Consider the following 53,131-nt stretch of genomic DNA (forward strand, 5'->3'; position numbering starts at 1 on the left):
TGACGCCCTATTTTGGTCTGTTGGAGTTGGGTCAACCCGTCGAAGGCGATACTGTGTTAATGAGTGCCGCAGCGGGTGCCGTCGGTTCCATTGCTGGTCAGATCGCGAAAATAAAAGGTTGTCGAGTGGTGGGGCTGACAGGCAATGCCGAAAAGGCGAGTTGGCTAACCGATACCCTGGGGTTTGATGCGGCAATTAACTACAAAACGTGCGATAACCTTGCGGATGAAATTGCACGGGTGTGTCCTGAGCGTGTTGATATTTTTTATGACAACGTCGGCGGCGACATGCTGGATGCCGCTTTATTGAATCTCAATGATCATGCCCGCGTTGTCTTTTGCGGGGCTATTTCAACCTATAACTCCAGTGGTTCGGTACCCGGCCCCTACAACTACTGGCAGATCCTGGCGCGCAGTGCCACAGTAAAAGGTTTGTTGACCACCAACTATGTGGATCGATTTGACGATGCAATTGCAGAGATAAAAACCTGGCTTGAGCAGGGAAAACTAATATTTAATGAAGACATTGTCGAAGGACTGGAAAATACGGTGGAGGCCTATTCACGATTGTTTAGCGGAGCCAATAAAGGAAAATTACTGGTCAAGCTTGCGGCGGCTGACTGCTGATCCAGAAAATTTTCCTTATTAATTCTGCGAGTTGCGACTCACTGGTGAGTCGTTTTTATGATATCTAAAATCCATTGTCGATTTTCTTGGAGACAGAGATAAGAAAAAACGCAGAAGGAGAGAAAGTGGTAATGACAAAAAAACATTAAATATTTTATGCCCACATAAAACGTATATGCAGTTTTCTATTCTGTCGGAAAAAATGAATATCAGAGATCGATAGCTAAACCGACATAGCTATCACATAACAATAAATAAAGAGGGTAATTCCATGTCCGTAGTTAATTTACATAAGCAATCCCTATCAGGTGTTATCGGCCTTCTGTGCGTGGCAGGTACTTCTGCACTCACGTTTCCGGCCTTCGCCGAAGGCGGTTTGTCCATTGAAGAAGTGGTTGTCACGGCCCGTAAGCGTGCGGAAAGTATTCAGGATGTACCACTTGCGGTCAGCGCTATTGCAGGTGATGATGTGAAAAATGCTTTTACATTAGACACAACCTCACTGGCACAGTTTGCTCCCAACGTCGTGATGGATACTATTGAGGCCGGAACTCCCTCGGGCGGTGGGTTTTCCATTCGCGGAATCAGTTATCAGGATGTGGAAAAAGCTTTTGACCCCACCGTATTGGTTGCGGTCGATGGTGTGCCCTTGGCTACGGGGACCGGCCAGGTATTTAATCTGTTAGATATCGAACGCATTGAGGTCTTGCGGGGTCCTCAGGGCACCCTGTTTGGCAAGAACGTTGTTGGTGGATTAATTAATATCCATCGGACAAAGCCCAAGTTAGACGAGAGCAGCGGTAAAATCCGCGGGCGTGTTGGCGAATACGGGAAAAAAGACCTGGAGCTTCTTTACAATTATGGTGAAGAAGACTGGGCTGTTAAATTGACAGCTTCATCGCTGAATCAGGATAAAGGGTTTACCAAAAACTCCGTCTCGGGTGACCTGGGTAAAAAAGATACGACTCGCGCAGGTATTCACTGGCTAATGGCGCTCAATGATTCCGTCACCTTGGACGCTCAATATAATTATTCAAATATGGAAGGTTATGCGGCGGCCATAATGCCTACGGCAACCGATACGAGTGACGTGTTTTGTGGTGCTTATCAGGCTTACGGTTATGTCTGTGGTGGTGAATTTGGCGATGTGGTCCGTCCAGCGGGAGAGAAGTCTGATCGCCGTCGCAGCTATTCCGATTATCGGGGCGCTGTAGGACTTGAAAGTCATCAAGCAATCTGGCAAGTGGAAGCGGAACTCACTGACAGCTTAAGCCTGACTTACATTGGTGGCTGGCTGACGGCCGACGACGAATACCAGGCCGATATGGACGGAATCGACGCGGTGCTTTATCACGTTGATCGCTGGGGGGATTACTCTCAAGTTACTCACGAGCTGCGGTTTAGTCACGATGCGGGAGGCAGCCTTCTTTGGCAAGCTGGAGTGTTCACTGCGACTGCTGATGCAACCTCCAATCAATTGAGCCAGGTGTTTACCCCAGTCTGGTCGCCTCGTGAAGCAACCGAGACTGCGTCGGAATCACACTCGATATTCTTTGAAGGCGACTACAGCCTATTGGACGAGAAGCTGACATTAACGGCCGGTACCCGTTTTATCACGGAAACCAAGCGCATGGACCGGGACGTCTATGATCCCGCCACTGGGGCTTATTTAGTAGGCCCCAATGCCGGTGGTGAGCGTACGGATAATGACTGGATCTATCGTTGGGGCGCGCGCTACCAGTTTGCCGATGAATTGATGGTCTACTTTACCAATTCAACCGGTTTCCGCAGTGGAGGATTTTCGCCCAGAGCATCCACAGAAGCCTCATTGTCCTCTGGATTTGCACCCGAAACCTTGACCAACTGGGAGGCAGGGATTAAGTCCACGTGGTTTGATGGACGTTTGAAACTGAACGCCACACTTTTCCATATGGTGTATGAAGACATGCAGATTGAAGTGTCGCTGCCTGCGCCAAATGTTGCCACCGGCAATGAAATCGCGATTCGCAATGTTGGTGAAGCCGAATTCAGCGGGGTTGAACTGGAATTTGACGTGTTGCTCAGTGAGTGGTGGCGTGTCTCGGGTAATGCGGGTTGGCTGGACGCAAAGTACTCCAATTTTAACGCAGATATCTATGGGGATGGCATTGTAGCCGATGAGAGCAATCTTGAAATTCGTCGGGCACCGGAGCTGACCTATTCCCTCCAGAATGTGTTCGACTGGAGCGTGGGTGATGGTTTGATGAGCTGGCGGACAAGTTATTCATGGCGTGATGGCTATGCTTCGACTCTGACCAATCACCCGGGCACAGAAATTGAATCTTTTGGCTTACTGGATACTTCACTTACCTACGAGCTTGATCAGTGGCGTATATCCCTGTTTGGCCGCAACCTTACTGACGAAGACAGCTATACCCACGATTATGCGGTGTCGCCCAACCGTCCAACAGCGGGTACAGAGAACCCAGGTTCCCTGTGGAAGTTTGCCACAGTGCGCTCGCCCCGGGAGTGGGGTTTAGAGGTTACCTACACTTTTTAAATTCGGGTTAAATTTTACGGAATGGTAGATCTGCGTGTGCTGTTTTCCAATGGAGCAGCACCCTGGTAGGGCTGAGAAATTATGAAAAATAAAAATGATGTGTCCATTGGACGTCGAACGTTGTTAACAGGCACAACCGTGTTGGGCGCGACAGCCATGTTGGGTGTCGCAAACCAACCGGTACAAGCAGGGGTTGAAGAACCCTCTTGGGAGGGTGAATTCGATGTTATTTGTGTGGGCAGTGGGGCTGCAGCATTGACTGCGGCGGTGACTGCTACCAGCGGTGGTGCCCAGGTTCTGGTGTTGGAAAAGGCTCCGGTTACCGGCGGTACGACCGCTAAATCGGGAGGGGTGTTCTGGATTCCGAATCATTATGGTTTAAAAGCACAAGGAATTAACGATCGTCGAGAAGACTGTATCCGCTACATGTGCCGATATGCATTTTCGTCTTTATACGATGCCGATGCCGAGCATTATGGCTTGCACGTGCTCGATTTTGACAAGATTGCAGCTTTTTACGATCATGGTTCTGACATGGTGGATTTTATTCGCAAAAGTGGAGCATTACATGTCCGCCAGTGGCGCATGTGGGATCGCAATGTCGAAGCACCTGATTATCTGGAGCATGTGGCTGAAAATAAAGTGCCGATGGGACGACCGCTGGCTTCAGCGACAGCCAGCGGTGACTATGCGCATGGCTATGGGTTGGTGGAACAAATGGAAAACTGGTTGACGGATCACCGCGTGCCCGTCTTGACAGAGCACGCGGTAACGGCTTTGATCACCCGTGATGACGCCATTATCGGTGTTCAGGTGGATGAAGGTGGTAAGCTTAAACTTTACCGCGCACGTCGTGGTGTCATTTTTGGCAGTGGTGGTTTCGCTCACAATGTGGAAATGCTGGATGCCAATCAAGTGGTACCTGTGTATGGATCCTGTGCCCAGCAAAGTGCCACTGGAGACCTGGTCTCCATTGCTGGAGGCGTTGGGGCAAAAATCGGCAATCTGAATGGTGGCTGGCGTACTCAGGTGGTTCTGGAGCAAGCGTTAAAGAATCGTGCCATAGCAACCGGTATGTTTGTGCCGCCGGGCGATTCAATGATTCTCGTGAATCGGTACGGCAAGCGAGTGGTGAATGAACATCGAAATTACAATGATCGCACCCAAATTCATTTGGCCTATGACCCCGTGAATGCGGAGTATCCTAATCAATTGTTGATGATGATCTATGATCGCCGAACGGCTGAACTGGTTGGGGCTGACAATGGCTTGCCACCGGTTAACGCTCAGGCAGAACATGTGATCAGCGCGGACACCCTGTCGGATCTGGCGATTAAAATTCAACAAAGGTTGGCAAAATACCACCAGAAAACCGGTCATTACACCCTCGATCATGAATTTTCCGAAACCTTGCTACGGACTGTCGAGCGTTTCAATCAGTTTTCCCGTTCGGGCAAAGATGAAGATTTTCAACGCGGTGATCATGCCTATGATCGAGAGTGGCACCTGGTGTGGGGCAATTTCCAATACAATGATGAGCATAAGGAGAACCCTTATCCCAATGTAACCCTGCACCCACTGTCAGACAAAGGGCCGTATCACGCGATTATTCTGGCCCCCGGGGTGCTGGATACCAATGGTGGGCCAATTACTAATGCCAAAGCGCAAATTCTGGATCGCCATGACAAGCCTATTGCGGGGTTGTATGGTGCGGGTAACTGTATCTCGAGCCCAACGCGCAACGCTTATGTTGGGGCGGGTGGAACGATTGGTCCGGCAATGACCTATGGTTATATCGCCGGAACTGAGGTTCTTAATGAACCGGTACGGTAGGAGTGTCTATGCACAAAATTCGAATCACAACGCTGGCTGGATTCTGTTTCCTGGTGGCGGCATCGGTTCAAGGGAGGGCGGATAATCTGCCCTCGTTCTCCGCTCACGTGGTGCCGATTCTCAAGCGTCGCTGTGCCACTTGTCATATTACCGGGCAGGAGCCCGGCATGATGTCGCTGGTGCCGAATAAAGCCTATCAATCATTGGTTGGTGTAAAGTCTGTCGAATCGGAGTTACTGCGGGTCAAGGCGGCTTCGCCGGATGAAAGCTATCTTCTGCATAAGATTCTGGGGTCGCAACTCTCTGCTGGCGGTAACGGTGAACGAATGCCATTTATGGCACCGCCTTTATCGGCAGCGCAAATTGATACCATACGCTCCTGGATTGAGTCGGGGGCGCCTGATAATTAACATTTTCTTTTTGATAATTAGTATTTCACATATATTAATTGCTGGGGTTAAGGGGGTTTTAAATGTTTAAAATGCTGACGTTCCTGAAAAAGCGTGATGATCTGACGATGGAAGAATTTAAACATTATTATGAAAGCGTTCATGCTCAAATTGGCAAACAAGTGTTACAACCGGAAGTGCGGCGATACTTTCGCCGCTACCTGACGCCGTTTGATGATGCTCTGGCCAGCCGGGCGAATGGGTTGGATTATGACGTCGTGACTGAAATCTGGTTTGATGGTAAAGCGGATTTTGAGGTGGTGATGGCACGCCTGTCGCAGCCTGACATTCAGCGCCTGATTGTTGAGGATGAGGAGCAGCTCTTTGACCGAAGCCGCAATCAGGTGATGCTGGTGGACGAGGTAGAAACTGAGTTCGCGGGTGCATCGGCTAACGTTTAATCCTCTCAATAATCCTCTCAATAATCCTCTCAATAATCCTCTCAATGTATGAAGATATTTCACGGCCACGGTTGTGCTGCTTCTAGGCTTACCGAGTCAGCTGTTCTGTATCTTCTCCGCGTTCAGCCAGTTTCCCCACACCAGATATTTACCTCGAGATAGAACGCTCGCTAAGCCAAGATGTGTCTGCATGGCTACTCGTCGACTGAACGTGCGAAGATCTGTGTGGGTTCGTCGTTAGCCACATCGCCTTATCACCGGTCACGACACACATACGGTGGTGGTGTGGATCGGTCAGCGCGTATTGCGGATAGAAGAGCTATGTGGGGGGCTTTGAAGGGAAAGGGGTAAAGCGGAGAAAAAATACTGGTTGGCCATGTCTTGCATGGCCAACCAGTAAAAGGGGTGAAGAGTGTTTATTGAAATTTGTAGGTTAACTGCACTGCCACAGTACGGGGCAGTGAGGTAAACCCCATTTGATCGGCAAAGGCGCCACCGGCGCCCGGAGTACTGGGACCATCCACAACACCGGAGACGATAAACTCATTGGTGAGGTTTTTACCCAGTAATTGCAGTTGCCACTTTTGATCCTGGCCGGCTAAATATACGCTGGCATCGACGGTGGTATAGCTGTCACGCATGGCGTGGGGGTTGGCGAACGCGGAGGCGTTGTAGCTGTCGGAATACACGCTGTCTACCGCGATACCGTATTCCCAGCCATTGCTCAGGAAACCATCATAGCTTATGCCCAATGAGGCCGACCATTCTGGTGCCATCGCGGTTGGTTCGCCGCTGATGTCCTGGCCTGGCGTGCCATTGGTGCCTGGCACCACATCGGTACAGCCCTGAGACGCACTCTGACCTGCCCAGCAGGGGGCAACAAAGTCATCGTACTCCGCTTTGTTATAGGCCAGCGTGGTTCGTATAGACAGCCCCGGAACCGCATAAGGTGCATATTCAAGATCCATCTCAACGCCCGTGGTGTTGGCAGAACCGGCGTTCAGGGTAATGAATGCAAACGTTGGCGAGTTAAAGAAATCGACCTGTAAATCATCGTAGTCGTAGTTGTATACGGTAAAGTTCATACGCAGTTGATTGTCGAGCAACGTCGTTTTAATCCCTGCTTCAAAACCTTGAGCCGTTTCAGGATCGAAAGTAAAGTCGGATTCGGATCCTCCCATAAAATCCGCTGAGTAAATGCCACTGTTGGAAAACCCACCCGATTTATACGCCGTCTTGTAAGACACATAGCCCATCACGTTTTCATTGATTTGCCAGCTGAGTGTGGCTTCGGGTGACCATTCCTCAAAACTCTGATCACCAATAGCCACTTCATTGGTACGCCAGATGCCTCCAAGTCCCGGGTTGTTGTAAGGGTGTACAAACTCGGATTCTTTAGTTTCATCTGTGTAACGTGCACCAATACTTAATTCCAAATCCTCAGTGAAATCATAGTTGACCTGAAAAAAAGGCGAGATTGTCTTACCATCCGTAAAACTGGATTTTTGACTGGCAACATGAACCAGATCCGGTGAGGGGGCTGCGCTGTTCATGAGTCCAGCCGTGGCCACCCACTGATCAAATTGACGCTCGGTTTCCTGATACAGAATGCCGAGCATAAAGTTGAATGGGCCACTAAACTCGGAGGTCAGGCGAAGCTCTTCCGAAAAAGCTTCCCAGGTGTTTTTTTCAGTAGCAAAAGTTGCGGTGGGAATGGACTGAAAATCACCGGACAATCCAAATGTGTTTTTATTGTCCTGATAGTTAGTTACCGAGGTCAGCGTATAATTTTCGAAGTTGTATTCAATGTTGGCGGTTAACGCGTAGGATTCGTATTCGTTAAACAGCTCACCATTGCTGCGGGCATAAGGTAAGCTATTTGCCAGGACTGAAGGCATGTAATTTTGTGTGATGACAAAGTCATCACCACATCGGACATTTGGGTTAATGCCACCTACACCGCCGGGACAGTTAAAATGGGTGTAGTTCCAGGATGAGTTGTTGACTTCGGTTTTGGTGCTGGAGGCAGAAAATGTCATGGCCAGATTTTCACCCGGATCCACGGTGATCGTCAATCGGGCGAGGGTTTCTTCCTCGCCTGGGGCGTCGCGATTATCCGCTGGAGATACATCTTCAGTTACGTTCCCTGTGGCGACGTCATAGGCTGCGTAAGGTTGTACGGTCGATTGATTTTCAAAATAACCACCGTCCATATCACTGTGACGAACCGCCAAACGCGCGCCAACAGTTTCCGACAAGGGGCCAGAAATAATACCTTCTACGCGCGTCTGTTCGGATTCGAATTCATAGCCCGCTCGGGCGGTGGCTTCAAATTCTTCGGTAGGCTTGGCGGTGGTGAGCGATATTACGCCGGCGGTCGCATTTTTACCGAAAAATAACGATTGTGGGCCTTTCAATAGTTCAATCTGTGCGAGATCGAACATGCCTTCGTTCAACACGCGGCCTTGTCCGAAGTATACGCCATCCAGAATGACGGCAACGGACTGCTCAATGCCAATACTGGTGGAGCTGGAGCCAATACCTCTTAGAGTCATTTGAGCACCTGAGCCATTGGAGGAGCGCCCCACAAAAAACTGTGGTGACAAAGAGGCTATTTTTTCAAGGCTGGTCACATCAAATTTCTCAATGCGTTCCTGAGAAATGGCGCTCACGGTCAAGGGCGCATCTTGAAGGGTTTCTTCCCGCTTTCGGGCAGTGACGACAATTTCTTCCAGACCACCTCGAGCGGTGTAATCCGAGGTTTGGGCGAGTGTGGGTAAGCTTAGGCTTGAGCCTAAAATAACAGCAATGTGTGTTGACAACAGTTTTTTACGCATGGGATCCCTCTGAATATAATCATTATAAGTATTAGAGTCACTGCGCTAATAACAGAGCGAGTGAGTATTTTATGGTATGAGGTGGTACCTTGATTGCACCATACCACTTTCTTTCTATAAAACAAGCATAATTGTTTTTAATATATGGTGGCGGTGAGTTTAAGCTCCGCATTGAGCCGCTAGCCGGACGTGGTTCAGCAGAGTTTGACCAGGCTTTTTCCCAAATTGTTGCCTGTGAGCATCTGGCAAAATGCCTCAGCGGTGCTGGCAAGTCCGTGTGTTATATTCACTGGCGCGTGCAGTTGTTCAGCAGTTATCCAGTGACCAAGCACCTCCATGGCAGCTGAGTATTCTTCGACATAATCCGAAAACATAAAGCCCTCGGCTTTAGCTCGTTTAGTCACAAGTTCCCATAGATGGTGTATGCCAATGTGCTGTCCAGTTAAATCATATTGGGAGATGGCCCCGCACAAAATGATACGGGCATTGAGGGCAATATGTTTAAGGGTTGTATCAAGCATATGGCCTCCTACATTATCGAAATATATATCAACGCCATTCGGCGCCATCTCCGCAAGAGCTTGATCCAGGCCCGGTGAAGCCTTGTAGTTGATCACATGGTCATAGCCGAGTTCCGATTGCAGCCATTGACACTTCTCTTCCGAGCTGCTGATGCCAATGGTGCGGCAACCCAAAATTTTGCCTATTTGTCCAACCAGGCTGCCGACTCCTCCCGCTGCAGCGCTGACGAGCAAGGTATCGCCTGGCTTGGGTTGACCGATATTCATCAAACCGAAATAGGCGGTCATCCCCGAAGGACCCAAGGCGCTGAGGTAGTGTTCGGGACCAAAATTTTCATTGGGCTGGATGATAGTCATCAGGTCGCTGCCATCAGCGATACTGTGAGTTTCCCAGGCTGTTCGTCCTACTACTAGTGATCCGATGGGGTAATCAGAGTGCAGAGATTCGGTAACCTCTCCCAACACAATGCTTTGGACTGGGGTGTCGAGGGGCATTTCAGACAAATAGTTGTCCGATGCGCCCGCATTCATCCACTGCCGGAAACCGGCATCCAGAGACAGGAAAAGGTTTCGAATGAGAAACTGCCCCTCCTTTAAAGCGGGTAAGTCGGTTGCTTTCAGGGAGAAATGCTCAGGTTGTAACACACCGTTCGGGCGTCGAGCCAAAACTACTTGTTGTACGGTTGTCATAGGGATATCGCCATTATTGTGTTTATTTTTATAGTGCAGCTTGGGGTCAGGTTGCGACTTTGATCGCAATTTTATGGTTGCCAAGCAGCCGGTTTTACAACAATATAAAACAGTCTAGATTGTTTGTGAATATTTTTGTGCATATTTATTGTCGGTAAGACAGAAGTTGAGATTTTAAGCACTATGTTCTAGCGCGAGTAAACACTCTAGGACGTCACTGATAACACACTGATATAACTATAAAAGGAATAAGCATGTCTCGTTTAAATAATAAAGTAGCACTCATTACCGGAGCAGCCTCCAATCCTGGGTTAGGGCGTGCGATAGCACTCACTTTTGCACGGGAAGGGGCCAAACTTGTGATCAGTGACGTTAACGCAGAAGGGTTAGCCAGCTGCTATGAAGAAGTTAAAGCTTTGGGCGGGGAGGTACTTCAGCTGCATCAGGACGTGACCTCTGAGTCGGGTTGGGAAGAAGCGATTTCGGCGGCCGAGGCGGAGTATGGCCAACTGGACATTCTGGTGAATAATGCAGGCATTGCGGTGCTCAGAAACACCGACGAAATGACATTGGAAGATTTTGAACGGCAAATGAGAGTAAATATGACCAGTGTCTTTTTGGGCTGCAAACACGGTGTAAAAGCCATGCGCAGAGCAGGAGGGGGTTCGATCATCAATTTGTCTTCAGTCGCCGGGCTGGTGGGGATACCGGGGACGGGTGCCTACGGGGCCAGCAAAGGCGGCGTACGCTTGTTGTCCAAAACGGTTGCTTTGGAAAATGCGCGTCAGAATATCCGCTGCAATTCGATTCATCCGGGGGTCATTTGGACCAATATCCAGCAAGACGCTATTCGGGATAACCCCGGTCAATACGAAATTATTAACGACTCTATTCCGATGGGACGTATGGGGCAACCCGAAGATGTGGCAAATTGTGCATTGTTTCTTGCTTCGGATGAATCCAGTTACGTCTCAGGGGTGGAGCTGACAGTCGACGGATGTTTAACGGCCCAGTAAAAGTGATTGAAGACATTATTAACGATGTTTAATCCGTGAGAGCAACCCATTATCAACGATGCGTTGAGCAGAGCGCCGTGTGTGTCGATTGGGTTGTTTTCAAGTATCAGAACGTGATTGTAAAAATTATAAATAGAGTGAGAGGTGTTTATGGAAGATATGAAAAAACTTGTACATGAGCGCGATATTAAAAACGTATTAATTGAATACGCAACCGCACTGGATTCAAAAATTTACGAGCGTTTGGAAAACGTTTTTTTACCAGACTCGTTGGCTGTATATTATGGTGTAGGTGAGTGTCAGGGGTTGGCAGAAATTACAGCGTTGGTATCAGGAGTTTTGTCTCAGTGTGGTCAAACCCAGCACTTATTGAGTAATTATCAAATTCAAGTGGAAGGGCAGATCGCGTGGGCCAAGTGTTATCTTCAAGCCATACATGTGGGCAAAGGAGACTATGAAGGTGAGTTGATGACCGTATGGGGTGAATACAGTGATGAACTGAAATTGACTGATCAAGGTTGGCGTATTGCCCGGCGAGAATTAGAAACTTTACACTCTCAAGGGGATATCGGCCTGACTTGATTGCTGTGACAATGGCAAGTAGGAAAAAGGTTTTAATGTGCGATTGATTATTTTCTTTGCGTAGACTCAGAGTGCTTTAGCAGAGGTTTGGGGCCGTCGACAACCACTTGATACAATAATTATCAAAGTCGTCGAAAGTGTAGACGCTTTTCTGAAATCCTCTTCTAAATGTAAAAGATTGATACAGATTTTATATTTGGTGGTGAGGTGTGATTTCGATACGGTCCCGTAAAAATAATAAACATTCTTGCTGCATCTATAGCAGTGAATCACCTGGCAATCATAACTGTCTGTCAGTAATAGCGGTGAAAGTGATTTTCACGGTTATTGATCTTCAGAGGCATCTAATATGGCAAATGCAATGACGCAGCGCTTTTCAATTTTTCAAATAACTGTCGTGATCATTATGGGGATTATCGCAGGCTGTATTACCTCAATCCAACCTCTCCTGCTGGGCGGCCTGCTTGAGCATCATCAACTCAGTGCCACACAGCTCGGGCACGCGGCAGCTGCCGAAACGCTAGGCTCTGTGGTGGTATTGACACTGGCGGCAATATTTTTCAAACCTACCGGTTTAAGATCTAAGGTGGTGATTGCCCTGTTGATTGCAATGATTGTCAATAGTTGCACTGGCATGGTCAGTGGGGCTGGCATCATTGCGTTGAGGTTTCTCAATGGGGCGTGCTCGGGAATACTTTTTTGGGTGTTATTGGGCATGATGGCACGGGCTGCAGTGCCAAGTAGACTTTTTGCTATTTATGTTACTTTCCAGGCGGTTGTTTCTTTTGCGTTTGCCTTACTCATCCGAAAATGGTTGCTACCCGTTCACGGGCCCGCTGCAGGGTATGTGCTATTTGCTGCAGCCGACTTACTGCTGCTGTTCGCGGTAGTGGCGATGCCCTTGGTGTATCAGCAAAGCACTCAATCACCTACCTCATGGCCCCCACTGAAGGGCATGATGGGGTTGGCGTCAGTTGGATTTTTGCTGGCGGCGGTTATGGGGTTTTGGGTTTATGTCTTACCGTTGGGCCAATATTTGGGGCACCCGAGTGAAGTTGTCGAGAGCGCTGTGAATATGGCCATTGGAGTGCAAATATTTGCTGGTATCTGCGCGGTGGTGTTGGCGAACAAACTGCAGCCCATCTCTACCTGTATTGGCGGGGCATTGATTATTATCGTCGCCATTGCAGTATTTATCAATATGACAGGTTGGGTAACCGTCTACGGTTCTCTCATGCTGTTTGCTTTTGTTTGGATGTTCATACCCTCATTTCAGTTGCCACTGCTGTTAGAGTTGGACCCTTCATTACGCAGCGCTATCTTCATTGGTACTGCACAACAGGCGGGGGTCGTCATGGGACCCACACTCTCTTCCCAGATCATTAAGGTATCAACATTGAATGTGATTGCGCAAGCTGCCATTCTGTGTGCAGTGATTTCCATAGTTCTGGTCATATTGGCGCGCGCGTTAACCGCTCCAGCGAAAGTTTCTGTGAGATGAGATTTCGTTTGAGGCATGGAGTGTACAGAGGCCCAGCTAGGGTCGCTGTCGCTTTGCCTTACCTAAAGCTGACGAGATTCATTTGATGTTCAATGTTTTTATTATGCTTTCACATCCCTGTGAGTGACATTTTTAGAACGGTATTCCTTGGGGCTAAAGCAAAAGCCCGTCGTTTTGTCAGGCCTAATCCGTTCAAGCGCTGTGCAAAAATGAACCTCTTACTGATTGGGTTCCTCCACAAACTCAATCAAATTTCCTGCGCAATCGCGAAGAAAACAGCCTTTGCCAAATGCCTCTCGCACCACGAAGGCGACATCGGCGCCTTTCGCTTCCACTGCTAGCAGGAACTCTTCCAGATCGTCGACCTGAAAGGCCACGTGCTTGTTGCCGTGGGTCTGCAGATCGCTGATCGGCATGCGTCGCTCATCAGGCAGGGGATTGGCCTGGGTGGTTTCGAAGATTTCAAAGCGCAAAGGCCCCTTGCGTACCATCGCCACACGGGCGTTGGCCGGGGGGATTTCAAATCGCCGCTCGACGTCAAAGCCGAGCACGTCATGGTACCACTGGAGCGCCTGCTCCAGATCCGGTACGTTGACGGCGCCATGGTGAAAACGAAAGTCCATCAGCCCATTTCCTTAAAGGTTTGTGCACACCAGTCGGCAATGTAGTCGCGCATACCGGTACCGTTGTCAGCACCACAGTGCTCAATTTCAAAATCGGCTTTGGTGAAAATCCGTTTGTGTCGTTTCACACAGTTAACCGCCTGGTCAAAAGAGCGATCGGCATTGCTGACGGGAATTTGTCGGTCGCCTGCACCGTGGGTGATGAGGAACGGCATTTTCATTTTTTCGATCTGGCCGTCGAGCGTCACATTGGGCATGTAAGCCATGAAGTCTTCCATGTTGTCTTTGCCCCACACCCACATGACGTGATCCCAGTAGTGAGGCACTGGGTTTTCACCTTCATTTTTCATGCGTTCTTCCTGCCGCTGCCCCCAAAGATGGTTGGCCCCCATAACGGCACACAGGGCAAAGCGTGGCTCATTGGCGGCAGCGCGGGGGGCATAGTATCCACCCAGTGACAAGCCGAACATGCCTATTTTGTTTTCATCAACATCGGCACGTGATGCCAGGTATTCGTAGGCTGGAGTGGCCCAGCGCTCGGTATCGTAGATGGCGGGCAGTCCGCGTTTTCGCAAGGCTTCACCGGTGCCCGGTTGATCGACAAACAGGGTGTAGATGCCGCGTTCCAGATTCGACTGGCCGTGACCAGCCATATTCACCTGTTCTTTCATCGAATCGAGTCCGTTGCAGGACACCAGCGCGGGGCGCTTGATGCCACTGCCGTCGTGTACGAAGATGGCTGGGTAGCTGCTGCCTTCGTAGGGGATGTCTACAAAGTCGACGTGCAGGCCGCGCAGTTCAACGTGTTTGCGGTAAAGCTCCAGACCTTTGTCATAGGCTTCCCAGCGCGGGGCGTAGTCGCGTGATTGCATCCGTTCCGCTGACAGGTAATAGCCGGAGGCGCGACCGTATTTGGTCCCGGCTGAAAGCAGGTAGCCGGCGTCTTCATCGGCTTTGGCATTGGCTTCAACCTGCTTGGCAACCGCAATCCAGCTGTCAAACAACAGCGCCGTACCCGCGTCTTCACCCTTGGCGGCGGCTTCGATAATGGGGCGGCAGGCTTCGTCAATTTCACCGTGATTACCGCCGCACACCAGTGCGAGGTTGACTTGCAGGTTCCATACGTAATTGCCTGGGAAAGGTTCAAACATGTTGTACTCCTAATTTTTCTTACCCGGTCGACCAGCACCGTCTCAGCGGCCGTCCAGTTCAGTTTCAGTCAATGTTCGGCTTATAGCCTCAAGAATAGCCTCAGTCCGCTGTCCAGCCGCCATCGATGACCATGCTGGTACCGGTCATTAAGGCGGAGGCGTCGGATGCCAGAAAAACGAAGGCGCCCATCAGGTCTTCTACCTGACCGAGGCGACCTAATTTGATTTTGTTGAGTACGCTGTCGAGAAACGCTTTATTTTCGAAAAAGGGTTTGGTCAGCGGGGTTTCGATAAACGTGGGGGCGATGGTATTACTGCGAATGCCTGCGCTCGCCAAATCCAGAGCCATGGCTTTATTGAGGCCTTCGAGGCCCCATTTGGAAGCACAGTAAAGGGATCGCTCGGGACCACCCACATGTCCCATTTGCGAGCCGATGTGTATCAGTGAACCGCGGATCTGTTCAGTGATCATGCGCTGTGCCGCGGCCTGGGCAACAAAAAATGCGCTTTTCAGGTTCAGATTCATCACCGCATCGTAATCGTCTTCGGTAACGTCCTGCATCGGTTTGGGACGATTGGTGCCGGCGTTGTTGATCAAAATATGGAAGGCAGGACGCTGCATAAAAAACTGCCGTACTGCGTCCAGATCCGAAACGTCCAGAATCGCGGCCTCTGCCTTGCCATTTCCATCGCGTCCATCATCAGCATTGCAGATGGCGTAAGTGGCAGCGTTAATTTCCTGCGCGCTGCGGGACACCAGCGTCACCTCGGCCCCGGCTTGTGCCAGAGCCGCTGCAGCGGCTAAGCCAATACCGCGCCCCGCGCCAGTGACCAGAGCGCGTTTGCCGTCGAGACGGAAGCTGGGGGTGGCAGGAAGTTGGGGTGTCACCGTAATCTGTTCAGCCATCGGCCCGGGTCCTGTCAGTGGGTTCTGCGGTACCGGCGTAAGGCACATCCCGGCCGCCATAGCGACGCACGCGAATATTGGCCTGTTCACCGTGGCCGGCAAAGCCTTCGAGTCCGCATAAACGGGAACAGTATTCCCCGACCAGGGCCGAGGCGTCATCCGTCAACACTTTTTGGTAGGTGCAGGTTTTAATGAACTTGCCGACCCACAGACCGCCGGTGTAGCGTGCCGCTTTTTTGGTCGGCAGTGTGTGGTTGGTGCCAATGGTTTTATCCCCGTACGCCACGTTGGTGCGTGGACCCAGGAACAGGGCTCCGTAGTTGGTCATGTTGTCGAGGAAATAATCGGGATCTTTGGTCATGACCTGAACATGCTCTGAGGCAATGTCGTCAGCAATTTTTACCATTTCTTCGTAGCTTTCCGCCACGATAACTTCACCAAACGTTTCCCAGGCCTGACGGGCGTGCTGAGCGGTAGGTAATACTTCCAGCAGGTGTTCGATTTCAGCCATGGTTTCACGGGCCAGTGTTTCTGAATTGGTTAGCAGGATGCCCGGGCTGTCCGGTCCGTGTTCCACTTGCCCCAGAATGTCCGTAGCACACAATTCAGCGTCCACACTCTCATCTGCGATGACCAGTGTCTCAGTCGGTCCGGCAAACAGGTCGATGCCAACGCGGCCGTACAGTTGACGTTTGGCTTCAGCTACAAAGGCGTTGCCGGGGCCCACCAGAATGTCCACCGGGTTAATGCTGTCAGTACCCAGTGCCATTGCTCCCACCGCCTGAATGCCACCCAGCGCGTAAATGGCATCGGCACCGGCCAACGCCTGCGCGGCCACAATGGCGGGCGCCGGTTTACCCTGGAAAGGTGGTGCACAGGTGATAATCCGAGGTACGCCAGCCACTTTGGCAGTAATCACGGACATGTGTGCAGAGGCCAGTAATGGGTACTTGCCTCCGGGCACATAGCAGCCAGCGGAATTCAGTGGCAAATTCTTATGGCCCAGAATCACGCCAGGCAGGGTTTCCACTTCCACATCTTTCATTGAGTCGCGTTGAATCTGGGCAAAGTTTCGCACCTGGGTTTGCGCAAACTCAATGTCTTTCAACGCTTGTGGCGTCAAGCTGTCAATGCAATCCTGAATTTCAGTGAGTGAAAGCTGATAATCTTCACGGTCCCAATTGTCAAACTTGATGGAGAGGTCGCGGACAGCGGCGTCACCCCGTTGTTCGATGTCGGCCAGAGTCGACTCAACAATGTCTCTTACTTTACGATCGGCGTCTGCTTTGACTTCTACGGCGGCGCCTTTTTTTAACCAAATGGCCATGAGTGATTAACCTCGACTTGATGTTTCAATGTTATTTTGCTGGTTGATTATTATTCAATTGTTGAGCTTTCTCTGCGTCAGAGAAAAATTAAAATGCGTCAATTGCGCATTCGTAATGTTCGACTTGTGGGGGTGTGGCAAAAAAAGGACTGGCCAGCTGGCGCCACATCTGGAATGCATCGGAATTGCGAAACGTCACCATATGGTCGTCGACGGAATCCCAGCCCACCACCAAATGATATCGGCTTCTGTTTTCGATGCAGCGCTGCAGTTTTAAGCTGCGGCAGCCTTTGGCTTCGCGAAACTGCTCGCTGGCTTTTTTAACCGCGGATTCAAACGCGTGTTCCGATCCCGGGGTGATATCAATTTCTGCAATTTCATAAATCATTGGGCAGATTCCAAATGCTTATTGGATGGGTGATTAAATATTGTCTAGCCACTAGCCGGCTTGTTATACGTTCTACAGCGACCCTAACTTTGCATAGCTTCGGAAAAATGGTCAAGACAATCGCTATCCGTTGTTTGGAAGCCAGCTATCCATAATTGCGATAGCAAAACACCCTCCGTATTCTGGATGCCTCCACAGGGCTCCATTACTATGCTTTTCATGATCTGGGTTTTCCACAAGTCAGAATGTCGTGCGCTTATGGTGAAAACAGTAAGCGCAATAAATACAAACAGAGAGCTAGGGGAGTGGTTGCGATGAAGGTGGTGATTACCGGTGCCGGTGGTTTTGTTGGGTGTGCACTGGCACAGCGGTTGATGGCGGATGACACACTGCAGCTGGTGTTGGTAGATACACAGTTGTCTCAGTTTGAAGGACTGTCGGACGAAAAACTCAGTGCGGGGGTTCGACTGGTGAAAGGTCAGCTGCAGGACCCAGCGGTCAGGCACGAAGCGCTGAAAGACGGAGCCGACGTGCTGTTCCATTTGGCGGCGGTACCCGGCGGTGCGGCGGAAGCGAACCCGGAGTTGTCCAAGCAGGTCAATTTAGATGCCACTCTGGCGTTGTTTGAAGAGGCGGCCGAGGTCGGGAACAAGCCGCGAGTCGTCTTTACCAGCACGATAGCGGTGTTGGGCGCGCCGTTACCGGAAGTTGTTACTGATGACTGTCGCATTCAGCCGGCGATGATTTATGGCACCCATAAGGCCATGGTGGAATTGGCGTTGGCGGATATGTCCCGCCGCAGTGTGGTGGACTCGGTGGCCGTACGCCTGCCGGGCATTGTGGCTCGCCCTCTGGCCCCCAGCGGACTTAAATCAGCCTTTATGAGTAATCTGTTTCATGCCCTTAAAGCTGGCGATGGTTTTATCAGCCCGGTGTCGTCAAAAGCGACATTGTGGCTCATGTCCGTCAATCAATGTGTGACCAACCTGATGCACGCGGCGCAGCTGGACAGCGGCTTAATGCCTGCCTCCCGGGTCGTCACTTTGCCCGCGTTGCGCTGTACCATGGGTGAACTGTCGCAGGCGGCCGCGGCGCAGTTGAAGGTCTCGCCAGGGTTGGTCAGTTATGAGCCGGATGCGGATCTCGAAGAGCACTTCGGCTCACATCCTGCGTTGCAAACTCCGGCTGCCGAACGTGCCGGTTTTGCACATGATGGCTCAGTGGCGCAGTTGGTGTGTGAAGCTGTCGCCGGCCTGGCGTAGGCTCCACTGCTTCCGGGGCCCGCGCCGTTGCCGGGCCCATTCCGCTAACCCTTTGTCGACGCCAGACTTCCGCCTCAGCCGGGCCAATCTTTCCCTGCTCTGACCCTATCCAGGCTCATCTTCACTCCCCAGAAAACGGTTGATTCACCAAACTCTTACTCTAGTGTCCATTGTAAATTCGTCAGGCCTATAGTCGCTATCGATAAGGACGATTTGTGCTCGTAACCACTCGTCATTACTCTGGTGTGAAGTTAAAAAAGCCGCTGCTGGCCCCGATCTTGGCTGGAAATAACGATTTTGCTATACCGCCAACACATCAACGAAAAACGAACAGAAGAGAACCGAACAATGAGCAAATTGCCTTCCGTCAGACGCATTGTTACTGGGCACAATGCCCAGGGTAAGGCCGTATTTATAAACGATGCGGCGTTTGAAACCCAGTTGATTCCCAGTGGCGACGCAGAGTTTACCCTGCTCTGGACCGCTCCGGATCTGCCGGTAGACAATAACGATCCTGTGGATGGCCGTGAGCGCGAAGCGGGCTTGACCCTGAACGGTGGCTCTGTGATGCGAGTCGTGGATATGTTGCCTGGCGAGTCATCTCCCATGCATCGAACCAACAGTCTGGATTACGGCATTGTGTTGAGCGGTGAGTTAGAACTGGAGCTGGACGATGGAGAGAAAACTTTGTTGCATGCGGGTGACATTGTCGTCCAACGTGGCACTATGCATCTGTGGCGTAACCCAAGCGCTACCGAACGCTGCCGTATTGTCTTTATTTTGACCGAGGCAACGGCGGTTGAAGTCGACGGTAAGCCTTTACCTGAGCTGCATCCCTAGGGATCACGGTTAAAAAGTAAAATAGAATAGAACATTAAATAGAATAAAACGCTCAACAGCATTCGCAAGCATCAGGAAAATTATAACTATGTCTGATTATGATATCGTCGCCATGGGCGCCGGCCACAACGGCCTCACCACAGCTGGCTACCTGGCCAAGGCCGGCAAGAAGGTCTTGCTACTTGAACGCAATGGTTACGCCGGAGGTGGTGCAGCAACCCAACAAATTTTATCCCCCGGTTACCATCACGACCTGCACTCCAGTGTACACATCATGATTCAAGCCAACCCGTTGATCACCAATGACGAGTTGGATCTGTTCAGTAAGCATGGCATGAAGTACAAATATTCCGATGTGCCGCACGCTACCATTTTTAATGACCAATCGGTGTTGATCACATACAAGGACCTGGATAAAACCTGTGAGGGGATTGCGCGCTATTCTCAGCGGGATGCGGAATCTTATCGCCGTTTTGTGCAGCTGGGGCAGACCATGTTGCCTATGGTGATGCCGGGGATGTACAAGCCGCAACCGCCACTCGGTCAGCTGGTGGCCATGCTGGACAGCAGTGAGGAAGGACGGGTGATGCTGGATTTGATGCAGCGCAGCAGTCTTGACATCATTCGTCAGTGGTTTGAAAACGATAAGGTACAGATGCACATCGCCCGGGCTGTGTCAGAAAATCTGCAGCTGCCGGACGAGCTGGGAACGGGTATGGGCACTGTTATGTTCACAGCATTGATGCACACCTACGGGGTGTCACAGCCCTATGGTGGCAGCGGTAAATTGTCGGAATCCATGGTGCGCAGTATCGAAGCCAATGGCGGTGAGCTGCGCTATAACGCCGAGGTCAAACGGATCATTGTCAGTGGCGGTAAAGCGGTGGGTGTCGAGATGGCCGACGGTGAAAAAATTATGGCCAGGGACGCTGTGATCGGCTCCATGCACCCTCACAAGCTGCGCCAGTTTGTGGACGGGGTAGCGGAACCCGTTTTGCAGCGGGCGGAAAAAGCCTCGCTGGCCGCGTTCAGTCTGTTTGTTTCCCACTATGATCTGCGTGAACCCATCCAGTTTTGCACTGCCGATAAGGATGTGGAACAGGCGATCATGCTCACACTGTGCCAGCACGAAAGCATGGCTGAGCTACAGACTGACTTCGATGCCTTGAAGCGCGGTGAACTCACTAAACGTATGATGTTTGCGGGCAACGATGAGTCGAAGTCCGATCCCAGTCGTGTGCCTGCCGGCGCGGGTATGTGGCATAGCACCGGCTTTGCGCCCTATGACCTGGCGGAAGGCGGTAACTCCCGCTGGGACGAATTCCGTGAGGAGTATGGTCAGATTCGGCAGGAACAGCAATCGCGCTTTGTGTCCAACCTCAACAGCGACAATATTATCGCTCACAAGTTTTACACGCCACTCGATCTTGAACGCAATTCACCCAACTCTATGGTGAAAGGTGACGTACACGGGGTGGCACCGTATTTTTACCAGAGCGTTGGCAATCGTCCAACAGCAGACCTGGGACAGTTTCGAGTGCCCGGTATTGAAGGCCTTTATCTGGTGGGGCCTTCCATGCCACCCGCTGGTGGTGTGGTCGGTGCTGGACGCGCGGCAGCCATGGTCATGTTTGAAGATCTGGGTATGGATTTCAATCGCACCTTTGGTGTCATTGAAGATTCAGTAAACAAGACACGCGCTCGTACTAAAGCCCCGAAGGACGGTGCGATGCGCCTGTTTGATGAGCAGGACGAGGAACTGATGGCTGTTGACCATATTGACGTCACGGAAGATGAGTTGGTTATCAAGGGCAAGACGTTTGGCACCATGCCTCTCGTTGCTCGCCTGGGACCCGGTGATTTACGCCGTGCGATTAAACTGGGTTTGAGTCCGAAAAAGCTCTGGGTATTGTTGACCATGTTGTTCCGTAAAGATTGATCTGCGCAGACTGATCTGCAACAACTGACGTTGAGACGCTAATAAGGATAAAACCATGTCACTTCAGAATAACGGGTCGTTTATACCGCACGGGTCGAGTGAAAAAACTCCGGGTAATCTACAGGGTGTGGTGCTGATCCTGCCGATCACTCTGACGGTCATGGGCGCCGTATTGTTAGCGCCCATTGTTCCACAGTTGATGCTGGCGTTTGGTGATACACCCAATGCCCATTATCTGGTGCCCATGCTGTTGTCGTTACCGGCACTGTGCATCGCACTGGGGGCGCCCTTTGCGGGCTGGCTCGCTGATCGGGTGGGCAGGCGTAAACTGTTGATTGGCGCGATGCTAGTTTATGGTTTTTGCGGCATATCACCCATTTTTCTCGATTCTTACTGGGCCATTTTTACCTCCCGCTTGGGCGTCGGTTTGTGCGAAGCGGTTGTCATCACCTGTTCCACCACGTTAATCGGCGATTACTTCAGTGGCGACCAGCGGGATAAATGGCTGGGTAGCCAGGCGGCATTGGCGTCACTGACCGCCATGTGTCTGTTTCCTCTGGCGGGGTATCTGGGCAGTGTGTATGGCTGGCGGGGTCCGTTTGCCATCTATGGCCTCAGCCTTGTGATGCTGGTCGGGGTGTTGCTTTTCACCTGGGACGTGTGTCCGGAGCTGGCAGAGAAGGGCGATCGCAATACCCCTGTCTCTAAAGAGCAAGACCAATTGCCCTGGCTGCACATGCTCAAGGTGTGCGCTTATACGCTGATCGGGGGTATTTTCTTCTACATTTTACAATTTCAGATGAGTTCCGCCCTGGGGAGCTTTGATATCTCCAATTCAGCGGTGACAGGCTGGTTATTGGCGTTTGCCAGTATCGGTGTACCCGCCGGTGCAATTTTCTACCGTTACGCCCATCACCATTTCAGTATCCGCAACTTGATTGCCATTGAATTTGGCATCCTGGCGCTAGGCTTTGTCAGTATGACCCACGCACCCAGTTATCAGTGGTTTGTGGTCGCCGGTTTCCTGAATCAGTTTGGGGCGGGGATGTTGCTGCCCACCCTGTTGACCTGGGCGGTGGCACCATTGAATTTCTCGGTCCGCGGTCGCGGTACGGGTATTTGGCAATCCACTTTTGCCCTGGGGCAGTTTGCAACAACACTGATCTTTGCCTGGGTGGTCTCAATGGTCGGCAGCGAGAATTACCTTGCCAGCTTCCAGGTTTTCGGTGTTGTAGCACTGCTGGTGTGTGTTTCCTCTGTTGTTCTACTGCCGAATATCCAGGCGGGTAATGGCAATGGTTTGACCCATCACACACATTAGAATAGTTAAGTTAGACATTCGGCAAGGAGGACAGTCTGTCATAGCGGGATCCTGGAATCCCGATAGACGACACCCGAATTGAGTGAACCTTTCGGAGTTTGAGTATGAAAAAAATAAATTTTAAAACGTGGATTGTATTGAGTTTCATGATGCCGGCCATGTTGTGGGCGTCACTGTGTTTGGCAGAGGATATCAAGAAGAACAACAAAGAGCACAATCAGTCGAGTACAAAGCCAAACATTTTGTTCATCATGGTGGATGATATGGGGTATGCAGATCTCGGCGTGACCGGATCCCGCAATACCCAGACCCTGTACCTGGATCGATTGGCCAAAGAAGGTGTGTTGCTAACCAATGGCTATGCCAACTCAGCCATCTGTTCTCCTACCCGCACCGCACTGCTTTCCGGCAAGTACCAGTACCGTTATGCTCTGGGTCTGGAGGAGCCTGTAGGCCCGGGTGCGCCTGAGGATATTGGCTTGCCGCTCGACACTCCGACCATCGCCTCAGAGTTTAAAGAGCGTGGCTACGAGACCATCCTGATTGGCAAGTGGCATTTAGGCGATCCACCGATTCACGGTCCCTTGCAGCACGGCTACGACCATTTTTTTGGTATGCCCAAGGGTGCCGCTGACTATTTTCGGCATCGTGTTGAACTGACGAAAAAAGTACCGGGTGATGGCCTCTATGCCGATAACGACCCTGTGCAGCGAGAGGGTTATCTGACCGACCTGTTTGCCGATGAAGCCATTAATTACATCGAAAAGTCTTCGGCTGAAAAGCCCTTCATGATCAGTCTGCATTTCAACGCGCCGCACTGGCCCTGGGAAGGTCCATTTGATGAGGCGGTGTCCAAATCCCTGTCGTCGATTTTTCACAGCGATGGCGGCTCTATTGATATCTATGCAGAAATGATGTCGCGCATGGACAGCAGTGTTGGACGAATTTTGGCGGCGCTAAAAGCCAAGGGGATTGATGACAATACCATCGTGGTGTTTACCAGTGACAATGGCGCTGAACGCTATTCGGATACCTGGCCTTACTCGGGCAATAAGGGTGAGCTGCTGGAGGGGGGAATTCGCACGCCCATTATCATCCGCTGGCCGGGTCACATTAAAGCCAACAGCCTCTCTGATCAGGTGATGGTGTCCATGGATTTTCTGCCCACGCTGGTCGCGGCCACCGGCACGCCCGTCGAGGAGGATAAATACGATGGAATCAATTTGCTGGAGGTCTTAACGGGCAAGGCGCCGCAGCGCAACAGAACCCTGTTCTGGCGTTTCAATAAAGGCGATCAGGCGGCAGTGCGGCAGGGCGATTGGAAATATTTTCGAGCCGATGGTCAGGAGTGGCTTTTTAATGTGACCGAATACCCTCGCGAACGCGCCCAGCTGAAGGACAAATACCCTGAAAAATTTCGTGAACTCAAAGCGCTGTGGGCGCAATGGAATCAGGGCATGTTGCCCTACCGTAAAAATGGTTATTCCGACCGCTTAAAAGATACCCTGCCTTAGGCGGGGCGTCATCAGGGTCAAAACGCTTGATCCCGCAGCGAGGCTAGTACTGGAGTCCTGGTTGACCTCAGACAGCATCGCTGCGGCCTGTGTATACCGGCTGTTCCAGCTCGCTGCGCCAGTGCGTGACACTGTCAATATCTTGTCCTTCCGATACGCGGCCCCCTAGTTGGGCAATCCTCCCTTTATGCACTCCTCTCTTGCCTGTACCGCCAGAACTGCCTGAACTCTCTGTAGCGATTCCATAGTAATTTCTGGCGATCTTGTTATATTGGTGGCAAGAGTAACCTGCTGATTTTTAAGGTGAATAACAGATTTTTCTGGATTTGGCCCACGGCTGTTATGCCGTTGTAGACATTCGGGGCCTATCCTGCGTACCAGGAACACCCTATGAAATTTATCCACACGTCCGATTGGCACATCGGTCGCCAGTTTCACAATGTGTCATTACTGGAGGATCAGCGTCACGTGCTTGATCAGTTATTGGCCTATATGACTGAAGAGGCCGTCGATGCGCTGGTCATTGCCGGTGACATTTACGATCGCTCGATTCCACCGGCAGCGGCGGTTGAACTGCTGGACGATCTGCTCACGAGAATCTGTATGGAGATGCAGATACCGGTCATCCTGATTCCGGGTAACCACGACAGTGCCCAGCGATTGCGTTTTGGTTCCCGGCAACTGGGTCAGTCAGGCCTGCACATTCTGGGGGATCTGAACAAGGTGAAGGAGCCGGTGGTGATCCGCCATGCCGATGGCGACGTTGCTTTCTATGGCATGCCCTATAACGACCCCGAAACGGTACGCAATCTTTTTGACGAGCCGGTGTCCACCTACGACGAAGCGCACTCCTTCCTGGTGCAACAGATCCTGTCCTGCACTTCCAGCGAAATGAGTAATGTGCTGGCGAGTCATTGCTTTATTGATGGGGCAGAGGAGTCGGAATCCGAGCGCCCCCTGTCGATTGGAGGATCGGATCGGGTCAGTTATCAGCCTTGTGTTCCTTTCGATTATGTCGCTTTGGGTCATCTGCACAGCCCTCAATACAAGGGCAAAGAACACATCCGCTATAGTGGTTCATTACTGAAGTACAGCTTTTCAGAGCAGCACCAAAATAAGGGCGTGACACTGGTAGACCTGAATCGTAACGGGTTGCAGTCGGTAACACACTTGCCCTTGTCACCTTTACGAAATATGCGTGTGCTTGAGGGAGAGCTGACCACACTGCTTGAGCAGGGCAAGACGGACCCGCACAATGAAGATTATCTGTTGGTTCGCTTGACCGATCGTCACGCGATTCTTGACCCGATGAGTAAATTGCGCGCGGTCTACCCCAATGTGCTGCAGTTGGAAAAGCCGGGCATGTTGGCAACCGGTGAGCAACAGATGAGCCGTGACAAGCTCAAACGCAATGAATTGGATATGTTTTGCGATTTCTTTGTACAGGTTTCCGGGCAGGAATTAACCGCAGACCAACTAGCGGCGATTCAGCAAACCATAGCGGAGATTCATCAGCAGGAGCAGAATTCATGAAGCCGTTAACGCTGACGCTGCAAGCCTTTGGTCCCTTTGCCGGTCGTGAAGTGATCGACTTCACCCGGCTGGGCAGCAATCCCCTGTTTTTGATCAATGGCCCCACAGGTGCCGGCAAAAGCTCCATTCTGGATGCCATTTGTTTCGCACTCTATGGTCAAACCACGGGAGCCGAGCGAGAAGCCGCCGAGATGCGTTGTGATCACGCGGAAACGTCGGTACTCACAGAAGTGTGTCTGGAATTTTCGCTGGGTGATAAATGTTACCGGATTCGTCGTGTACCACCTCAATTCAGAGCTAAAAAAAGTGGTGAGGGTACCACCAAACACAATCCGGAAGCCCAGTTGTGGGAACTTGCCCCCAGCTCTGAAGACACGGAAGACGGTAGTAATGAAGGCCGTTTACTGGTGTCCAAAAATGTCACGGAGGCGACAGATTACATCAAGGAAATAATGGGGCTGGATGTCGAACAGTTCCGTCAGGTCATGGTGTTGCCACAAGGTAAATTTCGTGAGCTGTTGATGGCCGACTCCAAAGAGCGAGAAAAGATTTTTGGGCAGTTATTCCAGACCAACATCTATCGGCGCATTGAGGATCGTCTGAAAGCGCAGGCAGCGGGTATCAGACAAGCGGTGGAAAATCATCGTAATGAAATCAAAGGCATTTTACAAACGGCCGAGGTCAGTAGTGAGCAGGACGTGGCGGCGGAAGCAAAGACGCTAAAACCGCTGTTGCTTAAGGCAACAGAAAATAAAGACGCCGCCGATCAAAAGTTGAAAGCCTCGATCGCCGAAAAAAATCAGGGGCTGGCACTGACAAAGCGTTTTAGTGAGTTGGCCGCCAAGTGTCGGGGATTGAGTGACATCGAGGCCATGGCCCCGGAGGTTGAACAAAAACAGAAGCTTCTACAGCGAGCGATGCTGGCCCAAAAAATTCATCATCATTTTGAGCTGCAGCTTGCGCAGACCGATCAGCTGCAACGGCTGCAGCAGCAGGTAACGCTGAGCAAAGCGCAATTAGTGCAAGCAAACACCGACTATACCTTGGCGGCGGAGGAATATTCCCGAGCAAAGTCAGCACTGGATGAGCTGGATGAATTGAAACAACAGCACAGTGACCTGCAGCGTTATCAAGGACAACTGACCCAGTTGTCAGAGGCAAACACCGTCCAGCAGAGCCGTCAGCGTGCCGTCGATGCCAGCCGCCGGCAATACGAAGCCAGACAGCAAGCGTATCAAGGTTTACAGCGGGAGCAGGAAACTGCTCAGCAAACAGCTCAGGCGTTAGCCCTGGAATTGGAAATTCTCCCAAGCCAGCAAGCGAAACTGGAAAGTTTGACTCATAAGTTCCAGTTGAGAAAACAGCTGGAGACATTAAGGCAAGCGGCGGCCGAGATATCGGTTCAGGTCCGGACTGCACAGACGGCCTTTGAGCAGCAAACGGTTGAATGTGAGCAGTTACAGTTAACCGCAACTAAAACCGAATACCTCTGGCACAGCGGACAGGCTGCTCTGCTGGCTAAAGGGTTGCAACAGGGAGAACCGTGTCCGGTGTGTGGCAGTATTGAGCATCCTCATCCGGCCACCCAGTCTGGCGATAATGAGTTGGTCTCTAAACAGCAGGTCGATGCCATACGTCAGCAGCAACAGCAGGCAACCCGGCGTTTGGAAGAATGTAAGGAGGCAGTCTCTCAAGCCAATAACCTTAAGGCTATGAACACCAGAGAAGGTATGCAGTTGAAGGCCATGATTGCCGAATATGCGGATATCGCCGTAGAACAGATGGCCGAAGAGCTGGCTGCCATGGAAATTCAGGTGCAACAGTTGCTGGCGAGGCAGGTGGAACAACATCGACTCAATCGCCGGGTCACCGAGATCCAGCAGGAGCTGACGAATACTTTCGAGTCTTTGACAGAACTGGAAGCCACCGTCAAACAAGACAGTCATAGCTTGATGCAGGTGTCTGCACAGGTTGAGCAATTGCAGCAGCAGATCCCCGAATCGTATCGACAAGCGGGATTTTTGGCGCAGGCACTGAAACGCCTGGCTGAGAGCATTGAAAAGATTACCCGGGCGGCGACAGTCGCCGAGCAACGTCAATCCGAGCAAAAATCAATTGCCGATAAAGCGGATTCCGCCCTGGTGGCTTTAACGAAACAGTGGGATGACGCGCAGGTGAAGACACAGCAGGTGCTTCAAACCTGGGAGTCTGCGCTGCAGGCCAGTGAATTCGCCGATGTGACTGCGTTTAAAGAAGCTTTACTGGAGGACGCCGCCCAACAGCAGTTGAAAACCGACATTGATCGCTATAACACGGAAACCAGCAATACCAGGGCCGTGATTGAACAGATGAAAACAGAACTGGCGGAGCAAAAAGCGCCGGACATGGAGTATCTGGAGGCGGCTGTAAATACCGCTGCTGCTCTGTTTGAGGAGGCCGATAAGACATGGCAAAAACTGGCGGAACGCAACAATCTGTTGAAATCTGTACAGGATAAACTGCAGAAAGCGCATGAGAAAAACGCCTTATTGGAAAAACAATATGCGGTTATGGGCACCTTGAGCGACGTCGCCAACGGCCAGACCGGAGACAAGATCAGCCTTAATCGTTTTGTCCTCAGTGTATTGCTCGATGATGTATTGATTCAGGCATCCCAGCGCCTGCATCTCATGAGTAAAGGACGCTATTGCCTGGTGCGTAAAGAAGACCGGGCCAAGGGCAATAAAGCCTCAGGTCTGGAACTGGAAGTCGAAGACGGCAATACCGGCAAGACGCGGTCTGTGGCGACCTTATCCGGTGGTGAATCTTTTATGGCGGCACTGTCTTTAGCTTTGGGGTTGTCGGACGTGGTGCAATCCTATGCCGGCGGGATCAAACTGGACGCCCTGTTCATTGATGAGGGCTTTGGCAGTCTGGACAGCGAGTCGCTGGATGCAGCCATCAGGGTACTCATTGATTTACAGCAAACGGGTCGGATGATTGGGGTGATTTCCCATGTCAGTGAACTGAAAGAGCAAATGGCCTTGCGTCTGGATGTAATGAGCGGTCAGTCGGGCAGTCATATTGCGATGAAAGTGGCGTAAGCTATGACTTGGAAGGTCGTGTTAACGCTGGCGTAATAAAGCAGATCAGAGACCGTGTGTAAGAAAGAGTACCGAAGAAGGAATGTGATTGAAAAAAAGCCCCACCAGTACTGGTGGGGCTAAAGTCAGTCGCATCACAATTTGCGAGACTTAAGGTGTGACCTAGAAGTTGTAACCAAAACGCAGACCGTAGGTCAGTGGTGCGCCGTACTGGGTCATGGCCAGGCCAATCGGAGAGGCCTGGGTGGATGAGATGCGGCGTTCGTCTTCGAGGTTGCGAGCATAGGCGCTCAGGAACCAGTCACCGCTTTGGGGCTCGAAGGTGATGTCCAGATCGGTGGTGGTATAAGATTCGATTTTTTCGTGTTCAAGATTCCAGAAGCCACTCACCTGATCGTCTACCCAGCGGGAATTCAGGGCGATGATGAGATTGTAATCACTCACTGGAATGGTTTGAGTCACTCCTAAGATCAGAGTCAGCTCGGGTGAGAAGACGGATTCATTTCCCGAACAATCGAAGTCCAACATCGGTGCGCCGTCTGCCGTTGTGCCTATGACAGTACTCGGGCAATTGATGTTGTCGCGGGGAGGGGCGGCTTGAAAGTGTAAATCATCATAACTGGCTTTCAGGTACTGGGCCTTGGCGGTGACCAAGGTGTTTTCTGCCGCCGCCCATTTCAGATCAATGTCGATGCCTTTGCTGGTTGCCGAACCGACGTTGTCAGTGAGATTTTCCAGCACACCATCTGAGATGGTGAAGTAGCTGATCTGCTGATCCTTGTAATCCCAGTAAAAGGCTTCGATGTTCAGTTGCAGAGCGCCATCGAGGAAACGGTTCTTAGAACCCAGAGTAATGGCATCCAGATATTCCGGATCGTAGGTGGGTGCTGCTGCGAGCTGGAAACCGCCGCTGCGATATCCGGTTTCGTAGCTCAGGTAGACCATTGAGTCTTCCATTAGATCCCATTCAAATGCCACCCGGTAGGTGGTTTTGCTTTTTTGGTAGCTGTCGTCGGTCGTGTTATTCACATGCAATACAGTCCCGACGCCAGTGGTCAACGGAATGACGGTGACACCACCACCAACGTCGACAAACGCGGCTGCCCAGCCGTTGTCTGTCAGGAAGGCATCAGCTTGAGCTACGTTGTCGAGAGTGGGATAAATGGGCAAATTGCCCGGCGTCGCACAACCTGCAGCAAAAGAATCCGGCGGTGTAATCAGGTCACCACCTGGGCCACCGCAGAAGGTAATGTAATTATCAATTTTCCCCTGCATGGTTTTTTTGTCGTCGGTATAACGTACACCGGTAACCAGTCGGGTGTTTTCGGTCAGGTGCCAGGTGGCTTGTCCAAAGGTCGCCCAAGACTCGGAATCCTGTTTAAACTCCTGCATTGGCAATACGAATTCCTGGTTAAAGGTGTTGTCGCCTTCAATGGTCTCGTCGATGTAATAGGCTCCGACAATGTATTCAAATGCACCTTCAGTTTCACCGGCAAAGCGAATTTCCAGGGATTTCTGTTCATCCGTTTCCTGGAACCAGCCGCTGTTGAAGCCTGGTACGCCGAATTTGGAGTCCTGTTCGACTTTGCGCCAGGCAGGAACGATGGTCAGGTCTCCGGCCTTGAAGGCGTAGGTGATCTCGGCATTGATGCCTTTGTACTGATTGTCGACGTACCAGTCGTCCTGAATGTCCGTCAGGAAACCAAAACCAGGGGCGCCCAAAACGGTGTTGCGATAGGCATTCCCCGCCGCTGTGTTCATGCCCTCATCAATATCCAGACCGGAAGGAACCAGTGAGTAGTCACCCAGCCCGTTTTTAGAATACACACCAGTGTAGGTGGTGCCAGCACCCACGCCACCCACGTCGGTGTAATCGGCGCCGATACGCACGGTCAGGTCGTCATTCACCTGAGAGAGGAACTGGGCGCGAATGCCGTAATTGTCGGTATCCCCTGTACCGTCGTCGTTATAGCCGTCTCGCTTTTGTTTGTTAGCGGACAGGCGCAATGCGTTGTTGTCACCGATGGGGATGTTGACCGCTCCCTGCACCTGAACACTGTCGATATTGCCTACCGTGGCGTTGAAAAAGCCGCTCTGTTCACCCAACACCGGTTTGGCGGGCAGTATGTTAACCGCACCACCGGTGGCGTTGCGGCCGTACAAAGTCCCTTGCGGGCCTTTGAGCACTTCAACTCGCTCAAGATCGTAAAACACGGAACTGGAGGCGCCCGAGGCGCGGCCAAGGAACACACCGTCGTAGCTCATGGCGATGGCGGGATCAATATACGCGCTGCTGGTGCGGTTACCGACGCCGCGCATATAAAGCGCAGAAGCACCGCCACCGCCATTGGTGATTTGCAGAGCCGGTACGACTTTGCTCAGTTCATAGGCGTTGGTCACACCACTTTTCATTAACCCTTCACCGGTGACAGCATCAATGGCAATGGCAGCATCCTGCAGGGATTCCGCACGCCTTTGTGCGGTGACGACAACCTCTTCCAGTTCAACGGCAGCGTGTAGATCGACGCTGATCTGGGCAGTACTAATTGCGGCAATAGCTGCAGTTATTAACTTTCTGTTCATTAGCTGAACCTCTCCATTCAATATTATTATGTCAAGCCTCTATGAATGCTGGCTGCAGAAAAGACTATCAAGTCTTGTAAAGAGTCGATAATCGTTAGTGTGAATACAATGGATTTGATTGGCCGATAGTCTTCAACGCGGGAGTGTCAGAACAGCGCTAGGGCATTATCTGTGAATATCGAAATGGACACCGTCGTTGGTTGAAGGTGTTATCAGCCCTGCCGATACCGAGCATCAGTACAATCGATTTGTATGCAGAGCTCACCCACCTCTAGGATAGAACTATGGATACCGCTACCTGTTTGCACACGATAACAGATGGCCGTTCCCTTTGTTAAATAAGAAAAAGGTAGTGACTAACCATGAAAATAATAGGTCCAGATTCTTTGGTGTTTGGCGTAGATGACGTGGCCAGTTGTAATCAGTATCTCACCGATTATGGCTTGATTCCGAAAGAGGTATCCGCTGAGGGCGGGCGTTTTGAAGCCCTTGATGGGACCAATATTGAAATTCGTCATAAAGAGGATACTTCTCTTCCCGCACCTCTGCCGACGGGCTCGACGCTGCGCAAAACCGTCTACGGTGTGGCGGACGAGGGAGTTCTGGAGCAAATCGCTGCGGAACTGGGCAAGGATCGCGAGGTAATTCGTCACGCCGATGGCTCCATTGAGGCATTGGACGACATGGGGTTTGCACTGGGCTTTCAGGTGACGATTCGTCGCCCGCTCAGCCTGCCGGATGAAATTGTCAATGCGCCGGGTGCGAAGGCCAATCGTGGCATCAATGTGATTGGTGCTGATGAGGACGCTGACATCGTGCCGCGGACCCTCTCACACGTGGTGTACTTTGTTCCGGATCAGAAAAAGGCAGAAGCTTTTTATGTGGAGCGGTTGGGGTTCCGGGTCGCTGATCGTTTTACCAATCTGGGGCCTTTTTTACGCCCTCAAGGCACACTGGATCACCACACCCTGTTCCTGGTGCACACTCCACCGGAAATGCAGGGCGTGGAGCACTTTACCTTCCACCTTGGCAACCCCAGCGAGCTGTTGCAGGCGGGTAAGCGTTTTGTCGACAAGGGTTATGAGAGTTTCTGGGGACCTGGTCGACACGTCTACGGTTCCAATTGGTTCTGGTACTTCAACAGCCCTATGGGGGTGCATGTGGAATACGATGCCGACATGGATCTGCACGATGACAGTTGGGAGCCCCGGGCGGTGGAGTCCTCGGCCGATGTGTCGCAAATTTTTAATTTCACTTTGGCCAAGAAGTGGATGCCCGGTGGTGATCCCCATTAAGTCACTCCATTAAGCCTCTCTAAAAAATGCCGACAGGCGCTACCGAGCGTTTGTTGAGCCTGACGGAATAGTGGTGGAAGTTTGATGGAGAAGATCTGGCTGTGTGGCTGGGCGGATATTGAGGATGGTGATTGTCGCGGTTTTGATCCTTTTGATGAGGGGCGCGACCGCTTGTTTGTGGTACGCCAGGGCAACCGGGCTTTTGCCTGGCGTAACGCCTGCCCTCACCGCGGCTACGAGGGCTCGACCATGGCCTGGCGCAAACACGCTTATCTCAACGCCGGGCGCAACCGCATTGTCTGCTCATCTCACGGCGCGCAGTTTGACATTGAAACCGGTGAGTGTCTTGCGGGCCCTTGCCCGGGGCAGGCACTGGAACCCGCCACAGTACACAGAGATGAATTCAGCCAGCTTTACTGGTTAACAAATCGAATGCAGGAGAAATAATATGTCCTTGCCGGCACAAAAAGTATTAATCATCGGCGGTGGCTTTTCCGGAATGTCTGCGGCTATCCAACTGCGAAAGCTGGGTGTGGATGTGGATGTGGTAGAAATTGACGAAAACTGGCGTACCGATGGCGCTGGCATCACGGTCAGCGGTCCCTCCCTTAGGGCCATTGAGGCGATTGGCCTGTTGCCTGAGTTTCGCGAGCAGGGTGCCATGATGGATGGCATTGAGCAGTATACTTCCGACGGTACACTGTTTAGCCAAATCAAAACACCGAAAGTACCGGGCACCGAAATCTCTGGTGGCGGCGGTATCATGCGGCCAGTGCTGGCGAAAATTCTGGCGCAGGCCACCCGTGATTCTGGTGCCAATGTTAAACTGGGCGTCACTTTTAAAAACATTGAAGACTGCGGCAATGAGGTGTTGGTCGAGTTTACGGACGGCTCCAGTCAAGCTTACGATCTGGTGGTCGGTGCCGATGGTGTTTTTTCTTCTGTCAGAAAGGCTGTGTTTCCCGGCGCGCCGACCCCGCAATACTCCGGTCAAGGCGTGTGGCGTGCGGTGATACCGCGTTTCGGCGCAGAGCGGTCAATGATGTATTTTGGCAAGCAAGGCAAGGTGGGTTTCACCCCGGTCTCTGAAAATGAAATGTATCTCTATTACACGGAAAAACGCTCTGAAAAGAAACGTATTCCGGACGACGAATTACTGCCCCACCTGAAGGGACTGCTCGATGAATACACCGCACCGATTCTGGTAAAAATTCGCGAGTACCTGAACGAATCCAGCCAGATTCTGTATCGTCCACTGGAAGGAATGATGATGCCCAGGCCCTGGTACAGCGGCCGGGTGCTGCTGATCGGTGATTGCGTTCATGCGACCACTCCGCATCTCGCGTCAGGTGCTGGCATGGGGCACGAAGATGCGGTGGTGCTGGGGGAAGAGTTTGCCAAAGGTGGGGATTTGCACGATGTGCTGGAGCGTTACCAAAATCGTCGTTGGGAGCGCTGCCGCATGATTGTGGCCAACTCAGGAAGGTTGGGTGAAATTGAGATGACGGGCGGTTCGAAAGAAGAGCACTCGCAAATTATGGCATTGTCACTGGCAGCACTGTTGGCGCCAATCTGAGGATGGGGTTGCAGAAACATAAGATGAGTGAGTCTAATGACAAAGCCTATTTCGCCTCCTGAGGGCGACTTGTTTGACCTGTCCGGGCAGGTTGCTCTGGTGACAGGAGCGGCGGGTGGTCTGGGGCGGGAAATCGCCCAAACCCTGGCACACTACGGTGCCGAGGTGGTGGTGTCTGATCTCAGTGCCGCTGGCACGGAGCAGTTAGCAGAAGCCCTGAACGAGGGTGGTTACAGTGCGTTGCCGTTGATTGCGGATCTTGCTGATGCTGCGTCGGTCATAGCGTTGGCTGAACAAGCTTTGGCGTGGCGTGGGCGTGTTAATACACTGGTCTGCTGTGGTGGTATGGAGGGGTACGTGGGATCCCTGTTGGATGTGTCGGATCAAGACTGGCAAACCCTGATGACCGTAAACTTGCAGTCGGCGCAACGGTTGAGTGCGGCCCTGGCGCCGAATATGCGAAAGCGGGGGGGCGGCAGCATCGTGTTCATTGCCAGTATTGCCGGTTTGCGTGGCAACCGGTCAATAGGCCTGTATGGCATCGCCAAGGCGGGTTTGGCGCAATTGGCCAGAAACCTGGCGGTTGAGTTGGGGCCAGACGGAATTCGTGTCAATGCATTGGCTCCGGGATTGATTGATACGCCGCTGTCAAAGCACTTGCAGGCCGATGAGGCTTTTATGCTGCACCGCATGGCCATGACTCCGTTAAGGCGTGTGGGTAAGCCATCAGAAATTGCAGGGGTTGTGACCATGCTGGCCGGTCGCGCCGGTGGTTTTATGACCGGACAGACTCTGGTGGTGGATGGCGGCACCGTGATAACCGATGGTTCCTGATGACAGCCAGTCAATCTTTGAATATATTAGTGCTCTAACAATAATGAATGCCACAGCTCTGCTGTGAGCAGACTGTATCGGGAATCAGAGAGATGCGTCTTAATCGATTGGATTTAAATTTACTGGTGACACTGGACGCGTTATTGAGCGAACGCAGTATTACTCGTGCTGCCGAGCGCATACATTTGAGCCAACCGGCGACCAGTGGTGCACTGGCGCGCCTGCGGGAATTTTTTGAAGATGATTTGCTGGTGCGAGTGGGTACGCAGATGATGCCAACGCCCTTGGGCGAGAGTCTGGCGGCCCCTGTACACAACATCCTTATGCAGATACAGACGACGGTAGAACGCCGGCTGGAATTTAATGCTGAAGAATCAGACCGCTGTTTCCGTTTTTTACTCAGTGACTATACTGCCACCACGTTTATGTCAAAAGTGGTAAGGCGACTGGATGAACTGGCTCCAAACATGCAGTTGGAGTTTTTTGCACCGACCAATAACCCCTGGGAAAAACTCGAGCAGGGTGATGTGGATTTTCTCATCATGCCCGAGCAGGTGTTATCGAAAGATCACCCCAAACTAAAACTGTTTGATGACGATTTTGTTTGCATTGGCAGCCTCGATAACCCGGCGTTGGACAAGCCGTTGACGTTGAAGACCTTTCTCGAATTGGGGCATGTGTCGGTGCGCTTTGGTTCGCATCGCACTCGCAGTCAGGATCAAATGCTTCTGCAGGATAAGCAGGGGGTTGAACCCCGGGTAGAAATCGTCGCTTCGACTTTCAGCGCTATCCCGCAGTACATTGCCGGGACCAAGCGAATCGCCACCGTGTACCGCCATCTGGCGGAAGAATGGGTGAATTTTTTACCTCTCAAAATGGTTCCGGTGCCGGTGGAATTGCCCAAAATTCCGTGGGGATTGCAGTGGCACAAATACCGCGATCTGGACCCGGGTGTACACTGGCTGCGCGAACAAATCATCGCCGTGGCCCATGAACACGCCAATCCGGCCTGAACTTTCCAATGTTCAAATGATGTTTCATGTTCAAGCCATGTCTTTTATTCAAACTGTTTAGAGATTGGGAATACGTGTGAAAAAAGCCGCCGTTGCGCACATCCCCGAAGCGGGGCAAGTGACGCTGAAATCGACGTTAGTGGAAGCGCCAGGGCCCGGGCAGGTGTTGTTGCAGGCGCTATTCAGCAGCCTCAGTCCAGGCACCGAGCGCGCGTTGATGGCCGGCCATATACTGCCGCTGCCGCAGAATCTGGGTTACAGTCTGGTTGCCAGGGTGATTGACATCGGCGAGGGCGTCGAACACCTCCAGCAAGGGGATACGGTGGTTGCCACGGCCGCTCACGCAGAATTTCAAGTCATCGATGCGCGTACGCTCACCCCGGTGCCTGTTGGAACTGATCTTGAGCAGTCGGCGTTTTTTAATCTGGCACACACCGCAATGTACGCCATAAGGCGCAGCGGCCTGCAGTTAGGAGAACCCTGTGTGGTGTTGGGCCAGGGCCTGGTGGGGGCCATTACCGCGCAGCTTGCGCGTTTGGCGGGAGCGGTGCCGGTAATTGTGACCGATATCGACGACACCCGCCTGGCAGCCAGCCGGGCAATGGGTGTGCAGCACGCCATCAACCCATTACACGATCCTGACGGAGTCAAAGAGGCCTTGAAGGCGGAAGGACTCGACGGTGTGGCCGTGGTGTTTGAAGCGACGGGCGCGCGCGCGCCGTTGGAGCAGGCGCTGGATCTGGTCGCGGAACGCGGGCGAGTGGTTATTATGTCGCAGAGTGGCGACGGCCAATTGCCCAAATTCGCCGATAAATTGATGTTCAAGGGCGTTTCCCTGATTGGCGGCTATATCAACTCCAAGCCTTTTGCCCTCTATCGCTCGGATCTGCAAATTACCGAGAGCTGGCCACCGGTGATGCGAACCGGGTTGCAGCGCTATGGTCACAGCGATTGCTGGACCAGCGATGAGGATATTCGGGTGTTCCTGCGGTTGGTGAAAAGTGGCAGGCTGGATCTGCGCCCACTCATCTCACATCGTTTACACTGGCAACAACTGCCTGACGCTTACCAAATGGTGTGGGACCGGGATCCGGCGTTGCTGGGCGGGTTGATTCACTGGCAGGACTGATCGCGCACGCTCACCTTTCCTGTTAGGTTTGAAACCTTAATTCGGCAGGCAAAAATCTCATTCCAGTTCTGCCTGGAGCTGTTTTAAATTGCCTCTAGCAACTGCCCTGAAGACCGTTTAGCGCGGTCTTTTTGGCATTGATTTCCATCCACTTCAAGTGCCCATCAGCACAGCTTTCAATCTCCTTGCTGCGCATGGCTAAGCACTATCCGCCGGATCAATAAACGCAATCCATGAAAACAAGTTCAGCTGGGTTTCGTGACTGGCTAGACTGCCATCAACAGTATCATTCATTGATGGGCGAGGAATAACAATGTCGAAAAGCCATGCCGGACGTGTAGCCGTAATCACCGGGGCAGCAGGGGCCTTGGGGCGAGAATTTGCCCTGGCGCTGGCCGCTCAGGGATGTGATGTTGCGATTGCGGATATTAGCGCAGCAGATCACGTCGTTGCAGAAATTGAAGCGCTGGGACAGCGGGGTTACAGCGAAGTGTGTGACCTGTCTGATCCCGGCCAAATAGAAAGTTTTGTCTCCGCTACCCTGGACAAGTTTGGCCGTTGCGATATTTTGGTGAACAATGCCGCCTATATGCCAGTCATTCCCTTTGCGGAATTGGGTCTGGATCAGTTGCGACGCTTTCAGGCGATCAATGTCGAGGCAGCTTTCTTGCTCGCCAAGTTACTGACGCCGGGCATGGCTGAGCGAGGCTATGGCCGCATCGTGCAAATTGCCTCCAGTACCACGGGTACCCCCATGCCGGGTTTCCTCGCCTACATCACCACCAAAATGGCGGGGATTGGCTTAACCCGATCGCTGGCGGCTGAATTTGGTGGTCGCGGTATTCTCTGCAACGCCCTGTCACCGGGATTAACCCTGACGCCTGAATCCAGAAAAAATCTGCCAGCGGAATTGTTTGAATCGGTTTGCGAACGTCAGCTGATTAAACGCAATGAACTCCCCTCGGACTTGGTGGGGGCACTTCTCTTTTTAACCTCTGAAGGTTGTGGCTTTGTCTCGGGACAAACCATCAACTGCGACGGCGGCGTACAATTTTAGGAGCAAAGCATATGAAGTTAGCAACATTGAATAATGGTACGCGCGATGGTCGCTTACTGGTGGTTTCCAGGGATCTGACCCAAGCGGTGTATGCCAGTACGATCGTCGACACGATGATAGAAGCTCTGGAAAATTGGGAAACGGTTCAAGAGCCCCTGCAGCATCGTTATGAACACCTCAATGAAGGCATGCTCAAAGATGCTTTCGCCTTTGATCCGGCCAAAGTGATGGCACCGTTGCCGCGCTGCTACCAATTTGTTGACGCCTCTGCGTTTCTTAATCATGGCAACATCATGGAGGAGGCTTTTGATCTGGATGTGAAAAAGGACAAGGGCATTCCGGTTCTGGTGCAGCGTCAAAGCGATGATTTTCTTGGCCCCCGGGAAGACTACCCGTTTCCCTGCGAAGAGGATAACGGCGACTTTGAAGGTGAATTTGCCGTGGTGGTGGATGACATGCCGATGGGAATTTCTGCCAAGGAGGCGGAAAAACACATCAAACTGGTGATGATCCTCAACGATATGAGCATGCGCACCCACCTGTTCCGCGAACTGGGCATGGGATTTGGTTTTATCAACGCCAAACCGGCAACCGTATTTGGTCCGGTGGCGGTGACACCTGATGAGCTGGGGGATTCCTGGCGTGATGGGCGCATTCATCTGGACATGCAGGTGAAACGCAATGGCGAATGGTTTGGCAACCCCAACGGCGGTGGTATGGACTTCAGTTTCGGTCAAGTTCTTAGCCATTTGGCCTACAACCGCAACCTCAAAGCTGGTGCCATTATTGGTTCGGGAACGGTATCCAGTACAGACTGGAAAACGGTTGGCTCTGCCTGTTTGGCTGAGCGTCGTGCGCTGGACAAAATAGAATTTGGCGAATTTCGCACCGACTTTCTGCACTTCGGGGAAAGCTTAAGTTTCGAGGTGTTCGGTGAGGACGGGCAATCCGTTTTCGGGGCGATAGAACACAAGATGGTTAAAGCGCAATGATGTGAAAAAAGAGACCACTGAGTGGTCTCTTTTGCGTTAAGGCTTAACCTCTGCATTCCTTCTCTTTCTCTTTATCTCTCTTCCTGGTGCCAAGAGCGCCTCAAAATTGGTAGTGAATCCTGGCGTGTCAGCGGCGCAGGTAGCGGCATGTGTAACCTGTAAACCCCGTCGGCAACGGCATACATGGCACCGCCTTGTGGGTGCCAGCCGTCACCGAGGAGGTAGTGAAGATCGCTCACGGGTTACCCGAGGAATGCCTGGCCGCCATCAATACTCAACCCGTTGGGGTTATCACTTGCCTTCATTGTAGTCTCATTATCGTTGTAGACACTGATTTCAGTTCTATTCTGTCAAGCAACTCGTCATTCGACCTACTGCATAGAAGGGGGATAGGTAAGCCCTTTCCGCTTGTGGCGTGTCGTCCATATGAGCGACGAAACCAGAGTCATAGTTGTATAGATTAGGACTATTGTGCCTGCCCGAATCTGATCCCCTGCTCGACGGGTACACACGGCTTGCAGCTGTCTTTATTCGCCCGAAGAATAATAAGGATCACTATGGAAAACTTGTCTATGTCTTGTGGGGCAATCATCAATCTACGGATGCACTGAATTATCAACTGTTGAATGAGCTGGGGCCGTAGATTCAATCTCTGAAGGGGGTTCACACGGTGCAGTTCAACTTGATCGATCAGTATGTGCAAAACATTGTGCAGCGTGCCCTGACAACGAGTGCTCCGTTTTTTCACGGCATTGTGGAGGAGTGTTTTCCTCTGGAAGCGCTAAAGGATCCGATAGTTTTTTTGATGCGCAGGGGGATAAGGCCCGCTTCAATGACAACTTGCAAGCGATGACGATAGCTGCAATCGCTTTTTGGATCAGAATCAACTCGACATTATCTACACCAGCCAATACATCATTATGCAGTAGGGAGAGATTTTATGACGCTAGAAAAAAACTTATTGGGTAAAACAGCGCTGATCACAGGCGCCGGACAGGGTGTGGGACAGGGCATTGCCTTTGCTCTGGCCGAGCGCGGTGCCAAGGTGGCTGTGGTGGGCCGGACCTTGTCAAAATGTGAAAGTACTTGTGAGGCAATCCGTGAGCGCTTTGGGGGTGATGCCATTGCCGTGCAATGCGATGTTGCGTCTCGGGAAGATCTTGAGCGGGCGGTCACCACCACAGTTGAAGCGTTTGGTGGTATTCAGATACTGGTGAACAATGCAGTGAGCACGGCCCTGGGACCGCTGTTAAGTCTTAGCTCCGATAAGGTTTTGAAGGCCTATCAGGTGGGACCAATGGCTACTCTCAACTTGATGCAACTCTGCTATCCCTATCTCAAGGCAGAAGGCGGTTCGATCATTAATTTGGCCAGCACAGCGGCCAAACGCTGGGATATGAGCAATTACGGTGTCTATGCGGCCGAGAAAGAAGGGGTTCGTGCCCTGACGCGGGCTGCTGCCAGCGAGTGGGGTGCTGATAACATTCGTGCGAATGTGATTTTGCCACACGCCACATCGCCTGCGTTAAAAGGTTGGATTGAAAATAACCCCGCCGAGGCGGAAGCTTTTATTGCCAGCATTCCCATGCGTCGTATTGGCGATTGTGAACAGGATATTGGCAAGTTTGTGGCGCTGCTGTGCTCACCGGAAGCCAGTTACGTCAGCGGTCAGAGTATTGCTGTGGATGGGGGGCAGGCCTACATGGGCTAGCGGTGGTTCGAACAAAAAGGGCGGCATGAAGCCGCCCTTTTTTTATAGCAGAAAGGTACTGATTTTATAGCAGGAAAGGCACTAAAGACTTGCGGTCACTGGGGTAGTTGTCAAATTTTTTCTGATACCAGCGATGGGTTTCCAGAGCGCGGGGCAACAGGTTGGCGACAGTAACGGCGAAAATAAACACGCCGGCCAGAGACCAGGTGAAAATGGCAAAGCCCAACCACGACAGCATTTCGCCCAGGTAACTGGGGCTGGATACCAACCGGTAGCCACCGCCGTAGGGGATGCGATAGCGGGGTTGTTCGGAGTTGTCTGACGCCGAGTTTGGTTTGGGGCGCAGGCTTCGTAAAACCGCATCGGAATGCACGTTCAGGGTGAAGCCAATCAGGTAGATGGCAAAGCCAATCACAAAGCGGGGGTCGGTCAACCAGTCGGGCGTCAGAAATGGCGCCAGTTCACTGATAAACCAGGCACTGAAGTAACCGTGTAAGCCGGTCGCTACCCAGCCAAACAGCACCACGCTCAGGCTGAAAGAGGCCTTGGTGCCCCGGTGTACTCGCATCAGCATGGGGTTGATAAAACCCCGGTTGGCGTAGTGACACATCCAAATGCCGAAAAACAGCAGAGGCACCAGCTCGGTGTGATTTTGTCCTTGAAAAAAGAAGTAGGCAAAAGAGATCGGTGCCGGTAATTCCATCAGAATCCAGCCTAACTTGGGGTTGAGATTGATACCTTTTTTCGTTGCGCCAAAACGGCCATAGGCCGATTGGCCAAAGGTTGATGCGAAAGCAATCAGTGCGGCAAAGGCAAAGCCGATGGCCAGCAGGGTATCGTAGGTTGTGTCACCGGTGTACCAGGACATTGTGGACTCCTTAACTGCAAGTGAATATAACGGTGACTATTTCTGCTCACCAAGATAATGGGATACAAAATTGGGTGTTTGTTCCAGATCTTCATTAATCTGGTACAGGCGTTTGTAACGTGTATCGCTGATGACCCAGCGGTTATCAATTTTTTGGTAGTGGTCCCAGTACAGGGCTGTGCCTTGCGTCAATCGTTGTTGGGGCAGGGACCAGAAATGATCGTAGAGGTACCAGATGCCGGTGGCTTCGGTCTCGCTCAGTATTTGAATCTCGGGGTGCATGCCATTGTGTCGGGTGACAGCATCGGCGTTAAAAGCGTGACGCATGGCACCGACAAATTCCTGGCGACTGTTCAGTTCGATATCGTAGTCACCACCGGTGTAGTGAACCTTGAGATCGGTGTGCAGCAGGGTTTCCAGCTCCTCGAAGTTGCCGGTATCCAGGCAGCGAAAGTAGGCGTGTTTCAGTTGTTTGATGGCTTCAATATCCATCAGGTGCTGGATGCCTTTGCGCAGATCTTCCAGAGAATCCCCGCAGGCGTTCAAAGGGAGTCCTTCGCCAATACCCATGCTGGCTTTGTTCAAGGTGAAAGGGCTAGTCATAATTATTGTCCTCTATGCCACGATTAAATAGTTAATCGTGGTTACATGGTTATAGTATTGTGAGTTGGAAGGTAAAGATTCACTCATTTGGAGGAAAAAGCACCAAACTGAATGCTAGACATTTTCCTGCAAAAATAGCTCTCCAAAGTGGCAGTGTCAGGTGATGTCCGCAACCGTATTGTTTTTGCTCATGTTGTCTTCCCCAGTGCTACGATCCATGTGATCGCCATAAGCCTGGGCAGCGCGCCAATACAACAGGCTGCCGATGGCAACGGCAGCCAGGCTGACGAGCATGGCGTAGCGTATGGCCTGCTCGCCCAGCGTAGGGGTGAAAATATCACTGAGCGTGCCGATGAGCACTGGGCCCAGCCCCATGCCAATCAGGTTCAGCAGTAGCATCAACATGGCAGAGGCCTGAGTGCGTAGATGTGAGGGCGAAAGGGTTTGCACGGCGGCGTAGGTTGGTCCCAGCCAAAACGCCGAGAAAAAACCGCCAAACACAAAAAACACCACAGCTACGGGTAAGTGAAAATCTTGTATGAGCCAAAACTGCTGGCTGGGCCACAGCAGAAACAACGCCATAAAAATTAATGACAAGCCGGCTCCTATCGCGGGTAATCGCAGCTGCCAACGGGTATCCCTTTGGCACAGACGGTCGCATAACAAACCACCTGTAATGGCACCTGCGAGGCCCGCAAAGGTGCCCGCCAGCCCCAGAATCAGACCCGCTTCCACCAGCGATACACCGTGAACGCGAATCAGAAAGCTGGGAAACCAGGTGCCCAGACCATAGCCAGACAGAGCGGTAAATGCGGTGGCCAGTGACAGCTGCATAAAGGCGGGTAGCGCCCAGAGCTGACGCATGGATTGCAGCAGGGATTCTTGCGGGGGCTTGGGCTTGACCGGCTCTTTGATCAACAGGGCGACCAGCAGGCCAATCACCACACCGGGAACGCCGAAAATGATAAAGGCCATACGCCAGCCCAGTTGATCCGCGATCACGGCGCCGCCAAACATGCCCAACAAGACACCGATTTGAGAGCCGGTGGAATGAATGCCCATGGCTGTGGAGCGTTGGTGAGGCGGAAAATAATCGGCAATCAGAGATTGGGAGGGGGGCGTGCCACCGGCTTCACCAACTCCGACCCCGACCCGCAGCAAGGCCATTTGCAGAAAGCCCGACGCCCCGGCACACAGGCTGGTCATGACACTCCACAAGATCACCGAGATGGATAAGACGTTGCGACGGGACCAGCGATCCGCCAGGCGGGCTATGGGAAGGCCCAGGGTGGCGTAGAAGAGGGCAAATGCAAAACCGGTGAGAAAGCCCATGGCGGTATCACTGGCTCCGAATTCTGCCTTGATGGGTTCCAGCAAGATGGTCATTAATTGACGGTCAATAAAGTTAAACACATACACCAGCACCAACAGCGCCAGAACAAAGTTTCGATACGCAGGGGAATAGCGTTCGGGAAGATGGTGGTCAGCCTGCATCAGGGGTACCTCGAAAGTGTCGGCGGGGAGCACGGGTGACAAGTCGTGATTAATTACGCTGCGCGGTTGCGGTCTTTGGCGGTCGCGCAGGGCTTTCTGTCGTGCTCCGTAAACCAGGGGGGTGGTTTTTGTATTTAATGGTTATTCTAAGAGGTTAAAATTTAACATTGCGTAAAACAAATATCAATATTTTACGATTTAATCGTTGTTGTGGTCGGTTCGGGTCATGGTGTCCGTGATCCGGTAATGGCGGATCTGAGGTCGGGAGCCCTTAGGCCGGCAACCTCGGGCCGGCAACCCGGGCCGGCAACCCAGGTCGGTAACCAGAGTGGGGTGCCGACAGGGCGCGATGATGGTGTCGTTCGGTATTGATGAATGCGGGCAAACTGGCTGGCAGCGGTGGCCAGTCTGATCTCGTGTTTTTCTGGGGCAGGGTTATGAATGCCGGGAGACGGGTTACTGTGCCGCCGCCAAACTATTCAGCACCAGAGAGACCAGTAACGACTGCTGAGTGACGCCGGTTTTGGCGTACATGGCGCGAAGATGGGCACGCACCGTATTTTTTTTGATGTCCAGTTCTTCACACACGGCTTCGGTGGTATAGCCTTCGGCCATCAGGATGGCGATGGTCGCTTCTGACAAGGTGAGGTTGTAGAGGTTCATCAGTGTGCGCACCGAGATCACCAGATCCTTATCCGGATCCTTGATAAACAGGGCGGCGTATGGCGTAAGTGATGAAGCATCAGTGGCCTCCACCGGCAAGGGTTTGATGACCAGTTGATAGTCTGCGCGGTTGGAGGGGCGGGAGACCGACAGCGCATTAATGGCCGAGCGGTATTTGGCGTTGGCGATGGAAACGGCCTCGCGAATGTACTGTTGCAGCGTATTGTTGCGGGAGGTGTGGTCAATTTTTATGTGCTGGTGTACCCGACTAATGCCGTCGTTGTGTTTTAAGAAGGTGTCGGCGGCTTTGTTGGTTTTCAGAATATTGCCTTCGCTGTCAAAAGTCACCATGCCGATGGAGCGCTTGGAAATGCTGTCGGCGTAAATCTGTCGTTCGGTGTCCAGTTGACGTAACTGCAACCCAATGATGACGGACTGCTTTAAGTGGGGGATCAACAGCGACAGAAACTGTCGCTCTTGCTGACTGAAGTCCCCCTGTTCGTGACTGCGCACCAGGCGAATGGACATACGGTTGTGGTCGTCCTGTAACCAGTCGGCACCGGCGATGTAGAAGATATCCAGGGGTTTGAGGATCAGTTGGTAGTATTCGTGATCTTCAAGCGCGTCCGATGCAATCGTGTCCGACAGGGTGACTACCTGTTCCAGGGGCAGGTTGACCAGCGGGTCCTGAGCGTAAAGGTTGGTATAGGCGCCCGCCACACTGTTGAGGATAGCAACATCCGCTTCATCGCCACTGGTGTAAATCAGCCCGCTGTCCGTCGGGGAGGGCAGGCGGGTAATCAGGGTGGCGTGCAACAGATTTAGTTGTTTTTTGAGCTGGGTCAGAAAGTACTTGTTGGTGTTCGACGTAGTGGCCGCACCATACAGAGAATGAACCAGTTCGGAAAACGCTTGGGTATCGGTCAGTATCGACATGCTGGATCTCGTACTTGGGAGAATCTCCGGATGATATCGCTTCACGCCGGTGAGAAAAAGCTTTCCAGCACTGATCCGGGTGTGAGCTGCTGGGAGCCAATAATACCAACAAGCCGGCGTATGCCGGCTTCAGGGGAGTGTGGGATGGGTGCCTAGATGGCGTCCGGTCTGAATACGGCGTCGTGACCACCGTCAATAAACAGCGTAGAGCCGGTGATAAAGTTGGCCTTGTCACTCAACAGAAACTCTGCCGCGTCAGCCATATCGTCCGGTTGTCCCGCTCTTCCGAGAGGAATGCTGGCTGCAAACTGACGAATGGCCTCGCCATAGGTTGGGTCCTGGGCTACGGCCTGGGTCATGGGAGTATCCGTGAAGCCCGGTGCCAGAGCATTAATGTTGATGCCCATCCGGGCCAGTTCGGGAACCTGGCGGCGCATCCAGCGAACCACCGCACGCTTGGTACCGGCGTAAACCTGCTGGCCTTCCAGTTCGCTGGCCCGGTGGGCCGCCTCATCTTCTTTATTGTCCAGCAGCAAGTTTAAAAAATCTTCTGCAGTGCCGCCGGGGGCGGAGTTGGAGGCGATCAGCAAAATCTTGCCTTGTTTCTTACTGACCAGGTCCTTCAGGCCATTGACCAGGGCAATGCAGCCAAAGTAGTTGACCTGGGTAATCAGGGCCCGGTTGGGGACATGGGAGGCAAGTCCGGCGCAGGTGATCAGTCCATCCAGACCGCTGTCTGCGATTTCCCGGGTGCTGTTAATGGCAAGCTCGCGCCCGTCTGGGGTGGAGAGATCGGCGATAATATCGGCGTCTTTGATGTCAACGCTGATGACGCGGTGGCCGGCCTTCAGCAGGCGAGCCTTGATGGCGGCGCCGATACCTGTGGCGCCACCGGTGAGGGCATAGGTTTTCATAAGGGTGTTTGCTCCCGGAAAGTCAATTGGGTCCAGTATTTATACTTTGTTTAACGTCATGCTCTGGTTAAGGTCATGCTTGTTCCAAGTAAAGGCTCTGGCTAATGGTAAAGCGCCTGTTGACCTTCCGCATCGGCTGTTTGAACGAGAGGGTCACAGGTTTGATTGTGGATGTGCTGTAGCGTCGCCGGTGAATCAGTCGAGGTTGTCCAGCGTGTGCTGGATGGCGCTGCCGGGCAGCGCCTGCATGCCGCCATCAATTTCCAGCACCTTGCCGCTGACAAAGCTGCTGGCGGCACTGGCTAGATACAGTACCCCGTTGGCCAGATCCTGGGGGGTGCCAAAACGACGCAGGGGAATCCAGCGCTCGGCTTCGTCGCGGCGCTGCTGATCACTGGTGATAAAACTGGTGGCTGGGGTATCGACAGCGCCCGGGGCCACTGCGTTGACACGAATGTGCGGCGCCAGCTCATAAGCCATCACTCGGGTCATTTGGTTCATGCCGGCTTTGGCGGCGGCGTAGGCGGTAAAATTGCGATCCACCATCCAGCTTAGGGCCGAAGAGACATTGACGATGGCTGGCGTCTGGCTATCGCGCAAGGCGGGAAGGCACAAATGGCTGAGCGTGTAGGCCGAGGTCAAATTGATTCGCACAGTATCTTCGAATCGGGCCATGCCGACTTTTTCAATGGAACCCCAGCCTTTACCGGGCGCACCAGCGTTGTTGACGAGTATATCAATGCCGGAAAAAGTCTCTAAAGTGCGTGCGACCACGGTCTTCAGCTGTTCTTCATCGGTCACATCGGCGACAACCACCAGAGCCTGGGCTCCCAGCTCACGAATGGCGGCGGCAGTCTGTTCCAGATCGTCGATATTGCGTGCCACGCACACGACATTAGCGCCCATTTCCGCAAAGGTAGTGGCTATGCAGCGGCCAATGCCTTTACCTGCGCCCGTGACGATGGCGGTCTTGCCGGTTAATTTGAATGCGTCGAGTATCATGTGAATACCTGTTGTCGTGTTGTGGGTGTCGTCCGAATGGATTAAGGCGGAATATGCCGTTTCCTTGCTAAAAATATACGCGAGTATAAAAATGGACTCGAGTTTTAACGGCGCCTTGCAGTCGTCCAAATGAACTAAAGTGCCTGAGAATAAGTGGTCAGATTATGAAGTTACTGAAAGACAAAGTGGGCGTAGTGACCGGTGGTGGTGCGGGCATTGGGCGGGCGATCTGCTATGCCTTCGCCCGTGAAGGTGCCAAAGTGGTGGTCGCTGATTTTAATGCGGAGTCCGGTGAAGAAACAGTGGCCCAGATCAACGCCAGTGGCGGCGATGCCGTTTTTTTTCAGGCGGATGTGAGCGATGAAACCCAAGTGAAAGCCATGGTGGATACGGCGATCAGCCAGTATGGGCGTTTGGATATTGCATGCAACAGTGCGGCGGTGAGCCGCGGCTCTGGCCCGATCCACCAGTTTGAACGGCAGGTATTTGATGACACGCTCACCCTGTGCCTCACCAATACCTGGCTGTGTCTGAAGCACGAGGTGACAGCCATGCTGGAAACCGGCGGTGGCAGTATTGTCAATATTTCTTCCAATGCGTCGCTGCGTGGTCAGGCATTCAATACCGCCTATGCGGCCGCCAAAAGCGGTGTCAATTTGCTGACCAAAAGTGCGGCTGCAGAATATGGTGAACAAGGTATTCGTATCAATGCCGTGTCCCCGGGAGTGATCCGCACCCCGGGAGTGGAAAAGTACTTTGAAGAACAACCTCAGCTTGCTGAGGGACTGAAGAAAAACTCGGTGATGAAGCGCTTGGGCGAACCGGAAGAAATTGCCGAAGCCGTGGTGTTTTTCTGCTCAGATCGAGCATCTTTTATAACCGGACAAATTTTGTCCGTCGATGGCGGTGGCTCCGTCAAATAATTCGCAATTAGCTAGACCAGAAAGGATATAACTATGATTGCACACGATAACGATTCCGTCCGTATTCCCCTGCCGATTCCCTTTGGTTGGTTTCAGGTTCTGTATTCTCATGAGCTGGCGGTGGGTGAATCAAAGCCACTGAGCTATTTCAACCGAGAGTTGGTGGCTTTCCGCACCGAGTCGGGTGTCGCCAAGGTGGTAGACGCTTACTGCCCGCATATGGGCGCGCATCTGGGCTACGGCATTCACGATAATGCCGGCCATGGCTCCTCCGTGGTTGGGGAAAGCATTGTGTGTCCGTTCCACGGTTGGGCGTTTAATGGTGACGGCCAGTGTACGGACATCCCCTACGCCAAGAACATGCCACCCAAAGTTCAGCGCGGCGAGCAGGTGTTGTTCACTTATCCGGTGCGTGAAATTAACAACTGTATTTTTGTCTGGTATCACCCGGAAAATATTGAACCGACCTTCGAGCCGGAAGTTGTACCAGAGGCAAGCGATGACGAATGGGGTGATATGAAAATATTCACCTGGGAGATCGATACGCACATGGAGGAAATCGGGGAAAATGCCGTGGATGCAGCGCATTTCCTTTACGTTCACCAAACCAACGACATTCCGGATGTGGCGACGCTTAACTTTGAGGAGCACATTCGTCACGGTGTATTGAAAACCCGTAACCCGACTCCGAAAGGTGTTATTGAAGGCACCATTGCCAATCGCAGTATCGGTGTGGGGCAGGCAGTGGTTCGTTTCAGCGGCATCTGCGAGACGATCTTGATGGGTAATCTCACCCCGATTACTCGGGAAAAGTCACGGGCCATGTACGCGTTTATTCAGAAAAAAGTTGATGGCAAAACCCCGCAAGGTGGTGTCGGTGATGCCATTATTGCCAATATCTGCCAGCAGATGGAAGAAGATAAAATCATTTGGGATCGTAAGAAGTACTACGAAAAACCCATGCTGTGTGACAGCGATGGGCCGTTTGCAAAGTTCCGCAAGTGGTATCAGCAATTCATGGTCGCCTGAGTGTATACAGGTTCGTGAGGCATAAAAACCGGGGCAGTGCCCCGGTTTTTTTTGGTTAATAAAAAGTGTCGTCGTCCTTGCAAGCAGTGGGTGCAATTCACGTTGTGTGTCATCTGCCTACTAAATAGGCGGCTGGTGGTCCGGTGTTGACCCATAACGGAACGTCAGTACGACGCCGACCAATTGAATGTTGGGGGTTTTGGGTAAAGGACGATGACACAATCTACTCATGACTGTTTTTATGTACAGTCTTGTATCGATTGCATTACTGGTAAACAATGCAAAGATGAATTGCATGCCAATGTGTGCTGGCAGGGATGATAGTCGTGCTCAAGTATGAATCGAAGGATACGAAAACCGCTCTTAACTCCCTTCTGATAGATATATGTCGTTGTGACGTAATAGTTTACGTCGATTTAACTTAAGTTATTAAATTTTCAGGGATACCGGGTGTATGTTCGGTGACCGATATTGGATATATGTCTTTAAGACGTTTTTTATTACGTCATTAGGGCGTTGAATAATGACATGGACTCTCCTCTACCTTCAGTGGCTATCCTTAAGATACGACTGCTGAACTAGGAGACGATCATGGCGACAATGACTATTCGTATTGGTTTGGATATAGCTAAAAACATATTTGTTGTTTACGGTGTGGATCGGAATGGAAAGAAGACGCTTTCAAAAAAGTTAAAGCGACAGTCAGTTTTAAGCTTTTTTGCGCAATTACCGCCAGCGCTAATTGGTATCGAATCTTGTGGAAGCAGTAGCTACTGGGGAAGGGAGCTGAAGAAATTAGGACATGATGTGAGACTTATCGCGCCCAAGTACGTTAAGCCATATCTGATGAAAGAGAAAAATGATTTAAATGATGCCTCAGCAATTTGTGAAGCAATAAGTAGGCCTAACGTAAATTTTGTTGCCATCAAAACAGAAGAGCAACAAGAAATATTAATGGTGCATCGAGTACGTTCTAGAAGCATCTCAACTCGAACGTCATTGATGAACCAAATTAGGGGGCATTTAGCTGAATTTGGTTATGTTTTTAGCCAGGGCAGAGAGAAGTGTAAAAAAGAGTTGATGGATTTTCTGAGCGATAATGATTTGTCTCCTCTTGTGATGGAAATAGTGCATGATTTATATGCTTCAGTGTTAAGAGAAGAAGAGCGGATTGCTCAATTTGATCGTTTAATTGATCGTTGGGCTCGCTCACACCCAGTTGCAAGAGAGTTGTTGACGCTGGATGGGATTGGCGCACTGACAGCCTCGGCGGTGGTAGCCACTGCCGGAGATTCAAAAATATTTAAAAGTGGCAGGCAGTTCTCGGCATGGCTGGGTTTAGTGCCTAGACAATATTCATCTGGAGGAAAGTCAAAGCAAGGGCGGATCACAAAGAAAGGCGATACATATCTTCGAACGCTCCTGATACACGGAGCAAGAACGGTATTGCTCATGTCCTCCAGAGGAAAAGGCGTTCACACTGAATGGGTAGAAAAGCTCAGGAAGAGTAAACCGGATAATGTTGTGGCAGTGGCTTATGCATCAAAACAAGCAAGAATGCTCTGGGCAATGATGTTTAAATATCAAAATAATGGAATTTGTTAAATAAGGATGAACTTCTTGATTGCTGGTAAATGAGATGAAAACGGTATCGACCGTGCGTAAATAAGGCCTGATAACAGCTTTGGCTATTGAAACCGTTTGAATAATGAGGAATTTACGCGCAAATGTCATCTGGGTCAGTGTGTCTACACAAAGACCGAATAGATATATGCAGTCGAATTAAGTTTTATCTTGATTACCTTGCAAACCGAGGAGAGTCCATAGATAAGATGTTAATACTGAGTAAAACCTAATGAGATATACGATTAGTTTATTCTTTTTTATTTTAGTTGGATGTACATCTTCTGGAATTCCCTATCAGCCTGCTAGTGATCCAAGTAATGGAAAGTCTTTGCTCTATGTATATAGAGTGAAGTCAGATTGTGGTAATGGCGGCGGAAATTGGTTGATTTTCGATAAGAATAAACATTCTGTACTATCTGTACAGAACTATACCTACTTATATGCAAGCCCCGGAGACCACTTTCTTGGAATTACGGCAAGTAATTATCCTGCGTCTGGTCAAAATATAAGTCATTTCCCCAAATGAAACAACCTATATTAGGTACGAAATTGTGATGATCAGGCATACCATAAGTAGTAGTTTTGGAATGATTAGTGGCCCTATATGTGAGCACCGATACACAATGGTGACAAAAGAAGAGGCTTTGAAAGAGATTCCAATTTTCACTCTATCGGAAGGCAAGAGGCTAACGTATTAACAATCCGCTCAAATTCGTTTCGGCCACAAAAAGCGTGGCCTCCACCGGACTCGCTAACGCTCGCCGTTTAGCGGAGCGTTACATGGCTTATCAAGAATCGAGCTAGATTCAAGTTAAAGAAGTAGAGGTACATTGTGTCAAGAACTCAGTTGTTTTTAGGATTAAGACGTGAAAATGGGCAAATAGGCTACCTTTCTGAAAGCTTGGCAATTCCAGAGTTTTTTGAACTTATCAGACCAAAATCTGAAGTAAGATATGACTTAGTTGATTTTTCACCAGTGATAGAGGCCTTACATTCTAAGCATGATGGAATTGCCGAGCAATCGATCAGAGAAAAATACAACTCCGTTTTTAACTATTGGCAAGAATCAAAGACTTACTCCAAAATTGAGATAAAATTACCAAAATTCGAAAGTCTATCTCAATTATCAAACGAGCTAATCACATCTTTGAAGTTTAGAATCGATGAAACTAAAAAAAGTTACTCGCATAGAAGAACGACCAAGCCAGAAGATAATATAAGAATAATAAAAACCATCGAAAACGACTGCAATATATATATTGATGTATTGCTATGCTTTATCCATGCTAAAGCAGCGCTAGAAATAGAGTCATTTAAGAAAGATTTTGTCTTAGGAAGATATTGCACTTATTTAGAAGAGGTTATTTCTGATCTATATAATAGAGTGGTTGAGTTTTCAACTTGGCAAGATAGGTTTGAGTTGGACAGTTCATCACTGCTTTACCATATTGCTTTCAATGAGAATGAAGAGATAAATCACTATACTAAGTTTTTAAAAAATTTCGATACATCACAGGATTTAAGGTTGCAGCGTATAAATGCTAGCAGTTTAAAGTCTACACATAACCATCAAAACGAATCTGTAAATAGCATTGAAGTTGAATACCGAACACCTCACTGGCAAGAATTAGAGGCTGCCAAAATTCTCCGAGATCTACTTTATAAAATTAATTCAATTTCAAAACTGATTTCAAAACTACGAGAAGGTAATGTTGACTGGAATCCATCAGAAGAAGGCGTTGAAGAACTCAAACAATTGCTTTCAGATTAGTCGCCATGTAATAAGGCCGCCCAACCGACCGCTTACGGCGGCGGCTGATGGCGGCGTTATGGTTTGATGGTTGTAGTAAGTCCGATTTCGACTGTGGGTTCAATCGGTCGCGAGAGTGTCCTGATAACTGTGTAAACGTCCCGTGACGCGTCAAAGATGAGCCGTTACCCGCTCACCAAATTCGATAGTAAACCGGTTTAGCGCGGGCTTCCAGTTCCTGATCGGCATA

Annotated in this window: 42 protein-coding genes (1 of these 42 cut by a window edge); 28 read left to right on the top strand and 14 right to left on the bottom strand. The window is 51.4% G+C overall.

Annotation, left to right across the window (positions count from 1 at the left end):
• The 5 genes from G8770_RS15025 to G8770_RS15045 all read left to right on the top strand — a co-directional run.
• On the top strand, positions 1–626 hold the 3' portion of the coding sequence (locus G8770_RS15025; RefSeq protein ID WP_167188461.1) for an NADP-dependent oxidoreductase. The gene continues 409 nt to the left of window position 1, outside the view; the window shows 626 of its 1,035 coding nt (coding positions 410–1,035); its start codon lies off the left edge, out of view; it ends in the stop codon at positions 624–626.
• A 271-nt stretch (positions 627–897) separates the two neighbouring features.
• Entirely contained in the window at positions 898–3,165 is a 2,268-nt protein-coding gene (locus G8770_RS15030) for a TonB-dependent receptor (protein WP_167188463.1), read from the top strand.
• Between the two features lie 81 nt (positions 3,166–3,246).
• The gene (locus tag G8770_RS15035) at positions 3,247–4,998 is read left to right on the top strand and encodes an FAD-dependent oxidoreductase (RefSeq protein WP_167188466.1); all 1,752 of its coding nucleotides are present in this window, start codon (positions 3,247–3,249) and stop codon (positions 4,996–4,998) included.
• Positions 4,999–5,006: 8 nt separating this feature from the next.
• Entirely contained in the window at positions 5,007–5,408 is a 402-nt protein-coding gene (locus tag G8770_RS15040; RefSeq protein ID WP_167188184.1) for a c-type cytochrome, read from the top strand.
• A 62-nt stretch (positions 5,409–5,470) separates the two neighbouring features.
• Positions 5,471–5,848, top strand: coding sequence for an EthD domain-containing protein (locus G8770_RS15045; RefSeq protein ID WP_167188469.1), 378 nt, complete (start codon positions 5,471–5,473; stop codon positions 5,846–5,848).
• Between the two features lie 416 nt (positions 5,849–6,264).
• Here the strand turns inward: G8770_RS15045 and G8770_RS15050 are convergent, their stop codons facing one another.
• Positions 6,265–8,685, bottom strand: a complete 2,421-nt coding sequence (locus G8770_RS15050; protein ID WP_167188472.1) for a TonB-dependent receptor — start codon at positions 8,683–8,685, stop codon at positions 6,265–6,267.
• 194 nt (positions 8,686–8,879) lie between these two features.
• Positions 8,880–9,896 carry an NADP-dependent oxidoreductase gene (locus G8770_RS15055; RefSeq protein ID WP_167188475.1) on the bottom strand — a complete coding sequence of 339 codons (1,017 nt, stop codon included), beginning with the start codon at positions 9,894–9,896 and terminating at the stop codon, positions 8,880–8,882.
• A 254-nt stretch (positions 9,897–10,150) separates the two neighbouring features.
• Here G8770_RS15055 and G8770_RS15060 point away from each other — a divergent pair, with 254 nt between their 5' ends.
• The 3 genes from G8770_RS15060 to G8770_RS15070 all read left to right on the top strand — a co-directional run bounded on the left by G8770_RS15060 (position 10,151) and on the right by G8770_RS15070 (position 12,995).
• Positions 10,151–10,912 carry an SDR family NAD(P)-dependent oxidoreductase gene (locus G8770_RS15060; RefSeq protein ID WP_167188477.1) on the top strand — a complete coding sequence of 254 codons (762 nt, stop codon included), beginning with the start codon at positions 10,151–10,153 and terminating at the stop codon, positions 10,910–10,912.
• Positions 10,913–11,062: 150 nt separating this feature from the next.
• Positions 11,063–11,494 carry a nuclear transport factor 2 family protein gene (locus tag G8770_RS15065; protein ID WP_167188480.1) on the top strand — a complete coding sequence of 144 codons (432 nt, stop codon included), beginning with the start codon at positions 11,063–11,065 and terminating at the stop codon, positions 11,492–11,494.
• A gap of 349 nt (positions 11,495–11,843) precedes the next feature.
• Positions 11,844–12,995, top strand: a complete 1,152-nt coding sequence (locus G8770_RS15070) for a hypothetical protein (RefSeq protein ID WP_167188483.1) — start codon at positions 11,844–11,846, stop codon at positions 12,993–12,995.
• A 218-nt stretch (positions 12,996–13,213) separates the two neighbouring features.
• On the opposite strand, the gene G8770_RS15075 is transcribed toward G8770_RS15070, so the two are convergent.
• The 5 genes from G8770_RS15075 to G8770_RS15095 form a co-directional block, all read right to left on the bottom strand.
• Positions 13,214–13,618: a VOC family protein gene (locus G8770_RS15075; protein WP_208022289.1), complete on the bottom strand. Its 405-nt coding sequence runs from the start codon at positions 13,616–13,618 to the stop codon at positions 13,214–13,216.
• Positions 13,618–14,769: an alpha/beta hydrolase family protein gene (locus G8770_RS15080; protein WP_167188485.1), complete on the bottom strand. Its 1,152-nt coding sequence runs from the start codon at positions 14,767–14,769 to the stop codon at positions 13,618–13,620. The genes G8770_RS15075 and G8770_RS15080 overlap by 1 nt, the downstream gene beginning before the upstream one ends.
• A gap of 100 nt (positions 14,770–14,869) precedes the next feature.
• Positions 14,870–15,676, bottom strand: a complete 807-nt coding sequence (locus G8770_RS15085) for an SDR family NAD(P)-dependent oxidoreductase (RefSeq protein WP_167188488.1) — start codon at positions 15,674–15,676, stop codon at positions 14,870–14,872.
• A complete protein-coding gene (gene hisD, locus G8770_RS15090; RefSeq protein WP_167188491.1) occupies positions 15,669–17,003 on the bottom strand; it encodes a histidinol dehydrogenase in 1,335 nt (444 codons plus the stop codon). Before hisD ends, G8770_RS15085 begins: the two co-directional genes overlap by 8 nt.
• Before the next feature lie 88 nt (positions 17,004–17,091).
• Positions 17,092–17,391, bottom strand: coding sequence for an antibiotic biosynthesis monooxygenase family protein (locus G8770_RS15095; protein WP_167188494.1), 300 nt, complete (start codon positions 17,389–17,391; stop codon positions 17,092–17,094).
• Between the two features lie 314 nt (positions 17,392–17,705).
• Between G8770_RS15095 and G8770_RS15100 the strand changes: the two genes are divergently transcribed.
• The 7 genes from G8770_RS15100 to G8770_RS15130 all read left to right on the top strand — a co-directional run bounded on the left by G8770_RS15100 (position 17,706) and on the right by G8770_RS15130 (position 28,883).
• Positions 17,706–18,653, top strand: a complete 948-nt coding sequence (locus G8770_RS15100) for an NAD-dependent epimerase/dehydratase family protein (protein WP_167188497.1) — start codon at positions 17,706–17,708, stop codon at positions 18,651–18,653.
• A gap of 348 nt (positions 18,654–19,001) precedes the next feature.
• The gene (locus G8770_RS15105; protein ID WP_167188500.1) at positions 19,002–19,493 is read left to right on the top strand and encodes a cupin domain-containing protein; all 492 of its coding nucleotides are present in this window, start codon (positions 19,002–19,004) and stop codon (positions 19,491–19,493) included.
• Positions 19,494–19,572: 79 nt separating this feature from the next.
• Positions 19,573–21,432, top strand: coding sequence for a phytoene desaturase family protein (locus G8770_RS15110; protein ID WP_341771161.1), 1,860 nt, complete (start codon positions 19,573–19,575; stop codon positions 21,430–21,432).
• 55 nt (positions 21,433–21,487) lie between these two features.
• Positions 21,488–22,753 (top strand): MFS transporter, encoded by a 1,266-nt coding sequence (locus G8770_RS15115; RefSeq protein ID WP_167188506.1) that lies wholly within the window; start codon positions 21,488–21,490, stop codon positions 22,751–22,753.
• Positions 22,754–22,857: 104 nt separating this feature from the next.
• A complete protein-coding gene (locus tag G8770_RS15120) occupies positions 22,858–24,267 on the top strand; it encodes a sulfatase-like hydrolase/transferase (protein ID WP_167188509.1) in 1,410 nt (469 codons plus the stop codon).
• 390 nt (positions 24,268–24,657) lie between these two features.
• A complete protein-coding gene (locus G8770_RS15125) occupies positions 24,658–25,800 on the top strand; it encodes an exonuclease SbcCD subunit D (RefSeq protein ID WP_167188512.1) in 1,143 nt (380 codons plus the stop codon).
• Positions 25,797–28,883: an AAA family ATPase gene (locus G8770_RS15130; RefSeq protein WP_167188515.1), complete on the top strand. Its 3,087-nt coding sequence runs from the start codon at positions 25,797–25,799 to the stop codon at positions 28,881–28,883. The genes G8770_RS15125 and G8770_RS15130 overlap by 4 nt, the downstream gene beginning before the upstream one ends.
• A gap of 162 nt (positions 28,884–29,045) precedes the next feature.
• Here G8770_RS15130 and G8770_RS15135 read toward each other — a convergent pair whose 3' ends face one another.
• Entirely contained in the window at positions 29,046–31,466 is a 2,421-nt protein-coding gene (locus tag G8770_RS15135) for a TonB-dependent receptor (RefSeq protein WP_167188518.1), read from the bottom strand.
• 362 nt (positions 31,467–31,828) lie between these two features.
• Here G8770_RS15135 and G8770_RS15140 point away from each other — a divergent pair, with 362 nt between their 5' ends.
• From G8770_RS15140 to G8770_RS15180, 9 genes are all read left to right on the top strand, one after another.
• Positions 31,829–32,761, top strand: a complete 933-nt coding sequence (locus G8770_RS15140) for a VOC family protein (RefSeq protein WP_167188521.1) — start codon at positions 31,829–31,831, stop codon at positions 32,759–32,761.
• Between the two features lie 84 nt (positions 32,762–32,845).
• Complete coding sequence (locus tag G8770_RS15145; RefSeq protein ID WP_167188524.1) at positions 32,846–33,208, top strand: Rieske (2Fe-2S) protein; 363 nt, start codon at positions 32,846–32,848, stop codon at positions 33,206–33,208.
• Position 33,209: 1 nt separating this feature from the next.
• Positions 33,210–34,337, top strand: coding sequence for an FAD-dependent oxidoreductase (locus tag G8770_RS15150; RefSeq protein WP_167188527.1), 1,128 nt, complete (start codon positions 33,210–33,212; stop codon positions 34,335–34,337).
• 36 nt (positions 34,338–34,373) lie between these two features.
• Positions 34,374–35,171: an SDR family NAD(P)-dependent oxidoreductase gene (locus G8770_RS15155; RefSeq protein WP_167188530.1), complete on the top strand. Its 798-nt coding sequence runs from the start codon at positions 34,374–34,376 to the stop codon at positions 35,169–35,171.
• Between the two features lie 92 nt (positions 35,172–35,263).
• Positions 35,264–36,184, top strand: coding sequence for a LysR family transcriptional regulator (locus G8770_RS15160; protein ID WP_167188533.1), 921 nt, complete (start codon positions 35,264–35,266; stop codon positions 36,182–36,184).
• A 76-nt stretch (positions 36,185–36,260) separates the two neighbouring features.
• Complete coding sequence (locus G8770_RS15165) at positions 36,261–37,313, top strand: zinc-binding dehydrogenase (protein WP_167188536.1); 1,053 nt, start codon at positions 36,261–36,263, stop codon at positions 37,311–37,313.
• Between the two features lie 313 nt (positions 37,314–37,626).
• Positions 37,627–38,370, top strand: a complete 744-nt coding sequence (locus tag G8770_RS15170) for an SDR family NAD(P)-dependent oxidoreductase (protein WP_208022290.1) — start codon at positions 37,627–37,629, stop codon at positions 38,368–38,370.
• Positions 38,371–38,381: 11 nt separating this feature from the next.
• Positions 38,382–39,362, top strand: coding sequence for a fumarylacetoacetate hydrolase family protein (locus tag G8770_RS15175; protein WP_167188539.1), 981 nt, complete (start codon positions 38,382–38,384; stop codon positions 39,360–39,362).
• Positions 39,363–40,302: 940 nt separating this feature from the next.
• The gene (locus tag G8770_RS15180; protein ID WP_167188542.1) at positions 40,303–41,073 is read left to right on the top strand and encodes an SDR family NAD(P)-dependent oxidoreductase; all 771 of its coding nucleotides are present in this window, start codon (positions 40,303–40,305) and stop codon (positions 41,071–41,073) included.
• A gap of 64 nt (positions 41,074–41,137) precedes the next feature.
• Here G8770_RS15180 and G8770_RS15185 read toward each other — a convergent pair whose 3' ends face one another.
• From G8770_RS15185 to G8770_RS15210, 6 genes are all read right to left on the bottom strand, one after another.
• Positions 41,138–41,941 carry a methyltransferase gene (locus tag G8770_RS15185; protein WP_167188545.1) on the bottom strand — a complete coding sequence of 268 codons (804 nt, stop codon included), beginning with the start codon at positions 41,939–41,941 and terminating at the stop codon, positions 41,138–41,140.
• Positions 41,942–41,977: 36 nt separating this feature from the next.
• Positions 41,978–42,544: a nuclear transport factor 2 family protein gene (locus G8770_RS15190; protein WP_167188548.1), complete on the bottom strand. Its 567-nt coding sequence runs from the start codon at positions 42,542–42,544 to the stop codon at positions 41,978–41,980.
• Between the two features lie 156 nt (positions 42,545–42,700).
• The gene (locus tag G8770_RS15195; protein ID WP_167188551.1) at positions 42,701–44,038 is read right to left on the bottom strand and encodes a spinster family MFS transporter; all 1,338 of its coding nucleotides are present in this window, start codon (positions 44,036–44,038) and stop codon (positions 42,701–42,703) included.
• A gap of 456 nt (positions 44,039–44,494) precedes the next feature.
• Entirely contained in the window at positions 44,495–45,637 is a 1,143-nt protein-coding gene (locus G8770_RS15200) for a helix-turn-helix transcriptional regulator (RefSeq protein ID WP_167188554.1), read from the bottom strand.
• 152 nt (positions 45,638–45,789) lie between these two features.
• Positions 45,790–46,551 carry an SDR family oxidoreductase gene (locus G8770_RS15205; RefSeq protein ID WP_167188557.1) on the bottom strand — a complete coding sequence of 254 codons (762 nt, stop codon included), beginning with the start codon at positions 46,549–46,551 and terminating at the stop codon, positions 45,790–45,792.
• Positions 46,552–46,746: 195 nt separating this feature from the next.
• The gene (locus tag G8770_RS15210; protein ID WP_167188560.1) at positions 46,747–47,553 is read right to left on the bottom strand and encodes an SDR family NAD(P)-dependent oxidoreductase; all 807 of its coding nucleotides are present in this window, start codon (positions 47,551–47,553) and stop codon (positions 46,747–46,749) included.
• Positions 47,554–47,717: 164 nt separating this feature from the next.
• Here G8770_RS15210 and G8770_RS15215 point away from each other — a divergent pair, with 164 nt between their 5' ends.
• The 4 genes from G8770_RS15215 (at position 47,718) to G8770_RS15230 (ending at position 52,902) form a co-directional block, all read left to right on the top strand.
• A complete protein-coding gene (locus G8770_RS15215; protein WP_167188563.1) occupies positions 47,718–48,476 on the top strand; it encodes an SDR family NAD(P)-dependent oxidoreductase in 759 nt (252 codons plus the stop codon).
• 33 nt (positions 48,477–48,509) lie between these two features.
• Positions 48,510–49,505 carry a Rieske 2Fe-2S domain-containing protein gene (locus tag G8770_RS15220; protein WP_167188566.1) on the top strand — a complete coding sequence of 332 codons (996 nt, stop codon included), beginning with the start codon at positions 48,510–48,512 and terminating at the stop codon, positions 49,503–49,505.
• A gap of 591 nt (positions 49,506–50,096) precedes the next feature.
• On the top strand, positions 50,097–51,110 hold the full coding sequence (locus G8770_RS15225; protein ID WP_243760521.1) for an IS110 family RNA-guided transposase: 1,014 nt from the start codon (positions 50,097–50,099) through the stop codon (positions 51,108–51,110).
• Between the two features lie 853 nt (positions 51,111–51,963).
• Positions 51,964–52,902 carry a hypothetical protein gene (locus tag G8770_RS15230; protein WP_167188569.1) on the top strand — a complete coding sequence of 313 codons (939 nt, stop codon included), beginning with the start codon at positions 51,964–51,966 and terminating at the stop codon, positions 52,900–52,902.
• Positions 52,903–53,131 lie beyond the last annotated feature (229 nt).

Source organism: Pseudomaricurvus hydrocarbonicus (genome assembly GCF_011602365.1).
Lineage (GTDB): Bacteria > Pseudomonadota > Gammaproteobacteria > Pseudomonadales > Cellvibrionaceae > Pseudomaricurvus > Pseudomaricurvus hydrocarbonicus.

Excerpts from the sequence above, each read along its gene's own strand:
- G8770_RS15215 (WP_167188563.1), top strand. The coding sequence starts at position 47,718 with ATGAAGTTACTGAAAGACAAAGTGGGCGTAGTGACCGGTGGTGGTGCG.
- G8770_RS15135 (WP_167188518.1), bottom strand. The coding sequence starts at position 31,466 with ATGAACAGAAAGTTAATAACTGCAGCTATTGCCGCAATTAGTACTGCC.
- G8770_RS15195 (WP_167188551.1), bottom strand. The coding sequence starts at position 44,038 with ATGCAGGCTGACCACCATCTTCCCGAACGCTATTCCCCTGCGTATCGA.
- G8770_RS15225 (WP_243760521.1), top strand. The coding sequence starts at position 50,097 with ATGGCGACAATGACTATTCGTATTGGTTTGGATATAGCTAAAAACATA.
- G8770_RS15185 (WP_167188545.1), bottom strand. The coding sequence starts at position 41,941 with ATGTCCTGGTACACCGGTGACACAACCTACGATACCCTGCTGGCCATC.
- G8770_RS15030 (WP_167188463.1), top strand. The coding sequence starts at position 898 with ATGTCCGTAGTTAATTTACATAAGCAATCCCTATCAGGTGTTATCGGC.
- G8770_RS15060 (WP_167188477.1), top strand. The coding sequence starts at position 10,151 with ATGTCTCGTTTAAATAATAAAGTAGCACTCATTACCGGAGCAGCCTCC.
- G8770_RS15220 (WP_167188566.1), top strand. The coding sequence starts at position 48,510 with ATGATTGCACACGATAACGATTCCGTCCGTATTCCCCTGCCGATTCCC.
- G8770_RS15080 (WP_167188485.1), bottom strand. The coding sequence starts at position 14,769 with ATGTTTGAACCTTTCCCAGGCAATTACGTATGGAACCTGCAAGTCAAC.
- G8770_RS15130 (WP_167188515.1), top strand. The coding sequence starts at position 25,797 with ATGAAGCCGTTAACGCTGACGCTGCAAGCCTTTGGTCCCTTTGCCGGT.
- G8770_RS15035 (WP_167188466.1), top strand. The coding sequence starts at position 3,247 with ATGAAAAATAAAAATGATGTGTCCATTGGACGTCGAACGTTGTTAACA.
- G8770_RS15170 (WP_208022290.1), top strand. The coding sequence starts at position 37,627 with ATGTCGAAAAGCCATGCCGGACGTGTAGCCGTAATCACCGGGGCAGCA.
- G8770_RS15100 (WP_167188497.1), top strand. The coding sequence starts at position 17,706 with ATGAAGGTGGTGATTACCGGTGCCGGTGGTTTTGTTGGGTGTGCACTG.
- hisD (WP_167188491.1), bottom strand. The coding sequence starts at position 17,003 with ATGGCCATTTGGTTAAAAAAAGGCGCCGCCGTAGAAGTCAAAGCAGAC.
- G8770_RS15065 (WP_167188480.1), top strand. The coding sequence starts at position 11,063 with ATGGAAGATATGAAAAAACTTGTACATGAGCGCGATATTAAAAACGTA.
- G8770_RS15200 (WP_167188554.1), bottom strand. The coding sequence starts at position 45,637 with ATGTCGATACTGACCGATACCCAAGCGTTTTCCGAACTGGTTCATTCT.
- G8770_RS15150 (WP_167188527.1), top strand. The coding sequence starts at position 33,210 with ATGTCCTTGCCGGCACAAAAAGTATTAATCATCGGCGGTGGCTTTTCC.
- G8770_RS15105 (WP_167188500.1), top strand. The coding sequence starts at position 19,002 with ATGAGCAAATTGCCTTCCGTCAGACGCATTGTTACTGGGCACAATGCC.
- G8770_RS15180 (WP_167188542.1), top strand. The coding sequence starts at position 40,303 with ATGACGCTAGAAAAAAACTTATTGGGTAAAACAGCGCTGATCACAGGC.
- G8770_RS15115 (WP_167188506.1), top strand. The coding sequence starts at position 21,488 with ATGTCACTTCAGAATAACGGGTCGTTTATACCGCACGGGTCGAGTGAA.
- G8770_RS15125 (WP_167188512.1), top strand. The coding sequence starts at position 24,658 with ATGAAATTTATCCACACGTCCGATTGGCACATCGGTCGCCAGTTTCAC.
- G8770_RS15205 (WP_167188557.1), bottom strand. The coding sequence starts at position 46,551 with ATGAAAACCTATGCCCTCACCGGTGGCGCCACAGGTATCGGCGCCGCC.
- G8770_RS15175 (WP_167188539.1), top strand. The coding sequence starts at position 38,382 with ATGAAGTTAGCAACATTGAATAATGGTACGCGCGATGGTCGCTTACTG.
- G8770_RS15075 (WP_208022289.1), bottom strand. The coding sequence starts at position 13,618 with ATGGACTTTCGTTTTCACCATGGCGCCGTCAACGTACCGGATCTGGAG.
- G8770_RS15160 (WP_167188533.1), top strand. The coding sequence starts at position 35,264 with ATGCGTCTTAATCGATTGGATTTAAATTTACTGGTGACACTGGACGCG.
- G8770_RS15055 (WP_167188475.1), bottom strand. The coding sequence starts at position 9,896 with ATGACAACCGTACAACAAGTAGTTTTGGCTCGACGCCCGAACGGTGTG.
- G8770_RS15085 (WP_167188488.1), bottom strand. The coding sequence starts at position 15,676 with ATGGCTGAACAGATTACGGTGACACCCCAACTTCCTGCCACCCCCAGC.
- G8770_RS15155 (WP_167188530.1), top strand. The coding sequence starts at position 34,374 with ATGACAAAGCCTATTTCGCCTCCTGAGGGCGACTTGTTTGACCTGTCC.
- G8770_RS15095 (WP_167188494.1), bottom strand. The coding sequence starts at position 17,391 with ATGATTTATGAAATTGCAGAAATTGATATCACCCCGGGATCGGAACAC.
- G8770_RS15190 (WP_167188548.1), bottom strand. The coding sequence starts at position 42,544 with ATGACTAGCCCTTTCACCTTGAACAAAGCCAGCATGGGTATTGGCGAA.
- G8770_RS15145 (WP_167188524.1), top strand. The coding sequence starts at position 32,846 with ATGGAGAAGATCTGGCTGTGTGGCTGGGCGGATATTGAGGATGGTGAT.
- G8770_RS15050 (WP_167188472.1), bottom strand. The coding sequence starts at position 8,685 with ATGCGTAAAAAACTGTTGTCAACACACATTGCTGTTATTTTAGGCTCA.
- G8770_RS15045 (WP_167188469.1), top strand. The coding sequence starts at position 5,471 with ATGTTTAAAATGCTGACGTTCCTGAAAAAGCGTGATGATCTGACGATG.
- G8770_RS15210 (WP_167188560.1), bottom strand. The coding sequence starts at position 47,553 with ATGATACTCGACGCATTCAAATTAACCGGCAAGACCGCCATCGTCACG.
- G8770_RS15040 (WP_167188184.1), top strand. The coding sequence starts at position 5,007 with ATGCACAAAATTCGAATCACAACGCTGGCTGGATTCTGTTTCCTGGTG.
- G8770_RS15140 (WP_167188521.1), top strand. The coding sequence starts at position 31,829 with ATGAAAATAATAGGTCCAGATTCTTTGGTGTTTGGCGTAGATGACGTG.
- G8770_RS15070 (WP_167188483.1), top strand. The coding sequence starts at position 11,844 with ATGGCAAATGCAATGACGCAGCGCTTTTCAATTTTTCAAATAACTGTC.
- G8770_RS15120 (WP_167188509.1), top strand. The coding sequence starts at position 22,858 with ATGAAAAAAATAAATTTTAAAACGTGGATTGTATTGAGTTTCATGATG.